The sequence below is a fragment of the Clostridium senegalense genome (assembly GCF_018916625.1).
GTDB classification, from domain to species: domain Bacteria; phylum Bacillota; class Clostridia; order Clostridiales; family Clostridiaceae; genus Clostridium_J; species Clostridium_J senegalense.
Map to the genome: position 1 here is coordinate 1 of NZ_JAHLNC010000003.1, position 57,671 is coordinate 57,671.

General features: G+C 28.6%; 48 protein-coding genes, 9 tRNA genes, 1 rRNA gene and 1 other annotated feature. Of the genes, 5 read left to right on the forward strand and 53 right to left on the reverse strand.

The window, feature by feature from the left end; translation table 11 throughout:
- Together KQI36_RS07320 and KQI36_RS07325 are read right to left on the reverse strand one after the other, a co-directional pair.
- Positions 1 to 274 (reverse strand): 16S ribosomal RNA (locus KQI36_RS07320); the annotation flags it as partial.
- Between the two features lie 749 nt (positions 275 to 1,023).
- The gene (locus KQI36_RS07325) at positions 1,024 to 2,181 is read right to left on the reverse strand and encodes a MerR family transcriptional regulator (RefSeq protein ID WP_216450380.1); all 1,158 of its coding nucleotides are present in this window, start codon (positions 2,179 to 2,181) and stop codon (positions 1,024 to 1,026) included.
- 310 nt (positions 2,182 to 2,491) lie between these two features.
- Between KQI36_RS07325 and KQI36_RS07330 the strand changes: the two genes are divergently transcribed.
- Positions 2,492 to 2,941: a MarR family winged helix-turn-helix transcriptional regulator gene (locus tag KQI36_RS07330; RefSeq protein WP_216450381.1), complete on the forward strand. Its 450-nt coding sequence runs from the start codon at positions 2,492 to 2,494 to the stop codon at positions 2,939 to 2,941.
- Between the two features lie 100 nt (positions 2,942 to 3,041).
- Here KQI36_RS07330 and KQI36_RS07335 read toward each other — a convergent pair whose 3' ends face one another.
- From KQI36_RS07335 to KQI36_RS07345, 3 genes are all read right to left on the reverse strand, one after another.
- Complete coding sequence (locus tag KQI36_RS07335; protein WP_216450382.1) at positions 3,042 to 3,560, reverse strand: NAD(P)H-dependent oxidoreductase; 519 nt, start codon at positions 3,558 to 3,560, stop codon at positions 3,042 to 3,044.
- Positions 3,561 to 3,798: 238 nt separating this feature from the next.
- Entirely contained in the window at positions 3,799 to 4,119 is a 321-nt protein-coding gene (locus tag KQI36_RS07340; RefSeq protein WP_216450383.1) for a hypothetical protein, read from the reverse strand.
- 10 nt (positions 4,120 to 4,129) lie between these two features.
- A complete protein-coding gene (locus tag KQI36_RS07345) occupies positions 4,130 to 4,537 on the reverse strand; it encodes a helix-turn-helix domain-containing protein (protein ID WP_216450384.1) in 408 nt (135 codons plus the stop codon).
- A 339-nt stretch (positions 4,538 to 4,876) separates the two neighbouring features.
- On the opposite strand from KQI36_RS07345, the gene KQI36_RS07350 reads away from it, so the two are divergent.
- Together KQI36_RS07350 and KQI36_RS07355 are read left to right on the forward strand one after the other, a co-directional pair.
- Entirely contained in the window at positions 4,877 to 5,389 is a 513-nt protein-coding gene (locus tag KQI36_RS07350) for a helix-turn-helix domain-containing protein (protein WP_216450385.1), read from the forward strand.
- 50 nt (positions 5,390 to 5,439) lie between these two features.
- Complete coding sequence (locus KQI36_RS07355; RefSeq protein ID WP_216450386.1) at positions 5,440 to 6,408, forward strand: alpha/beta fold hydrolase; 969 nt, start codon at positions 5,440 to 5,442, stop codon at positions 6,406 to 6,408.
- Positions 6,409 to 6,484: 76 nt separating this feature from the next.
- Here the strand turns inward: KQI36_RS07355 and KQI36_RS07360 are convergent, their stop codons facing one another.
- Positions 6,485 to 7,210 carry a DUF2812 domain-containing protein gene (locus KQI36_RS07360; protein ID WP_216450387.1) on the reverse strand — a complete coding sequence of 242 codons (726 nt, stop codon included), beginning with the start codon at positions 7,208 to 7,210 and terminating at the stop codon, positions 6,485 to 6,487.
- Positions 7,211 to 7,223: 13 nt separating this feature from the next.
- Positions 7,224 to 7,544 (reverse strand): PadR family transcriptional regulator, encoded by a 321-nt coding sequence (locus tag KQI36_RS07365; RefSeq protein WP_216450388.1) that lies wholly within the window; start codon positions 7,542 to 7,544, stop codon positions 7,224 to 7,226.
- A gap of 668 nt (positions 7,545 to 8,212) precedes the next feature.
- On the opposite strand from KQI36_RS07365, the gene KQI36_RS07370 reads away from it, so the two are divergent.
- Both KQI36_RS07370 and KQI36_RS07375 read left to right on the forward strand, forming a co-directional pair.
- Complete coding sequence (locus tag KQI36_RS07370) at positions 8,213 to 8,689, forward strand: RNA polymerase sigma factor (protein ID WP_216450389.1); 477 nt, start codon at positions 8,213 to 8,215, stop codon at positions 8,687 to 8,689.
- A complete protein-coding gene (locus tag KQI36_RS07375) occupies positions 8,686 to 9,123 on the forward strand; it encodes a DUF3955 domain-containing protein (RefSeq protein WP_216450390.1) in 438 nt (145 codons plus the stop codon). The genes KQI36_RS07370 and KQI36_RS07375 overlap by 4 nt, the downstream gene beginning before the upstream one ends.
- 483 nt (positions 9,124 to 9,606) lie before the next feature.
- Here the strand turns inward: KQI36_RS07375 and KQI36_RS07380 are convergent, their stop codons facing one another.
- The 46 genes from KQI36_RS07380 to spoVG all read right to left on the reverse strand — a co-directional run bounded on the left by KQI36_RS07380 (position 9,607) and on the right by spoVG (position 57,503).
- Complete coding sequence (locus tag KQI36_RS07380; RefSeq protein WP_216450391.1) at positions 9,607 to 10,425, reverse strand: helix-turn-helix domain-containing protein; 819 nt, start codon at positions 10,423 to 10,425, stop codon at positions 9,607 to 9,609.
- Positions 10,426 to 10,904: 479 nt separating this feature from the next.
- Positions 10,905 to 11,735, reverse strand: coding sequence for a hypothetical protein (locus tag KQI36_RS07385; RefSeq protein WP_216450392.1), 831 nt, complete (start codon positions 11,733 to 11,735; stop codon positions 10,905 to 10,907).
- A gap of 219 nt (positions 11,736 to 11,954) precedes the next feature.
- On the reverse strand, positions 11,955 to 13,397 hold the full coding sequence (gene proS / locus KQI36_RS07390; protein WP_216450393.1) for a proline--tRNA ligase: 1,443 nt from the start codon (positions 13,395 to 13,397) through the stop codon (positions 11,955 to 11,957).
- Between the two features lie 58 nt (positions 13,398 to 13,455).
- Positions 13,456 to 13,678: a binding site (T-box leader), on the reverse strand.
- A gap of 376 nt (positions 13,679 to 14,054) precedes the next feature.
- Entirely contained in the window at positions 14,055 to 15,431 is a 1,377-nt protein-coding gene (gene murD / locus KQI36_RS07395; protein ID WP_216450394.1) for a UDP-N-acetylmuramoyl-L-alanine--D-glutamate ligase, read from the reverse strand.
- Between the two features lie 613 nt (positions 15,432 to 16,044).
- The gene (locus KQI36_RS07400) at positions 16,045 to 17,436 is read right to left on the reverse strand and encodes a glycine--tRNA ligase (protein ID WP_216450567.1); all 1,392 of its coding nucleotides are present in this window, start codon (positions 17,434 to 17,436) and stop codon (positions 16,045 to 16,047) included.
- Positions 17,437 to 17,839: 403 nt separating this feature from the next.
- Positions 17,840 to 17,914, reverse strand: a tRNA-Asn gene (locus tag KQI36_RS07405).
- A gap of 142 nt (positions 17,915 to 18,056) precedes the next feature.
- Positions 18,057 to 19,580, reverse strand: a complete 1,524-nt coding sequence (gene lysS / locus KQI36_RS07410; RefSeq protein ID WP_216450395.1) for a lysine--tRNA ligase — start codon at positions 19,578 to 19,580, stop codon at positions 18,057 to 18,059.
- Between the two features lie 12 nt (positions 19,581 to 19,592).
- The gene (gene greA / locus KQI36_RS07415) at positions 19,593 to 20,075 is read right to left on the reverse strand and encodes a transcription elongation factor GreA (RefSeq protein WP_010297669.1); all 483 of its coding nucleotides are present in this window, start codon (positions 20,073 to 20,075) and stop codon (positions 19,593 to 19,595) included.
- Positions 20,076 to 20,405: 330 nt separating this feature from the next.
- Positions 20,406 to 21,380, reverse strand: a complete 975-nt coding sequence (gene dusB, locus KQI36_RS07420) for a tRNA dihydrouridine synthase DusB (RefSeq protein ID WP_216450396.1) — start codon at positions 21,378 to 21,380, stop codon at positions 20,406 to 20,408.
- Positions 21,381 to 21,388: 8 nt separating this feature from the next.
- The gene (locus KQI36_RS07425; protein WP_010297674.1) at positions 21,389 to 22,168 is read right to left on the reverse strand and encodes a type III pantothenate kinase; all 780 of its coding nucleotides are present in this window, start codon (positions 22,166 to 22,168) and stop codon (positions 21,389 to 21,391) included.
- 189 nt (positions 22,169 to 22,357) lie between these two features.
- Positions 22,358 to 22,537: a hypothetical protein gene (locus KQI36_RS07430; RefSeq protein WP_216450397.1), complete on the reverse strand. Its 180-nt coding sequence runs from the start codon at positions 22,535 to 22,537 to the stop codon at positions 22,358 to 22,360.
- 628 nt (positions 22,538 to 23,165) lie between these two features.
- On the reverse strand, positions 23,166 to 24,302 hold the full coding sequence (locus KQI36_RS07435) for a sodium ion-translocating decarboxylase subunit beta (RefSeq protein WP_216450398.1): 1,137 nt from the start codon (positions 24,300 to 24,302) through the stop codon (positions 23,166 to 23,168).
- 18 nt (positions 24,303 to 24,320) lie between these two features.
- Positions 24,321 to 24,695, reverse strand: coding sequence for a biotin/lipoyl-containing protein (locus tag KQI36_RS07440; RefSeq protein WP_216450399.1), 375 nt, complete (start codon positions 24,693 to 24,695; stop codon positions 24,321 to 24,323).
- Positions 24,696 to 24,721: 26 nt separating this feature from the next.
- Positions 24,722 to 25,066, reverse strand: a complete 345-nt coding sequence (locus KQI36_RS07445; protein WP_010297683.1) for an OadG family protein — start codon at positions 25,064 to 25,066, stop codon at positions 24,722 to 24,724.
- A 12-nt stretch (positions 25,067 to 25,078) separates the two neighbouring features.
- Positions 25,079 to 26,563 carry an acyl-CoA carboxylase subunit beta gene (locus KQI36_RS07450; protein WP_216450400.1) on the reverse strand — a complete coding sequence of 495 codons (1,485 nt, stop codon included), beginning with the start codon at positions 26,561 to 26,563 and terminating at the stop codon, positions 25,079 to 25,081.
- A 440-nt stretch (positions 26,564 to 27,003) separates the two neighbouring features.
- Positions 27,004 to 28,668: a formate--tetrahydrofolate ligase gene (locus tag KQI36_RS07455; protein WP_216450401.1), complete on the reverse strand. Its 1,665-nt coding sequence runs from the start codon at positions 28,666 to 28,668 to the stop codon at positions 27,004 to 27,006.
- A gap of 535 nt (positions 28,669 to 29,203) precedes the next feature.
- Entirely contained in the window at positions 29,204 to 31,162 is a 1,959-nt protein-coding gene (ftsH, locus tag KQI36_RS07460; protein WP_010297692.1) for an ATP-dependent zinc metalloprotease FtsH, read from the reverse strand.
- A gap of 87 nt (positions 31,163 to 31,249) precedes the next feature.
- A complete protein-coding gene (gene hpt / locus KQI36_RS07465; RefSeq protein WP_199870388.1) occupies positions 31,250 to 31,789 on the reverse strand; it encodes a hypoxanthine phosphoribosyltransferase in 540 nt (179 codons plus the stop codon).
- A gap of 8 nt (positions 31,790 to 31,797) precedes the next feature.
- Entirely contained in the window at positions 31,798 to 33,180 is a 1,383-nt protein-coding gene (gene tilS, locus KQI36_RS07470) for a tRNA lysidine(34) synthetase TilS (protein WP_216450402.1), read from the reverse strand.
- Between the two features lie 929 nt (positions 33,181 to 34,109).
- Positions 34,110 to 36,518, reverse strand: a complete 2,409-nt coding sequence (spoIIE, locus tag KQI36_RS07475) for a stage II sporulation protein E (protein ID WP_216450403.1) — start codon at positions 36,516 to 36,518, stop codon at positions 34,110 to 34,112.
- 424 nt (positions 36,519 to 36,942) lie between these two features.
- Positions 36,943 to 37,019 (reverse strand) — tRNA-Met (locus tag KQI36_RS07480).
- A 4-nt stretch (positions 37,020 to 37,023) separates the two neighbouring features.
- Positions 37,024 to 37,099: transfer RNA gene (locus tag KQI36_RS07485), tRNA-Met, on the reverse strand.
- Positions 37,100 to 37,103: 4 nt separating this feature from the next.
- Positions 37,104 to 37,192 (reverse strand) — tRNA-Leu (locus KQI36_RS07490).
- A 20-nt stretch (positions 37,193 to 37,212) separates the two neighbouring features.
- A tRNA-Met gene (locus tag KQI36_RS07495) sits at positions 37,213 to 37,288 on the reverse strand.
- A 4-nt stretch (positions 37,289 to 37,292) separates the two neighbouring features.
- Positions 37,293 to 37,381: transfer RNA gene (locus KQI36_RS07500), tRNA-Leu, on the reverse strand.
- Positions 37,382 to 37,416: 35 nt separating this feature from the next.
- Positions 37,417 to 37,493, reverse strand: a tRNA-Met gene (locus tag KQI36_RS07505).
- Positions 37,494 to 37,496: 3 nt separating this feature from the next.
- Positions 37,497 to 37,572 (reverse strand) — tRNA-Met (locus KQI36_RS07510).
- 4 nt (positions 37,573 to 37,576) lie between these two features.
- Positions 37,577 to 37,665: transfer RNA gene (locus KQI36_RS07515), tRNA-Leu, on the reverse strand.
- Between the two features lie 375 nt (positions 37,666 to 38,040).
- Positions 38,041 to 38,448, reverse strand: coding sequence for a S1 domain-containing RNA-binding protein (locus KQI36_RS07520; RefSeq protein ID WP_010297702.1), 408 nt, complete (start codon positions 38,446 to 38,448; stop codon positions 38,041 to 38,043).
- 83 nt (positions 38,449 to 38,531) lie between these two features.
- A complete protein-coding gene (locus KQI36_RS07525) occupies positions 38,532 to 38,813 on the reverse strand; it encodes an FtsB family cell division protein (RefSeq protein WP_010297705.1) in 282 nt (93 codons plus the stop codon).
- Between the two features lie 136 nt (positions 38,814 to 38,949).
- Positions 38,950 to 39,348: a spore cortex biosynthesis protein YabQ gene (yabQ, locus tag KQI36_RS07530; RefSeq protein ID WP_010297708.1), complete on the reverse strand. Its 399-nt coding sequence runs from the start codon at positions 39,346 to 39,348 to the stop codon at positions 38,950 to 38,952.
- Positions 39,349 to 39,353: 5 nt separating this feature from the next.
- Entirely contained in the window at positions 39,354 to 39,647 is a 294-nt protein-coding gene (gene yabP, locus KQI36_RS07535) for a sporulation protein YabP (protein WP_216450404.1), read from the reverse strand.
- A gap of 90 nt (positions 39,648 to 39,737) precedes the next feature.
- Positions 39,738 to 39,998, reverse strand: a complete 261-nt coding sequence (locus KQI36_RS07540) for an RNA-binding S4 domain-containing protein (RefSeq protein ID WP_010297715.1) — start codon at positions 39,996 to 39,998, stop codon at positions 39,738 to 39,740.
- A 127-nt stretch (positions 39,999 to 40,125) separates the two neighbouring features.
- Positions 40,126 to 40,401, reverse strand: a complete 276-nt coding sequence (locus tag KQI36_RS07545; protein WP_010297719.1) for an HU family DNA-binding protein — start codon at positions 40,399 to 40,401, stop codon at positions 40,126 to 40,128.
- 132 nt (positions 40,402 to 40,533) lie between these two features.
- Positions 40,534 to 41,979, reverse strand: coding sequence for a bifunctional methyltransferase/pyrophosphohydrolase YabN (gene yabN, locus KQI36_RS07550; protein WP_216450405.1), 1,446 nt, complete (start codon positions 41,977 to 41,979; stop codon positions 40,534 to 40,536).
- Between the two features lie 89 nt (positions 41,980 to 42,068).
- Positions 42,069 to 43,604 carry a putative polysaccharide biosynthesis protein gene (locus KQI36_RS07555; RefSeq protein ID WP_010297726.1) on the reverse strand — a complete coding sequence of 512 codons (1,536 nt, stop codon included), beginning with the start codon at positions 43,602 to 43,604 and terminating at the stop codon, positions 42,069 to 42,071.
- A 273-nt stretch (positions 43,605 to 43,877) separates the two neighbouring features.
- Entirely contained in the window at positions 43,878 to 44,429 is a 552-nt protein-coding gene (gene spoVT, locus KQI36_RS07560) for a stage V sporulation protein T (RefSeq protein WP_010297729.1), read from the reverse strand.
- Between the two features lie 148 nt (positions 44,430 to 44,577).
- Positions 44,578 to 45,633: a peptidylprolyl isomerase gene (locus KQI36_RS07565; RefSeq protein ID WP_216450406.1), complete on the reverse strand. Its 1,056-nt coding sequence runs from the start codon at positions 45,631 to 45,633 to the stop codon at positions 44,578 to 44,580.
- A 177-nt stretch (positions 45,634 to 45,810) separates the two neighbouring features.
- Entirely contained in the window at positions 45,811 to 49,335 is a 3,525-nt protein-coding gene (mfd, locus tag KQI36_RS07570; protein ID WP_216450407.1) for a transcription-repair coupling factor, read from the reverse strand.
- Positions 49,336 to 49,665: 330 nt separating this feature from the next.
- The gene (gene pth, locus KQI36_RS07575) at positions 49,666 to 50,229 is read right to left on the reverse strand and encodes an aminoacyl-tRNA hydrolase (RefSeq protein ID WP_216450408.1); all 564 of its coding nucleotides are present in this window, start codon (positions 50,227 to 50,229) and stop codon (positions 49,666 to 49,668) included.
- A 383-nt stretch (positions 50,230 to 50,612) separates the two neighbouring features.
- The gene (locus tag KQI36_RS07580; protein ID WP_216450409.1) at positions 50,613 to 51,770 is read right to left on the reverse strand and encodes a S1C family serine protease; all 1,158 of its coding nucleotides are present in this window, start codon (positions 51,768 to 51,770) and stop codon (positions 50,613 to 50,615) included.
- A 24-nt stretch (positions 51,771 to 51,794) separates the two neighbouring features.
- Positions 51,795 to 53,222 (reverse strand): sensor histidine kinase, encoded by a 1,428-nt coding sequence (locus KQI36_RS07585; RefSeq protein ID WP_216450410.1) that lies wholly within the window; start codon positions 53,220 to 53,222, stop codon positions 51,795 to 51,797.
- A complete protein-coding gene (locus KQI36_RS07590; RefSeq protein ID WP_010297747.1) occupies positions 53,222 to 53,908 on the reverse strand; it encodes a response regulator transcription factor in 687 nt (228 codons plus the stop codon). Before KQI36_RS07590 ends, KQI36_RS07585 begins: the two co-directional genes overlap by 1 nt.
- Positions 53,909 to 54,424: 516 nt before the next feature.
- Entirely contained in the window at positions 54,425 to 55,381 is a 957-nt protein-coding gene (locus KQI36_RS07595; protein WP_010297752.1) for a ribose-phosphate diphosphokinase, read from the reverse strand.
- A 23-nt stretch (positions 55,382 to 55,404) separates the two neighbouring features.
- On the reverse strand, positions 55,405 to 56,763 hold the full coding sequence (gene glmU, locus KQI36_RS07600; protein ID WP_010297756.1) for a bifunctional UDP-N-acetylglucosamine diphosphorylase/glucosamine-1-phosphate N-acetyltransferase GlmU: 1,359 nt from the start codon (positions 56,761 to 56,763) through the stop codon (positions 55,405 to 55,407).
- A gap of 452 nt (positions 56,764 to 57,215) precedes the next feature.
- Positions 57,216 to 57,503 carry a septation regulator SpoVG gene (gene spoVG / locus KQI36_RS07605; RefSeq protein WP_010297759.1) on the reverse strand — a complete coding sequence of 96 codons (288 nt, stop codon included), beginning with the start codon at positions 57,501 to 57,503 and terminating at the stop codon, positions 57,216 to 57,218.
- Between the last annotated feature and the right edge of the window lie 168 nt (positions 57,504 to 57,671).

Here is a 57,671-nt window from a genome sequence, read left to right on the forward strand (position 1 = left end):
GCCTTGGTGAGCCGTTACCTCACCAACTAGCTAATGCGCCGCGGGTCCATCTCATAGCGGATTGCTCCTTTGATAACTCTACCATGCGGTAGTGCTATGTTATGCGGTATTAATCTCCCTTTCGGAAGGCTATTCCCCTCTATGAGGCAGGTTACCCACGTGTTACTCACCCGTCCGCCGCTAATTCACTCCCGAAGGAGCTTCATCGCTCGACTTGCATGTGTTAGGCACGCCGCCAGCGTTCGTCCTGAGCCAGGATCAAACTCTCAATTTAAAAGTTTGAACTGCTTCAAGCAATTTGCTGACTATAATAGTCAATTTTTTACATCTTTCGATGTGAGCATCTACAAAATAGATTCTCAAATGAATTAACTGGTTTTACCTATATTTATCTGTTTAATTTTCAAAGACCAAATTGTTTTTTGTCGTTTATCAACGACTGCTTTTTCATTCTAGCAATTTGTTTATCATTTGTCAACAACTTTTTTTGAACTTTTTTTCAAGTCCTCGTCGCTGACGACTTACTTATAATAACACTTATTAACATAATTTGAAACATTATTTTTACTTAATAGATTAAAATTAAATTCATTTTCCACTTTATTTCTCATTAAATCTCTATTTTTCTTCTATAGATATACCCGGTTAAGTTTACTTTTATTAAATATACTTTATCCTAAATAGGCTAGTTCATATATAATCTAAACTTTATATTATTTCTTGTAGTTTATCTTTTTTAAATTTTTCCATGCTATGTTCTTCATTTAAGGTAAATCAGTTAATGATTATATATTCATTTTTTCACATCACTATTGCTTTAGTTATAAATTCTATCAACTTATATATTTTTTAAACATTTAAAATAAACTTGTACCGTTTTAAATTAAATCTCTTTTAACTAAGATTAACATATGTAAAAAACATTACATATTTATATAGTACATAAATAGTCTAATATATTTATTTAAAAATCGTGTAATTCACTTTTTGAACTACACGATTTTTAACTCCTAATTTAGTTTATTACTTACTATTTTCAGAATAAAACTTTAGTGCTTCTCCAATAAATTTAGATGACCCACTGCCATATTTTTTATCAACTACTTCTTTAAAAACAGAATCTGACAAATAGAGCTCTGCATTATAACCCAAATAATTTTCTCCCACATCTATTTTTAAAGCCTCGTTCTGTTTTTTCGTCTCATTTTCAATCTCTTCAACAATTTGTTGAATTTCTTTTGAAGAAGGGTCTTTACTTAAATCAGATGTAAGCTTTTCATATAATCCTTCTAATTTAGGTCGCTTATCTCCCAAACATTTATTTAGAGCTTCTCCCATAAACTTAGATGCACCGTCACCATATTTCTTATCAACCTCTTTTATCCATATAGGATTACTGAATAGTCGTACCATATAGTACCAATAAACATCGCCATTCTCCATTTTGAAAATTTCATAATCTTTCTTAGCTGTATTTGTTATTTCTTCAGCAATTTGTTGAATCTCTTTTGAAGAAGGATCTTTACTTAAGTCAGACACAATTTTTTTATATAGTTCTTTTAATTTAGGATGATTCCCTTCCAAACAATCTTTTTTAAACTCATCATATTGCTCTGATAAAGTTATCATACCACTATTAAGGTTTTTCTTTAAAGCTTTAGCATATTTCTCAATACTTCCATATTGCTTTATGGCCATTTTAGCAATTTCATCTTCCTTAGCTTTAAACTTTTCAATATTTTCATTATATTTATCTATACTACCATACATTTTAATTATCTTATCTGCATGTTCCTTTTTAAACTCTTCTAATACATTATAATATTCACTCATATCAAATTCCTTGAAATTCATTGTACTTTCTCCTTTTAATGTTTTTTCTATAAGGTCAATTAACCCATTCAATCTTTTTCTTTTTAAAACAAGCAATTTTTTCTGATTTTTCAATGCTTGCATTTTATCAAAGTATGGACTTAACATTATCTCTTTAATTTCCTTTAAGGGTATATCAAGTTCTTTAAAAAATAAAATCTGTTGCAAATCTTTAAGGGCTTCATCATCATAAAATCTGTAGCCTACTTCTGTAACCTTACTTGGTTTTAATAACCCAATTTCATCATAATAATGTAGTGTGCGCACACTTATTCCTGTCAAATCTGAAACTTGTTTTACTGTTCTCATTATTACACCTCAAAGTTTAAATTTAGAGCTTTCAATATTATGTAACATTCTGCTAGCCGAAAATTTTTATAATACTTCCAATCTCTATTTTTATAGTACACTATCACGTGACGTTAGAGTCAAAGCTTTTTCTAAGGAATATAAAATGAATTTTTAACTCTGAAATTCTAAGACTTTTTAAAATGCTATATATTTGTTGATATTGATAAGGAATATATTTTTATCAAATCAATAAACTATGATTATTGACAATAATATCTTTTATAAATATTATAATAGTTAAAATCTAATAAAATATAAAGGTGATAAAATGGTTCATAAAATTGAAAAAGAACTAAATTTTTTACTTAGTTCAACAGATAAAATGATGTCTAATAATTTTACACGAAAACTAAAAGCAAAAGGTATTAATATTACTTTTGAGCAATATACCCTTTTAACAATACTATGGGATAACAAAGACTTATGCCAATATAATTTAGCTAAACTAACTAATAGAGATGAAGCAAGTACATCTAGACTTATAAATACTCTTATAAAAAATGGGTTTATAATTCGTCAAAGTTGTATAACAGACAAAAGAATACGAAGGATAAAACTCACAGAAAAAGGTGAAGCCATTAAAAATACCGTTTTAGATATATCTAATCAATGCTTAAATGAAACAATCACTGGTATGTCACAAGAAGAATTTGCAGCTGGAATAAAATTTTTAGAAAACATACGAGAGAACTTAGATAACAATAGTTCTAAGGAATAAATCCTTAATAAAATCTAACTAAATAATATTAAATGATATATTTTTTAATATATTATAAAAGCCTTAGTCACATTAAGACTAAGGCTTTTACTATCTTATATTATGCTTTTAGTATATCAGCAAGTTTTTCTGCACTGACTTTGATTTCTTCATCAGTTAATTTATGTGTACTATATAAAACATATGGTGGCAAATATTTCATTCCAGTAAAAATAGCCATGTTTTGTAGTGGTTTTGTTAACTCACTTATTGAAAAGTTTTGATATCCTCCAGCTTGATATCCTTCTTTAGAACCTCCAGCTGAAATTGCTAACATAAATTCTTTTCCTTTTAATTTATCCCCGTTAGGTCCATGAGAAAAACCAAAAGCAAAAACTTCATCTTGCCATTGTTTTAAAAATGAAGGTATACTGTACCAATAAAATGGGAATTGAAATACTATTCTATCATGTTCTTCTATTAACTTTTGCTCTGAACTAACATCTATTTTACCATCTTTATAAAGCTTATAAATTTCATGTACAGTTATATCATCCTCTTTTCTTAATGCTTGTCCCCACATTTTATTAACTTTTGACTTATCAATATTAGGATGTGCTAAAATTACTAATGTTTTCATAATAATCTCTCCTTATCTTTTGTTAAATTACTTGCATAAACAAGTTTTAATTTATTATAAATCACTTTACTTGTTTATGCAAGTAAATATATATTAGTAATTTATTCCTATTAACATTTTTACTATTTATCTCATGACTATAAGGAAACAATCTCAAACAAAAATTTATAAATAAAAAACCTCCTCCTCACAGATTTGGTTCCCTCCTATTTATTAAATATATAACTTCTTACTCCTTTTAAAAGGTTAAAATACAAATTGCAAATAAAATTATTGTTGATATTGCCAAAAAAACTAAAGAAACTCCTGCCTTCTTTTTTCTTGATTCCATTATCAATCTATCTGCGTTACTCATGAAAGATGGATATTTTCTTCTACCAATCAAATATAGTAATAATCCACCGCCTCCATTTCCACTCAATGAAAAAATCCCCCAAAACTTTGGATGTTTTAATCCTCTGCTTATAGCATCAAGTTCTGTCATTTTAAAAACCTGATAAGCAAGGGTTACTGCTCCTAATATTGCAATAAACATTAATACAATTAAATACCAACTCATATAACTCCCCCTAAAACTTCTTAATTATCTGATAAAATAATGCCGTTGAACTCAATATACAGATGGACGCACTACCTATAATCATATAATTATTTTTTGCTATCACACTATTTAAAAAGATAAATGAAATTAATAATACTCCATTTAATCCAATAGCCATGAGCAGTCTTTTGTTACTACTCACAACATCTGTGCTTTCCTCTAAATGCTTTATCATGTTCGAATCTCCTTTCAATAATTCGTCCAGACTGATACTATAGAGGTCACTTAACTTAATTACACTTATAATATCTGGATAAGATTTTTCATTCTCCCAGTTTGATATTGTCTGTCTAGAAACCTGTATTTCCTCTGCAACTCTTTCTTGAGTTAACCCAGAATCTATTCGTGCTTTTTTTAATTTACTTCCAACCTCCATAAAACTTCTCCCTTCACTAACATCCTGTCATGATTAAATGTATTGGTCTATCAAAATTCTTTTACATGTGGTTTTTTTCTATGTCAAAATTCTTTTACATGTCCATTTTATAAGCTTTTTCATAATCGCAACTAAAAAAATGTCCTATTCTATACTTCCTTGCTTCTTATCTTAAATAAACATTACATTATCTATAACTATAATATCATTTATAAATAGTATGTTTAAATTATTAAAATGCATATTAATTTACTTATACAAATCTATTATTTGTTTTTAATCTTGATTGGTTCCATTTTTGGTATTAATATTATAAGTAGTAATAAAAGGAGGTCTATTATGAGTGATATAAATAAAATAATGTTAAACCCTATTCGTATGCGAATTATTCAAGCAATGGCTACTAGTAAAAGTAGTACTGCTTCTGAACTTTGTGAAAAAATTAAAGATGTACCACGTACAACAATGTATCGTCATATAAATACTTTAATTGATAATAATATTTTATCTGTTATATCAGAAAAAAAAATTAGAGGAAGTCTAGAAAGAACTCTTACTTTAAATATTGCAGAAATTACAAAACATAATACTAGAGAAAATGCTGACGAAAATGCTTTTGGGTTTCTAATGAGTACTTACTCAAAATTTCATAATTATTTCAGCAATAAGAACAATAACCCTGGAAGAGATAAAGTATTTTTAAATAATACAATATTAATGATGAGCGATATTGAATTCGATAAGTTTTTAGAAGAATTACGTGAGCTTATTTTTAAATACAACTTTGACTCATCTGAAATAAGAAAAGCAAGAGATATTTCAATTATCTCCTCTCCTAACTGTGAAAATTAAAATATATAAGCTATTGTAAGCGGATTTAAAATGAAAAGAGGAAAATTACTATGAAGATATTATATATAATCATTATACTAATTGCAGTATTTATGCTAATTGGTTCAATTCTACATTCTATCTATTTTAAAAGTAAGCTAAATCAAATAAAACCTTATGGACAACTTATTGGTGTAGATGACGGAAAAATGCATATTTATTCAATGGGAAATGGTAAAAAAACAATTGTATTACTTCCAGGTATGGGTATCCCCCTTCCATCTGCTGATTTCGGTCCACTTATGCGTAAATTAAGCAAAAACTATACAGTTGTTTGTGTTGAATATTTTGGTGTAGGTTTTAGTAGTGAAACTTCAAAATCTCGTACTAGTAAAAATTATGTTGAAGAAACAAGAACTGCACTTAGTAAAGCAGGGTTTAAAGCTCCATATATTTTAATGCCTCATTCTATATCAAGTGTTTATAGTGAATACTATGCATCAAAATATCCTGAAGAAATTGAGGCTATTATATCTCTTGATGGAACATCTACGGCATATTATGATAAAATGCCATCTTTTTTAAGATATATACTTCCAATTGCAAAAGTTCAGCAAGTTATAGGTATTACTTCAATAATTGCACATCTAACTGCAAATAAAAAATCACTTTTTAAGATTGGATACACAAAAAAAGAACTAAATGACATTGCTCTATTTGCAGGTTTTTCAATAAACAATACACTTTTAAAGCAAATATTAAATTCTGGTGGATTTATAAAGGAAACTATGAATTTACCATTTCCTAAATCTGTACCCTATTTTAAAATAATTTCTAAACAAACTTATGAAAGACCTAACAAACAATTGAAAATCACCCCTCAAGAATATCAAATTCAACATCTAAAACGAGTTGGTGAACATGTAAAATATGAAATACTTGAGGGCAGTCATTTTATTTATTTAAATAATATTGATAATATTGCAGAGATTACTGATAATTTTCTACTTTTAAAAAAAGTAATACAAAAACCGTATTAAATAAATACAGTTTTCGTATTACTTTTTTTGCGAATTAATTAATGAATTATATTAAATTTGCTTGTCTCCCTATAATTTATAACGATTTTTTATATTTCTTATAATGATCTAAACTTAAATTAATATTAATAACACCTGAAATTATTAATAATATTCCACAATATTTTTTACTAATTAAATCTAATAGCCCTAAAGTCAAAAATAGAACTCCTAAAAATCCTTCTATTTTCCACAAGCTTTTGCTATTTATTGCTTCACTTTTGCACTTACCATACTTTTTTATTTGTTTAATTCTATCATTATATGCTAAATAAGGCATAAAATTAAAAATAAATACAATAATATCAATTATTAATAATCCAATGATAATTAAAAATACAGGTTTTATATGAATTAAAGAAACAACTGATAAACATATTAGTGCTATAGCTATTACTAAGGAATAAAGCATCCCTTTTTTTGATGAATTCCTTATTCTTATATATTTATCTATTTCTGTTTTACTATCACTATAAATAGGTTTAGTCTTAGCTTGTGCTGAAAAAATGTGCATTTGGTTTCCTATAGAAATAACGGATTTCCATCCTGCTTCTTTAAACATTGTAAAATATTCTTCATTTGCCTCATTCTGATAATCTAAGCTATATATTATGTCTTGAGGCTTATCTTTTTTTAATTTATAGAAAAAACCTCCTACAATATCTTCTAATATCCAACCTTCCATTGCATATTTTTTTAGTTTTTCCATATCGTTTTCTTCACTAAATGCCAATCCATTAATCATTACATATTTATTTTTCATAAATACCCCCATTTTAATCCAAAAAATTTTCAGCAAACTTAACCATCTGCTTTTTACGCTCAATCTCTTTTATTAGCATCTCTCGCCCTTTACTTGTTATTTTATACACTTTTTTATTTTCATCTGTGTCAGAACTCAACTCCACTAAACCTGCTGCTAAAAGTTTTTTCAGTGTTGTATAAAGTGATGCAGGACCAATAGTAACCTCGTTATTAGTAAGATTCTCAATAGTTTTCATAATTAGATATCCGTGCTTTTCCTCAATAACACTCGATAAAATATAAAAAGCAGAATCTGTTAGCTCTCCAACATCAATAGAATCTCTTCTTGCCATGAAATTCTCCTTCCCACTAAATATATCATTTAATGATATATAATTTAATATAATATATCATTTAATGATATATTTTGTCAAATATTCCCTTGACACCCGTACTATTTATATATTCTTTTTAAAATGCAAAAAATATAACCACCTATAGGTGGTTATCGATATATGGTAAAGCCAACACTGCTTAGTCATTATTTTATAATTAAATTTTAGTAAAAACTTTCGTTATTTATGGTACGGTTCAATATTCATTATTATAAATATGATTTTTTATTTAAATATAGAATTTAAAATATGTAGATAAAGTCAAAGTAACATTTTTTATACTTTATAATAGAAACTTCACGCTAAAGTCCCCCCAATTAATCCCCCTATCTCTAATATATATAATTATGATATAGTAACTAAAATATACTATAGAGATTCCATAATAGGATAGCTAGGTCTTTTTTCAAGTTTTATCCTCCTATAAAATATAGATTTTTATTTAAAATTCATAAGTTTATTTATGAATTAATCCACTATAGCTTAGAATGTAGTATTTAATATGATTGAATTTAATGTGAAATATATTTTTTATTCTATTAATTTTTAAATAATTAAATATTTTTTATGAAATCTTGTAACGAAGTACAATTTTTATAGTCTTATATATGAAAGGCGGTGAAAATGTGACCGAATTTGAGGAAGTATACTCTGCATATTTTAAAGACGTATATAAATATGTATTAAGTCTTTCTAAGAACGAAAGCATTGCAGAGGATATAACACAAGAAACATTTTTTAAGGCTTTAAAAAATATTGATAGCTTCAAAGGAAATTGTAAAATGAGAGTTTGGCTCTGCCAAATTGCTAAAAACTCATATTTTTCATATCTAAAGAAAACACAAAGCAACTTTGTAAGAGTTGAAGATATAGTCGATGTTTCTGATGTTGATTTTGAACAAACATTATTTGACGATGAAAGTGCATTTGAAATTCATAAATTACTCCATAACTTAGAAGAACCATTTAAAGAAGTATTTACATTGCGTTTTTTTGGAGATTTATCGTTTGTTAAAATAGCTGAACTATTTGGTAAAACAGAAAGTTGGGCAAGAGTTACTTATCATCGCTCAAGAATAAAGATAAAGGAGAAGTTAATATGAAAGTATCATGTGAAGTTATTAGAGATTTACTACCATTGTATTATGATAAAATTTGTAGTAATGAAAGTTCATCGTTAATAAAAGAGCACTTAGCTGAATGTACTCAATGCTTAAATGAATTGAAAAAACTTGAAATAAATTTAGAAAAGCCAAATATTCCAGAAGGGAAGGTACAAGTAATGAAAAGTATTTCAACAAAGTGGAAAATGGATAAAAGAATTGCATTTACAAAAGGTTCAATGATAGCTTCAGCATTAGCAGCTATACTTTGTTTTATTATGTATAATGTTATAGGTGTAAAAATTTTATCAGATGGAACATTGGTCGAGCCATTTGCACTAATACCAATTGGATATGTATTCATATTAATGTTTATCATTTCATTAATATGCAACTTTATATTCTTAAAGAAACGTAAAATTATCTCTAAGTAAAATCTTCATAATTTAAAATTTAGTTGATTTATAATATTGTTATAGAATTTCAACAAGGACTTACTGTGAGAGTAAGTCCTTTAATATTTTCTAAATAAAAACCTTTGTTATTTATGATAAAGTTCAACATTCGTTATCCTAAATTTGATTTTTAATACAATATGTAATAATAAAAAATTTAAATAAGCTATTCATTGAAAATTGATTTAGAAATTTTCATAAATTTTTATTTGATTTTTTTAACATAATCCAAGGACGGATTAGCCGGTGCATCAGACAAGGACGTCGCTTCTCCGGGTAGTCATAAAAACCGGATAAAAATATATATGGTAAATAAAAATTTCAAAAAAGATTATTAGAGGTTCTCGAAACAACTAACTGAATAACGATTTAAAATTATATTTACCATTCTTTCTTATCCCTAAATCATATATTAAACAAATTACATATAAAAAAAGAGTATACTCAAATTTAGAATTCTCTTTAATTCCCTTTCTTAATCGATATAATAAAAAAGTTAACTAGTTTCACAAGCCAATCTCCTAAATTAGGATATTCTTGTTTAATTAAATTTTTCACTTCATCTATAGAAGCATATAATGATAATGTATTCTTTCCTTCTACCTTGTTTCCTATAGCTATATTAGCTTTTGCATAATCTCCTATTGCTATATCTGATGCTATTGCCGCTGCACCTGATGCATATTTTCCTATAGCCACTGCCCCAAATGAAAATATTCCTATAGATATTGCTCCAATTGAAAAGGTCCCTATAGCAATAGCCCCTACTGCTAACAATAAACCTATTGCTAAAGCTGCCAAACTAATTAATGCTATGGATATAAAACCAAAACTTAAAATCCCAAAGGATACAAATCCTACAGATATTATTCCATATGATATATTTCCTAAAGCAATTATTCCCTTTGCCTTTTTCAAACCTTTTCCTAAGTTAATATGCACAAGTGGCAATCCCAAAACTCTTCTCTTACTCTTATATTCATATTCCAATGACCTGCTACCTAAATTAATAACTACCTGTTTTTTATTATTATCTACTTCTCCTTTATCTTCAAATGTATTATTTTGTAAAATATCAAATCTATCATTATCTTTAACTAAGCTATCAATGGTTACATTATATAGTTCAGACAGTATTATAAATTTATTCAAGTCCGGTATTGATTGTCCTGACTCCCACTTTGAAATTGCTTGTCTTGATATTCCTAATTTCTCTGCTAATTCTTCTTGAGATAATCCATTCTTCTTTCTTAATAACTGTAATTTTTTATTTAAATCCACTTTCTCACCCCCATGAAAAATTATACAAAATATAAATATATGATTCTACCAACTAGTGATTTCCTTTTGTCAACTATCAGTTGCATCCCTCTGTTAATCAAACTTATCTATAGTTTTAATTTTTACTTATCATAGAATTCCAAGTTTACTTTTTAAATTATCCATTTCAAAACTCGGATACTCAAAATAGTGAGACATGCTCCAAATCACTTAAAACTTAAAACTACATCTTGTATAAAAATATTTTAAATTTATACATCAAATTTTTGTTATCAGTTACTAAGAAATATAAATGAAACCTAAGACAATCAAAGTTGGTACTAAAAAGTACGTTTAGTATTATTAGGAATATAGTGAATAATAATCACCTCAACTATTAACTAAAATAATCTGTTAGTTATTAATAAAATATTAATTTGAGTTTTCTCATTTGATAAATAAATAAGTTTAAAATTTAACTTAGAACCCTATATCCTTAATCAAAATGGCAATCCAAAAAAGCAAAACCTAATAGTATCAACCAATCCATGAGCAATCATTGATGATGTTATATCAACTTTTTTCTGTAAAATTGCAAAAGGTAAGGCAAATACTAAAACATATATTATTATCGATATAATTCTAGAAGTAATACCACCATAAATAAAACTGTCTGGAGTATGTACTATAACATGTGGCATAATCATCATAAACCAACACGTAAATCTTTGAAATTTGGTCTGAATTTTTCCCTCCAACAAATTTATGGAAAAAGCATAAAACAACGCCCTCATTACAATTTCTTCATAAATTGCAGGACTTAATGCTACAACAAAGCAAGATGAATTAATATTTAAATGTGGCACATTATTTGTTTTCATAAATAAGTAATTTACTATTCCTAAAACAACTCCCACACTTATTCCAAATAAAATACTTATTAAAATACTTCCTTTGCTCTTTGTATTTAAAAATAAAAGTTTTTCATTCTTATGCTTTTCAAATGTACTAAATATAGCCAAAGCCGATATTAAAGTAATAATAAATCCCTTTATCATTAAAAAAATAGCTTTATTAATATATATAACCAATATGGTTGAATATGATAATGCAACTAATATGCTTAAAATCAAAGAAATATTTATATATTTCCTCTGTGGTAATTTATTTTTTATAAGTAAAATAATCGCTAAAATCATACCCCATAATTCCAAAATAAAAAACATTCTTTCTGTTTCTGATATATTAATTGTTACCTTGAAATTCAAAATAAATATAATCGTAAACATAATAAACATTCCCCAAATTACTTTTGTAGAGTTTTTCTTCACTGTCTCTCCCCCTTAAGTATAAACACTGTATCTACTTTTTTTAAGTATATACTTCTTTTTTCTTATAGTTTTTTCATCACGCTAATTTTACCATAAAAATAATATATTCATACCCAAACAAACCTTATCATTTGCTATTAAATGATAAGGTTTATTTTTAATAAAAGATTTTTTGATTTAAAAAAGTTTTACTTTATCTAAAAACAATAATAATAAATTTTAATATGCTTTACCCCAATAAACCATTTTTTCTGCTTTTTTGCCACAGCATACACATTTAGTATCAATCTCTTCTTGTTCAAATGGAATACACCTAGAAGTTAATCCTGCTACTTCCTTAATTTTTTCCTCACATTCTCTTTCACCGCACCACATAGCTTTAGTGAAACCTGATTTATTTTCAGCATTATCTTTAAGTTCTTCTATTGTTTTAGCAACAAAAGTTCGTTCTTCCCTATTCTTTAACGCCTTTTCATATAAACACTTATGAATTTCATCTAGTACAGCTAAAATTCTATCCTTCAAATCATTTAAATCAACTACTTCTTTTGTTCTAGTATCTCTTCTAACTAAAACTACCTGGTGGTTTTCTATATCCTTTGGTCCAATTTCAATTCTAACTGGTATCCCCTTCATTTCATATTCATTGAACTTCCATCCTGGCATCTTATCTGAATCATCTAACTTAATTCTTACAACACTAGAAAGCATATTTTTCAATTCATTAGCCTTATCAAGGACTCCCTCTTTATGTTGAGCAATTGGAACAATGACTGCTTGAATTGGCGCTACTTTTGGTGGTAATACTAATCCACTGTCATCTCCATGAACCATTATAATAGCTCCAATTAATCTAGTTGTAACGCCCCATGAAGTTTGATGCACATATTGCAACTTAGAATTTTTATCAGAATATTTTATATTAAACGCTCTAGCAAATCCATCTCCAAAATCATGAGATGTTCCACTTTGAAGTGCCTTTCCATCATGCATTAAGCTTTCAATTGTATATGTTGCCTTAGCTCCTGCAAACTTTTCTTTTTCGGTCTTTTGTCCTTTTAGAACTGGAATTGCCAAATATTCTTCTAGCATACTAGCATAAACATTTAACATATTAATAGTCTCTTCCTCTGCTTCTTCTGCTGTTGCATGTGCCGTATGTCCTTCTTGCCATAAAAATTCGGAAGTTCTTAAAAATGGTCTAGTTGTTTTTTCCCATCTAACAACAGAACACCATTGATTATATTTCTTAGGTAAATCATTATAACTTTGAATAATCTTAGCATAATGTTCACAAAATAAAGTTTCTGAAGTTGGTCTTACTATTAATCTTTCAGCAAGATCTTCTCCTCCTGCTTTTGTCACATAAGCAACTTCTGGTGAAAATCCTTCTACATGATCCTTTTCTTTTTGTAATAATGATTCTGGTATGAACATTGGCATATATACATTTTCATGTCCAGTTTCCTTAATCTTATTGTCTAAATATCGTTGAATATTTTCCCATATGGCATATCCATAAGGTCTTATAATCATGCACCCTTTAACAGTTGAATAATCAATAAGCTCCGCTTTCTTTACAATATCTGTGTACCACTTAGCAAAATCCTTATCTATAGCCGTTATAGCTTCAACAAATTTTTTATTATTATTTTTACCCATGATTTTGTTCCTCCCTATCTGTTAATTATTAAATACAAAAAAACACCAAGAAAAATCCACAAGGGACCTTTCTTGGCGTTACCACCCTAATTATTATAAAATTGCGCGTAATAATCTTATAATCTCTCTTTATCTATACCGGGAATACCCGCTGTAGCCTACTATTATTTCGGTACAGAACTCCAAAGCTGGTTCAGTATATAATTTCTAGGAATTTTCATCAAACATTCCCTCTCTAATAAGAAATTACTATACTTACTATTCCTCTTCATAGCAATAATATTTTTTCTCTATATTACCTCAATAACCCGTTTACGTCAAGCATTACTTTCCTTAAAGTTACTTATTATCCTTTGTTTGTAATAAAGTTCAATATTCATTATCCTAAATTTGATTTTTAATACAATATGTAATAATAAAAAATTTAAATAAGCTATTCATTGAAAATTGATTTAGAAATTTTCATAAAATTATATTTACCATTCTTTCTTATCCCTAAATCATATATTAAACAAATTACATATAAAAAAAGCTATCACTCCTCTAACCTTTAGTTAGTTTTGTAGTAGTTCCTTAAACATATAAAAAAGAAATAATATAGTAAATATGCTTTAAATATTTATTATATTATTTCTTTGATTATTCATTATTTAACATTTATAGATTCATAACAATTTCTTTATACTTTAATCCTCTTACTGCAAAGTTAGGGAACATATCAAAGCTTGCACATGCTGGTGATAATGTTACTATATCTCCATTGTTAGCTAACTTTTTAGAAAGCTCAACTGCTTCTTCTAAAGTACTTACTTCATGTATAGAAACTTCTATTCCTTTTTCCTCTTTTAATCTATTAAATTCATGTTTGATTTTATCCTTAGTTGCACCTAATAATACAAGTTCTTTTATATATGGATATCCATTAAATGCTAGTATATCAAAAGCTAGATTTTTATCATATCCACCAGCTATTACTATTACAGGTTTTTCGAAAGCCTTTAAGCTAGCAAGTGTTCTTGTTGGACTTGAAGCTATAGAATCATTATAATATTCTACACCATCTAACTTTCTTACTAATTCACTTCTATGCTCTACTCCACCAAAATTTATAGCTACATTTTTCATAGCTTCTATACCTACTTCATCACAAGTAGCTGAAAATGCTGCTAAAAGGTTTTCTACATTATGCATTCCTTTTAACTTAATTTCATCTTTTCTACAAACAAGCTGACCTTTTACATATAACTTTCCATCTTCAAAATAAGCACCTTCACTTATTTTTTCTTTTCTACTAAATGTGTAAACTTTGCCTTTAGCTTCATTAATCATACCTTTAGTTATATCGTTATCTAAGTTTAAAACTAATAAATTTTCTTTATTTTGATATTTAAATATATTTTTCTTACTATCCACATATTCATCCATATCCTTATGCATATCTAAATGATTTGGAGAAAGATTTGTAACAACAGCTATATCTGTTGATGTGTCCATTGTCATTAATTGAAAGCTAGATAACTCTAAAACAACTCTATCTGTTTCCTTCATTTTTTCTATATTCGTAAATAATGGAGTTCCTATATTTCCCCCAACCCAAGTATTGTATCCACTTTCTTTTAATATATTATAAACTAATGTTGTAGTTGTTGTTTTTCCATCACTACCTGTTATGCCATATACTTTTGCTGGACAGTACTTAACGAATTCTTCCATTTCTGAAGTTATATAAGTTCCTTCTTCTTTCGCTCTTACTAACTCATCACAATCTATTCTCATAGAAGGCGTTTTAAATATCACTTCAAATCCTGTAAGTTTTTCTAGATAACCTTCACCTAATTCAAACTTAACACCAATTTTACCGTATTTTTCAACAACCTCTTTAAGGTCTTCTTTATTTTTTTTGTCAAAAGCAGTTACCTTAGCACCTAATGATACTAAATATTCTATAAGTGGTATGTTACTTACACCTATTCCTACTACTGCTACATTCTTATTTTGTATATATTTTTTGAATTCTTCAAAATTTCTCTTCATATTATCTTAATCCTCCAAGATTATATAGTTAAAAATATTACTAATTTGTTTATAAACTCTATACTTTAAATTATATTATATTTCTTTTAATAATTAAAATATATAAATAAAACTTTATATATTTATTCATTTTTAACATATCTTAGTTTTTTTAAACTTCAACATGTATTATACCATTATTATTCTTTATTTAAAAATAATTATATAATTAACCTTATTTGTATGTCAAAATTGCGCGAATTTATTTAATATATAAACTTATTTTCATCTTATTGAATTCAAGTTTTCTAAATGATATACTTTGTTTGTGCCGTAAGGAATATGTTAAGATGATTCCCCAAAATTTTAACATAACACATAACATATCCCCATGATTAAACCCTATTTTTTACCGGATTTTAATCCGGTTATTTTTTTTGTATATTTTACATAAAGCATTTTTTAAAATCAGTTTAATTATTCAAATTTATACTTTTTATATATTATTCAAAGTAAAATACTTTATTTTTACCATGATATACTATATAAAATATATAAGAATAGTAAACTGCTATTTTTAAAAACACCTAATTAAAATCCCAACAAGTTTTTGTTGGGATTTTTATTTTATTTATTAAAACTCTATTTTTTCTTCTATATATTTAACTAAATCATCTACTGATAATCTTATTTGTTCCATTGTATCTCTATCTCTAATTGTAACAGTATTATCTTCCATTGTATCAAAGTCAACAGTTATACAAAGCGGAGTTCCAATCTCATCTTGTCTTCTATATCTTTTTCCTATACTTCCTGCTTCATCATATTCAATATTGAATTTTTTAGCAAGCATAGAATATACTTCTAATGACTTTTCACTTAATTTCTTGCTTAGTGGTAATACTGCAGCTTTAAATGGTGCTAATGCAGGGTGTAAGTGTAATACATTTCTTACATCTCCGCCTTCTAATTCTTCTTCTTCATATGCATTTATTAAAAACGCTAAAGCTACTCTGTCTGCACCTAATGATGGTTCTATTACATATGGTACATATTTTTCATTAGTTGTAGGATCTAGATATTTCATATCCTCACCTGAATGTTCCATATGTCTTTTTAAATCGTAATCTGTTCTATCAGCTATTCCCCATAGTTCGCCCCATCCAAATGGGAATAAGAATTCTATATCACATGTTGCATTACTATAGAAAGATAATTCTTCTTTGCTATGATCTCTAAATCTTAAGCTTTCTTCTCTCATTCCTAAATCAAATAAGAATTTTTTACAATAATCTTTCCAGTATTCAAACCACTCTAAATCAGTTCCTGGTTTACAGAAGAATTCAAGTTCCATTTGTTCGAATTCTCTAGTTCTAAATGTAAAGTTTCCTGGAGTTATTTCATTTCTAAAAGATTTACCAACTTGAGCTACTCCAAATGGTACTTTTTTTCTAGATGCTCTTTGAGCATTTTTAAAGTTTACAAATATACCTTGAGCTGTTTCAGGTCTTAAGTATATTTCTGATTTATTATCTTCTGTTATACCTTGGAATGTTTTAAACATTAAGTTAAATTTTCTTATATCAGTGAAATTTCTTTTTCCACATTTAGGACATACTATTTCATTTTTCTCAATATAATTTTTATATTCTTCGTTAGTCCATCCATCTGCTACTGCAAATTCAGCTCCTTGCGCAGCCATGTGATCTTCAACTAATTTATCTGCTCTAAATCTAGCTTTACATTCTTTACAATCCATTAATGGGTCTGAGAAACCACCTACATGTCCTGTAGCAACCCAAACTTGTGGATTCATAAGTATTGAACAATCTAATCCTACGTTATATGGACTTTCTTGAACAAACTTTTTCCACCATGCTTTTTTTACATTGTTTTTAAATTCTACACCTATAGGACCATAATCCCAAGAATTTGCTAGTCCTCCATAAATCTCTGACCCAGCAAATATAAAACCTCTATTTTTACATAAGCTAATAATCTTATCCATAGTTATTTCTGTCATAATACTTCCTCCTTTTTTGTTTCTAAAAATAAAAAAACCATTACTAGTTAAGGGACGAAATTTAATTCCGCGGTTCCACCCTTATTAGCAATAGCTCAACTCTTCCAACTATACTCAAAAGCTCCATTCACAATAAATTCATAATGGTTTACACCAAACACCATCTCTCTTTTAATTCTTTATTGTTACTCTTCTTTCTCATCATATATCTATTAAATTATATATACCTATTTTATCAAAATAACTTTCATTGTCAAGACAATACTTTTTAGTTTTTATATTATACTATGAACTAAAATAGTCTTTGGTTCTATATTATTAAAAATACTTCTAAATATATGTATGTCCTTTTTTATATTTTTTATTCAAAAAAAAGTAATACAACTGTATTACTTGAAAATTCAAATGGCTCCGCGAAAAGGATTCGAACCTTCAACCTATCGGTTAACAGCCGAGTGCTCCACCGTTGAGCTATCGCGGAATATTTAATTAATTTACACTTTCATTATACATAAACTTTTATTTTTTTTCAAGTAGTTTTTCTTATTTTTTTTATTTTTTAAATAAAAGAATAAAGCCTAAAACTTTTAGGCTTTATTCTTTATATTTAAATGAAATTTTTCTTATTGTAATGGTTTCATTGTAGGGAATAATATTACGTCTCTTATAGATGTTGAATCAGTTAAGAACATTACTATTCTATCTATACCAATTCCTAATCCACCTGTTGGAGGCATACCTATTTCTAATGCATTCATGAATTCTTCATCTATAACATAAGCCTCATCATCACCAAGTTCTCTTTCATTTGCTTGTTGTGCAAATCTATCTCTTTGAACTATTGGATCATTAAGCTCTGAGTATGCATTACATACTTCTCTACCATAAACAAAACCTTCGAATCTTTCTGTAAATCCTTCATTACCACGTTTTTTCTTAGTTAATGGTGATATTTCAACAGGATAATCACAAAGGAATGTTGGTTGTATTAAATGTTCTTCTCCATATTCTTCAAATAACATATTTAATACTTCACCCTTTGTTACTTTATCTATTGCTTTAGGGAATTCTAAATGTTTCTCTTTAGCAATTTTTTGAGCTTCTTCATCTGTTTTTATTTCATTAAAATCTATACCTGCATATTCTTTTACAGCATCAACCATTGTTATTCTTCTCCAAGGTGGTGTGAAATCTATTTCTGTTCCTTGGTACGTAACTTTAGTTGTTCCATGTACTTTTTCACATGCATATGCAACAAGTTGTTCCATTATTTCCATCATATCATTATAATCAGCATAAGCTTCATATAACTCTATCATTGTAAACTCTGGGTTATGTCTTATACTCATTCCTTCATTTCTGAAGTTTTTACCCATATCATAAACCTTTTCGAATCCACCAACTATACATCTTTTTAAATATAATTCTGTAGCTATTCTTAGGTACATGTCTATATCTAATGTGTTATGATGAGTTACAAAAGGTCTAGCAGCGGCTCCCCCTGCAATAGGTGATAGTATTGGAGTTTCAACCTCTAAGTATCCTCTATTATCTAAGAATTCTCTTATAGCTTTTATTATGTTAATTCTCTTCATGAATGTATCTCTAACATCCTTATTCATAACAAGGTCTACTTCTCTTTGTCTATATTTTAAATCTGGATTTTTAAGTCCATGCCATTTTTCTGGTAATGGTTTTAAAGATTTTGATATTAATGTTATTTCTTTTGCACGTATTGAAGTTTCTCCTGTTCTAGTAACAAAAGCTGTACCTGTTACAGTTACAAAATCTCCAATATCAAAAGTTTTAGCATCTTTAAAAGACTCTTCTCCAACTGCATCTAATCTAACATATATTTGTATTTTACCATCTCTATCATGAACATCACAGAATCCTGCTTTACCTTGGATTCTTTTTGACATAAGTCTTCCAGCTATAGTTACAAGATTATCTCCTAATTCTTCAAATTGTTCTTTAACTTCTTGTGAATTATGAGTTCTATTAACCTTATATACATCAAAAGGATCTTTACCCTGCTCTTGAAGTTCAGCTAATTTTTGTCTTCTTATTGTAACCTGTTCGTTAAATTCTTCTTCTTTAGCTTGTATATCTTCTATTTCTAATTCTCTTGTGTTATTTTCTTCCATGTTAATAACCTCCTAAGATCTTCTGATTTCAATTATCTCATACTTACTAGTTCCATCCGGAATTATTGCTTCTACTACATCACCAACACCTTTACCGATAAGGGCACTTCCAACTGGTGACTCGTTAGATATTTTATTTTCCATAGGATCTGCTTCTGCTGACCCTACAATTGCAAACTCAACTTCTTCATCAAACTGAAAGTCTTTAACTCTTACTATAGAGCCTACACTAACTATATCGTTGTCTAGTTCGCTTTCATCTACAACTGATGCATTTCTTAACATGTTCTCAAGTTGTATTATTCTTCCTTCTACAAAAGCCTGTTCATTTTTTGCTTCATCATATTCTGAGTTTTCACTTAAATCTCCATATCCTAAAGCAACTTTTATCTTTTCAGTTATTTCTTTTCTCTTCACAGTTTTTAAGAATTCTAATTCTTCTTCTAATTTTTTTACGCCTTCGTACGTCATTACATACTTTTTAGTATCGCTCATTTTCTTCTCCCCTTTAACGATATATAATATAATATAGTTAATTCTATTGATAAACATATTAAAATAATTTGTTTTAGGCATCTGAAACTAAATAATAAGTCAAAGATGGGAAGTATATTTTGAGTTAGACAAGGAAACAGGTTCCACAGATAGTAGCACTATCTAAGGGTTCTGTTAACGCAGTATAACACAAAATAGACGATCATTCCGACTTGTTTATTTTTTTCAAGATGCGTTACACGGTTTAATACTTTAAGTTATTATAAATCAGTAATATAATTGTGTCAATAAAAGGATATTACTAATTAATGTAGGGTTTTGGCATATTTTTTATATCCTATCCACAAAGACATTTTTATATTCAATTAATAGTTCTCTAAGCTCTTCATATTTAGTCATACAATTTACTTTATCTTTTATGTCTGTACAATACCTTAACCCTTTTATGTACCACGCTATATGTTTACGCATCTCTCTTATAGCCTTTATTTCTTCAAAATATTTTACAGCTAAATCTAGATGCCTTATGCACATTTCAACTTTTTCTAAATCTGTAGGTTTTAACACCTCATTTTTACTAAAAGCATTTTGTATTTCTCTAAATATCCAAGGATTTCCCATAGCTCCTCTAGCTACCATTATACCATCACAATTAGTTAATTCTTTCATTTTTAATGCATCTTCATAAGAAAATACATCTCCATTTCCTATAACCGGAATACTAACTGCTTCTTTTACTTTTCCTATTATGTTCCAATCTGCATTTCCGTTATACATTTGTGCTCTAGTTCTTCCATGAATAGCAATAGCATCAACACCTGCATCTTCTACATACTTTGCAAATTCTACTGCATTTATATTATCCTCATCAAACCCTTTTCTAAACTTTACTGTTACTGGCTTATTACTTACCTTTTTCATCTCTCTAATAATTTCAGATGCAAGCTTAGGATTTTTCATCAAAGCAGAGCCTTCTCCGTTTTTTACTATTTTAGGTACAGGACATCCCATATTTACATCAACTATAGAAATATCCTCTCTCTCATTAAATACTTCACAAGCATGAGCCATTATTTTAGGATCACTACCGAAAATCTGAATAGCAACTGGTCTTTCTTCTTCTGACGTTCTCATAAGAACCTCTGTATTTCTACTTCCATAAAATAAACCTTTTGCACTAACCATTTCAGTATAAACTAGCCCACACCCCATCTCTTTGCATATACCTCTATATGCAATGTCAGTAACTCCTGCCATTGGGGCTAAAAACACATTGTTTTCAAATTCAAGGTTTGATATTTTCATTGCATCACCTATTCTTTATTCTTTTCATATATCATTCTTAACCCATCTAATGTTAAAAATGGTTCAACTTTATCTATTGTTTGTGAATCTTGTGCTATTAATGTAGCAAGTCCTCCAGTTGCTATTACAATTGGATCTTCCTCACCTTTAGCCATCATCTCTTTTTTCATCTTATTAACTATATAATCTACCTGCCCTACATAACCACATACAATTCCAGCTTGCATACTTGCTACTGTATTTTTACAAATTACTGTATCTGGTTTTACAAGCTCAACTCTTGGAAGCTTTGCTGCTCTTTCAAATAAAGCATCAGATGAAATTTTTATACCAGGACAAATAGTTCCACCTAAATAATCTGCATTTTTAGTTATAGCACAAAATGTAGTAGCCGTTCCAAAGTCTATTATTATCATAGATTTTTTATAAGTTTCAAAAGCTGCCACAGCATTAACAATTCTATCTGCTCCAACTTCCTTAGGATTATCATATTTTATGTTTATTCCTGTTTTAACCCCTGGTCCTACAACTATAGGGTTTTGATTAAAATATTTTCTAATCATATGTTCTAATGAATACATTATATTAGGTACAACTGAAGAAATTATTATTCCTTCAATATCCGAAGCTTTAATATTATTTTGCTCAAATAATTGCCTAACCTGTATTCCATATTCATCAGAACTTCTTTTATGATCAGTAGATAATCTCCAATCAACCATAAGTTTCTTATCTTTATATATGCCCAATACTATATTAGTGTTTCCAACATCCAATACAAAAACCATAAAATTCACCTCTATACAATTAAAAGCAGCCTTGCCAGCTGCTTTATAGAATCTACTAATAAAAACATTATAAAATAATAATTTAATTTTAACAAGTTAATATATTTTGTCAAGTAGCCTAAATTCTTTACCTCAGCTCTCTCTAATAGCTAAATGAATGTTTTCCTTAGTTTTTCTATTTCTAAGTTTTTATCCATTTAAAAACTTATTTAGTGTCTCCAAGTGAGTACTATGCTTATCTATTAATTCATTTAAAACACTTATAGATTGGGGATTAGTTGAACTATCTAAATATCTTTTATACTTTTTTAGAAGGTTTTTTTCTTTACCTATAACTTCAATAATGTCTTCTTTATTTTGAAATAGCATATAACCACTCCTTTTTAATATTATTCTCAATAATAAAAAGGAGTATACTTATTATATATAAGAATACAATCTCAAAATTAATTTTATACATCAATTTTTTGTTATCAGTTAAGAAAAAATAAGTACAACTATCGCTAGTTAATAGTTTAGGATGAAACTAGAATATAGTTTCTTTTAACCTAATACTATAATTTGCTTTGCAAATTTATATAAAATAGAAAAAGTGCGTTTAGTATTATTAGGAACATAGTGAGTACTAATCACCTCAACTATTCACTATTAACTCTTAACTAAAATATTAGTATAATATTAATCTTAAATTTTCTCATTTGATAAATTCATAAGTTTAAAATTCATTTTAGAATCCTATATAGCGTTCCAAGTTGACTTTTAAAATTATCCATTCCAAAACTTGGATACCTAAAATAGTGAGACATGCTCCGAATTACTTAAAATTCAACACTGTATTTTGTGTGAAAATATTTTAAAGTTATTGAATAAATTTAAATTGGAGCTTGTTTCCCTATACTTCTATACAAAAAATTAATAAAGAGTGCCATATCATGATAAAAATCATTTTAAGGCACTCTATTTTAAATTTTTACTACATTATATTATATTTTAATCACTATCCAAATATAGATAGCAATACTCCTGCTGCAACAGCACTACCGATTACTCCTGCAACATTAGGTCCCATTGCATACATTAATAAGAAGTTTGTTGGATCATACTCTTGTCCAACTACTTGTGAAACTCTAGCAGCCATTGGAACTGCTGAAACTCCTGCTGAACCTATAAGTGGGTTTATTCTTCCCTTTGTAAGTTTACACATTAGTTTTCCTATTAAAACGCCGGATGCAGTTGCAACAGAGAATGCTACAACTCCTAAAATTACTATTCCTATAGTCTTTGGTGTTAAGAAAACTTCTGCTTTAGCTGTAGCTCCAACAGATAAGCCTAAGAATATAGTAATTATGTTTATTAACGCATTTTGAGCTGTATCTGTAAGTCTTCCAACAACTCCTGATTCTTTAAATAAGTTTCCAAGCATCAACATACCTACAAGTGATTTCAATGAAGGTAAGAACAATATTACTAATATAGCAACAACTATAGGGAATATAATTTTCTCTGTTTTAGATACTTGTCTTAATCCCCCCATTTTTATAGTTCTTTCCTTATCTGTTGTTAAAGCCTTCATTATAGGTGGTTGAATCATAGGCACTAATGCCATATATGAATAAGCAGCAACAGCTATAGGCCCCAATAAGTGCGGTGCCAACTTATTAGTTAAGAATATAGCCGTTGGACCATCCGCTCCTCCAATTATTCCTATTGATGCAGCCTCTTGTGGTGTAAATCCTAAAACCATAGCTACTATAAATGCAAAGAATACTCCAAATTGAGCTCCTGCACCCATAAGCACACTAGATGGATTAGCAAGTAATGGACCAAAGTCCGTCATTGCTCCTACGCCCAAGAAAATTAATGGCGGGAATATTTCTAATTTAACCCCTCTAGATAAATAATAAAGAAGTCCTCCAGCCGCTCCATTTGATGGTTCTGCCATTATATCTGCTAATGGTAAATTTGTTAACAACATACCAAATGCTATTGGTAATAATAATAATGGCTCAAACTCTTTAGCTATAGCTAAATATATTAACAAGCAAGCTACTGCAAGCATAACTATTTCTTTCCAAGTTATTGCTGCAAAGCCAGAGGAAGCTAATAGTTCTTGTAACACTTGTAAAATATTCATTTATTTTGCCTCCTTTTGCTATCCAATAACAGCTAATATATCTCCTGTGTTTACAGATGCTCCTTTTGGTACACTAACTTGTACAACAGTACCATCTACTGGTGCCATAATTTCATTTTCCATTTTCATTGCTTCTAAAACGAATAAAACCTCACCTTTTTTCACTTTAGCGCCTTCTACAGCATTTATTTTTACAATAGTTCCTGGCATTGGACTTTCCAATTTTTCTCCTTCAGCAGTTGATTTCTTTTCCGCTACTGGAGTTTCTTGAACCTTTGGTGCAGTTTTCACTGCTGTATTATTTGGTTGAGGTACTGATGTAAACTCACCTTTTACTTCTTCTACCTCAACTTGATAAACATTTCCATTAACAGTTACATTATATCTTTTCATAATAAACAATTCCTCCTTAACAAGCTCTACCTTGAATTATTATTCCAATTAGAATTTGATACCCTTTTTATACTTCTTATATTTAAACCAGAAGTTGGAACATCTAATTGAAGAGATAAGGCCCCAATTATAGCTGCCACAATCTCTGAGTCGTCTTGAAGTTCAACTTCTTCATTTTCTTCAACTTTCGTTACAATAACTGTATCTTCAGGTTTTTCTTTTTTTACATTTTTAGCATTTCTTTTTTCAAAAATGCTGTTTTGAAATTTTATTATAAACATAAGTATAATTAGCACTACAAAAACTATAAGCATAGCAACTACCGATACACCTACTGCAAAAATAAATTTCTCTAATACACTTCCTGTCATATTCTTACCTCCCTAAAGTAGATTTTTTCCATGTTTCTTAGGGTAGCTTAACTCTCTTTTACTTTGTAACATATCTAACATAGCAAATACCATTTGTTTAGTTTCACTTGGTTTAATAATACTATCTATTAATCCAACTTCTGCTGCTAAATATGGATCTTCATATTCATTTATATGCTCTTTTATTAATTCAGCTTCTTTAGCTTCTTTATTTTCTGCATTAATTATTTCATCTATATATTTATTTTTTATTTGATTCTTTGGATTAGTTAAAGCTATCTTTGCTGTTGGCCAAGCTAAACTTACATCGAAAGCAGCTTCCTTACTTGCTAAACATAAATAACCAGCACCATAAGCTTCACCTATAACTAATGATACTTTTGGAACAGTTGAATCAGATAATGCATATATCATAGTACCTACGTCACTAGCTACACCATTTATCTCTTCTTTTAAATTTGCTTCAAATCCTAAAGTATCAACAATGCTTAATATTGGTATGTTAAAACTATCACATATTCTTACAAATCTACACACTTTAGTTGAAAGTTTTCTATCTAATTTACTCTTTTCATTACCATTAGCTATAACCCCAACTGTTAATCCATTTAATTTAATTAAATAAGTTTTTATTGCAGACTCTAAATTTTTGTTAACTTCTAAAGTAGAACCTTCATCTGCAATTGTATTTATAACTAATTCTCCATTAAAAGTTTCATCTATAGCTGCTTTATTTAAATTATCTTTTTTATCATTTAAACTATTATCTTCACAAGATAATGGTGCCATTTCCAAGCTATTAGATGGTATAAATTCAAGTATTTTTCTTGTAATATTTAATGCTTCTTCCTCTGTTTTTACAACAAAGTTAGCATTTCCACTTTTAATACTTTCTTCACTATCAAATAATTTATTATCTATATAATTGCTTTCTGCCACTCTTAATGAATCATTTGTATTTATACTTAATTTGGATAATCCTTCAATTACAACAACAAAATCACTTAGTGTTGCATTAGCAGCCATAATACCATTACATGGTCCAGCTACTACAGATATTTGTGGAATAACTCCATTTAATTTTGAAGTTTTTCTTAAAACCTTTCCATAAGAAGATAAAAGTTCAACTCCTTGTGATATATTCCCACCAATAGAATCAAAAACTTTAATTATTGGTGCACCACACTGTGCAGCCTTGTCCATTATATTGCAGATTTTTTCTGCCGCAAACCTATTAAATGTAGCACCATCTACAGTATAATCTTCTGCATAAATATATACTAACCTGCCATTTATAGTTCCATGACCTGCTATAACCCCTGAACCATTTTTTTTAATTAACCCACCAACTTCTATAAACGAGCCATTATCTAGTATAGATAAAATTCTTTCTCTAGCAGTTAGTTTCTTTAAGTTGTGTTGCATATCAACCTTTTCTTTGCCACCACCTTGGTGTGCTCTATGCATAACTTCATCAAATACATCAAGTTTATCCATCTCATTGCCTCCTGACTTTCAAATACTCATGTTACCCAACAACAATAATATCACAAAAAATTCAGATTGTATACCGATTGTGCAGGTTTTATTTCATTTTTCTGTGTATTGAAAAAAAAGACTTAAAATTTGCAACTCTTAACTGTAATTCCGTCTTTTTTAGGCCTATGAAAATAAATACTAAATAAAATCTAGAAAACTATTTGTTACGAAATAACAAGGTTAAATCCAGTCATAATACGGATATATCTAGGTTTGACAGACAAAGTATTTACTACAGATAAGTTAGAATGCTGGTCTACTATTCTTTGATTATGCCTTATATTTTTAAACAACAAAACCCATTATAAATTTTTCAATTTATAATGGGTTTCTTAATAATTTATTTATTCATTTAGAATGATTCTCAAATTTTAAAATTCATATTTCAAATTATTCATTTAAAATAGTCCTTCTATTACTCCATCTTCTCTTATATCTATTTTTTCTGCTGCAGGAACTTTAGGTAACCCTGGCATAGTCATTATGTTACCTGTAAGTGCTACTATAAATCCTGCACCATTTGATAATCTAACTTCTTTAACTGTAATTTTAAATCCTCTTGGTCTTCCTAAAAGACTTCCATTATCTGATAAAGAATTTTGTGTTTTAGCTACACATATAGGTAATTTATCCGCACCTATTTTTTCTATTTGAGCTATTTGTTTTTTTACTGCTGGAACAAACTCTACTCCATCAGCTCCATATATTTCTTTGGCAATAATTTCAATTTTCTCTTGTACAGAAAGCTTTTCATCATAAAGGACTTTAAAATTACTTTCACTTTCTTCTATAGTTTTCACTACTTTTTCAGCAAGATCTAATCCGCCATCTGCACCTTTTTCCCAAACTTCGGTTAAAGATACTTCTACGCCTTTTTTCTCACAGAAGTCTTTTATAAATTCAACTTCTTCATTACTATCAGTTATAAATTTGTTTATTGCCACAACTACAGGCACACCAAATTTTTGAACATTTTCTATTTGTTTTTCTAAGTTTTCTATACCTTTAGATAAAGCTTCTACATTAGAAACATTTAAATTTTCTTTCTTCACTCCGCCATGATGTTTTAAAGCTCTAATAGTAGCTACTAAAACTACAGCACTGGGATTTAAGCTTCCATATCTACATTTTATGTCAAAGAATTTTTCAGCTCCTAAATCAGCTCCAAAACCAGCTTCTGTTATTGCATAATCACCTAATTTTAAAGCCATTTTTGTAGCTAATATACTATTACATCCATGAGCAATATTAGCAAATGGTCCCCCATGTATTATAGCTGGTGTATTATCTAAAGTTTGAACTAAGTTTGGTTTTATAGCATCTTTCATAAGCATAGCCATAGCACCATTTACTTTTAAATCTTTACAATATACAGGTTCTCCATCTGTGTTATAAGCTACTAATATGTTTCCGAATCTCTCTTTTAAATCCATCAAATCATTTGATAAACATAATATTGCCATTATTTCTGAAGCAACAGTTATAGTAAATCCATCTTCTCTTGTAAATCCATTTGCAGTTCCACCTAGACCAACAATAACTTTTCTTAATGCTCTATCATTCATATCAAGTACTCTTTTGAAAAGTACCTTTCTTGAATCTATTTTTAATGAGTTTCCTTGATGAATATGGTTATCTATAGCTGCACTTAAAAGGTTATTTGCTGTTGTTATAGCATGCATATCTCCTGTAAAGTGTAAGTTTATATCTTCCATTGGAACAACTTGTGCATAACCACCACCAGCTGCTCCCCCTTTAACTCCAAAAACTGGTCCTAAAGAAGGCTCTCTTAATGCAATAACTGCATTCTTTTGCATTTTACATAAAGCTTGACCTAATCCTATTGTAACTGTTGACTTTCCTTCTCCTGCTGGTGTTGGATTAATAGCAGTAACTAATATTAACTTACCGTCCTTATTATTTTTCTTTAAAACGTCTAAAGATACCTTTGCTTTATATTTACCATAAAGCTCTATATCATCCTCTGATAATCCTACTTTTTTAGCTACATCAACAATAGGTAGCATTTTAGCGCTTTGTGCAATTTCAATATCTGTCATCATAATTATAAAACCCCCTTTAAATTTTCACTTAAAAATTTAATACAGAAATATAAAATCATATTCCATATCTTATATACATATGACCTTATATTCTAAAATAATGATAATAAACTATATAATGAACATTCAGATTTTATTTTTTATATTGAAGTTCAAGCTTATTTCACTATACGTTTAACTAATTATTATTAAATTGTATCACTAAATAACATTAAATGTTATACTTACTAAAAATTTTAATTATATTTTTAAATAAAATTTTATTGTTAGTATATTTAATCGGTTTATATCCATTAATTTTAAATGTTATTCTATAATCCTATAGTTGTATACCTATATATTATTATTTTATATTCTACTTAAAATGAAATATTTGTAAATTAATTGTTAATATATAAACCTATTGATTATTTGTTGTATTTTACATACTTTGTTTTTGTTTTTAATATTATTATACGACATGTTACGTATTTTTTCACTATTTTTTTTATATTGTTCGTAAAATAAAAAGAAGGGCTTTTCTTGCCCTTCTTTTTTAATCTTCTTTATCTATAATATCAGCTTTATCTATTGTAGTTTCATTTTCCTCTGAAATTTTATTTTCCACAGTATTTTCTACTACATCTACAGCCTTTTCTTCTTCTAAAGATTTATTTTCGCTTTCAGCTTTTACTTCTAATTCATCTAAGCTTTTGCCATCCATAATTAAGTTGAATTCCTCAGCTGTAAGTTTTTCTTTTTCCATAAGAGCCATAGCAACTGCATGTAATTTATCAACATTTTCAGTTAATATTGTTTTAGCTCTAACATAAGCTTCATCAACTAAATCTCTTATTTCTTGATCTATTAATGATGCAACCTCTTCTGAGAAATCTCTTGAATGACCAATATCTCTTCCTAAGAAAACTTCACCTTGTTCTTTACCATATGATATAGGACCTAATTTATCACTCATACCATATTCCATAACCATTTTCTTAGCTATAGAACTTGTTCTATCAATATCATTTTTAGCTCCAGTACTTATTTCTTTAAGTATTATAGCCTCTGCAACTCTTCCTCCTAAAAGACCAACCATCTCGTCTTTTAACTTAGAACGTGATGTATAACTTGTATCTTCATCTGGTAAGTGAAGAGTATATCCTCCAGCCATTCCTCTTGGAATTATACTTATTTCATGTACTGCATATGAATTTGGAAGATATTTTGAAACAACTGCGTGACCAGCTTCATGATAAGCTGTTAATCTCTTATCTTTTTCACTTATTACTCTAGATTTCTTCTCTGGACCTGCAATTACTCTTGTAATAGCTTCTTCAAGCTCTTCCATTGTTATAACTTTTTTATTTCCTCTTACTGTTAATAATGCAGCCTCATTCATTAAGTTTTCTAAGTCTGCTCCAGTAAATCCAGGAGTTCTTTTTGCTAATACTTTTAAATCAACATCTTCGCCTAATGGTTTATTTCTAGAGTGAACTTTTAAGACTTCTTCTCTACCCTTTACATCTGGCGCTCCAACAACTATTTGTCTGTCAAATCTACCAGGTCTTAATAATGCTGGGTCTAGTATGTCTGGTCTGTTTGTTGCTGCTATCATGATAATTCCTTCATTAACTCCAAAACCGTCCATTTCAACTAGTAATTGGTTTAATGTTTGTTCTCTCTCATCATGACCACCGCCAAGACCGGCTCCTCTTTGTCTACCAACAGCATCAATCTCATCGATAAATATTATACATGGTGAGTTTTTCTTTGCTTGCTCAAATAAGTCTCTTACTCTTGAAGCACCTACACCTACAAACATCTCAACGAAATCTGATCCTGATATACTAAAGAATGGAACTCCAGCTTCTCCAGCTACAGCTTTTGCAAGTAATGTTTTACCTGTTCCTGGAGGACCAACTAAAAGGACCCCTTTAGGTATTCTTGCACCTACATCTATATATCTTTTAGGACTTTTAAGAAAATCTACTATTTCTGCTAGTTCTTCTTTTTCCTCATCTTCACCTGCTACATCTTTAAATGTAACTTTCTTTTTATCTGGTGTTGCCATTTTAGCTTTACTTTTTCCAAAGTTCATAACACCACGGTTTCCACCGCCTCCACCAGATTGTTGCATAAACATTCCCCAGAATGCTACTAACATTATTATTATTAAGAATGTTGGTAACATAGTAAACCAAAATGGAACCTCTTGTGGCGGTGTAAATGATAAGGATTCTAATCCTTTATTCTCATAATCTTGTTTTAAATCAAGAAAAGCTTTTTCTGGTAAAGCGGTAACATATTTGGTGCCATCTTTTAGTTCACCAACTATTGTCATCCTATCTTCATCCATTTGAGCTGTTTTAACTTTACTATCTTTCCAGTATGTTTCAAATTGAATAGCATTTAACTGCGTAACATTGCCTTTTCCATCATAAAGTGTAAAAGCTGAAACAATTACTAGAATTAAAACTAATAACCAGGCCGTTGCACTCGAAAACTTCTTCACTAAAGGCCCCCCTCTCTTTCTAAAAGTGTTTTAATTTTAAGTTACTAACTATTATATCATAAAGAGTTCAATATGAATTCATATAAACTACTTTTTGTAAACAGATTCTTTTAATATACCTATGTAAGGTAAATTTCTATATCTTTCTGAATAATCAAGACCATATCCAACTAAAAATTCATCTGGTACATCATATCCTAAATATTTAGCATGAACATCTTCTTTTCTTCTTTCTGGTTTATTTAATAAACTTGCTATTTCTAAGCTTTCAGGATTTCTTGCTGCTAAATATTTCATTAAATATTTAAGTGTAACCCCTGAATCAATTATGTCTTCAACTATTAAAACATGTTTTCCTTTAACTTCGAAATCTAAATCTTTTATAATTTTTACAATACCTGAACTTTCAGATGAATTACCATAACTAGATACAGCCATAAAATCCATGTAGCATGGTGTTTTTATTTCTCTTAAAAGATCAGACATAAACATAACAGATCCTTTTAATATTCCCAATACCAATAAATCTTTACCTTTATAATCCTTGGTTATCTGAGCTCCTAATTCCTTTACTTTTGCCTTTAGTTCTTCTTCTGATATTAATACCTCTTTTATATCTGCCTCCATAAATTAACCTACCTTTCTATTGATATACGTAAAATATTTTTAGTATTTCTATCAATTTTAAATTTCTCACTTACTCTAAACCCAACTATCCATGATATTTCATTATCAAAACATATTAATGGAATAAAATCTCGTTCTTCCCTAGGAACCTTCAAATCAATAAAAATATCTTTTATCTTTTTACTCCCCTTCATTCCTAGCATTGAGAATTTATCTCCATTTTTTCTGTATCTTATAGAAATATCACCTTTAATTTTATCTAAATCGAAATATTTTATCATATCATTATTTTCCATTTTAAAATCTTTCTTATTATATATAGATTTTAAAGTTATATATTTTGATAATTCATCACAATATATTTTTTCATCTATATTTAACTTTAGATTAAAGTTGGTATCCTCTTTTTGTTTAGTATCACATATATAAATATGTATATCCTTATAAACATTGTCAACTCTTATTCCTTCTGGTAACATTAAGGTTTTACCAGTATTGTGATTATACAATTTAATTATGTCATTAATGTGACCACTTTCTATGTTATATAAATTGCCTTTTACTTGCATTATAGCCATTCTTAACACTCTTGAAACTATAGATTTATGCTCACTAAATGCATCTTTATATATTATAACTCTATCCTGTTTTTTATAACAATATTTTTTGAATATTTTTTTGGAAAAATCTTCTACAAATTCATTATCTTCATTAATTACCCTAGACATTCTATTAAGAGTTTTTATTATGTCTTTATTAAAATGTTCTTCTATATATGGAATTAATTCTAATCTCACTTTATTTCTAGCATAAATATTCTCAAAATTTGTTTTATCGATAGCTGGTTTCAAATTATTATCATCACAGTATTTTTCTATTTCTTTTCTTGAAGTTTCTATTAGCGGTCTTATAAAAATTTCATCTCTAACTGGTTTTATTCCAACCAATCCTTCTATACCAGAACCTCGCATCATTCTCATAAGCACAGTTTCCGCTTGATCATTTAAATTATGAGCAATTGCTACTTTATTATACCCACATTTATTCATTAATTCCTCAAAAAAATTATATCTTGCTTCCCTACCAGCCATTTCATGGGATACTCCTTTAGACTTCGCCATTTCATCAATATCTATTCTTCTAACATGAAAATCAATATTTCTTTCATTGCAAAAGTTTTCACATACCTTTTCATCATTTTGGGCATCTTCCCCTCTTAAAAGATGATTTAAATGAGCTGCTCCTATTTTTACATTTAATTTATCTTTTAAGGAGTCTAAAACATGTAGTAACGCCATAGAATCTGGTCCACCTGATAACGCAACTAAGATTTTATCGTTATTTTTTATCATACTATAAGTATTTATTGTACTTAAAACTGTATTTTGCAAAACATTATCACTTCCTATTATTACAATGTTCATTTAATCATATTATCACAAATTATAATTTAATAAAAGAAAAAGAACAAATATTATATTGAAATCATTATTCATTATTCACTATTTTTCATGAAATTATCTTATGTATTTATAAAAGTAATCTATGTATTAATATTAAATGTTAATTAACTTTTTAACAACTATTATTTTTAAATACAAACTATTTATTAATTTTAGTTAATAACTTAATTTAGTTAAGAATTGCGGTTATTACTAGTCACTTCGTTCTTAGTAATTTTGAACATATTTTTTTAAATCATTTTCAGAAAGTGGTTGCCACTTTCCTCCTGAATTCTTAATTCATAATTCTTAATCCTTAATTTTTTTAATTATCAATTGTCCTTTGTCCTTTGTCAATTTTTAAAACCCGCTACCTCAAATAAGTAAGGCATCTATCCTATGTTCCGCCTCCATCACAAGAGGGACAGACGCGTAATTGGCTACTTTGCTATACTTTAGTATATATGCTTTTGTTGATTTTAAATTCTCTCCAATGGTACTCAAAGTCGGTCCCCATCACCAGTTTTAGCAACACACTTAAACAATCAAATCCTTATAGTACTACCTCTATAACAAATGGGACAGGCACGGTAAATTTATTTACTTCACTTAAAATTAGATGCTCTCCTAGCTTTGTACTTCTTAGCTAATAAATCAAAGCCAGTCCCTAGCAATTCAAAAGAAACTGGTGATCCGGTTTCCTCCATAATTGTCAAATGTCAATTGTCCATTGTCAATTATATAATTTGTTACGGTTGTGAACCTTGAATATAGCTTTAGTTAGATATAGAAATTTACTGTATATTAACTTAAAAAATGAAGAAATGTTATTAACACTTCTTCATTTTATACCTTAGTCTAATACTGACAATAACATATTATCCTGCATTATATTGATTATATACTTTTGATACTAAAACAGTCATATCATCTCCCACTTTATTTTTTCCAAGCCTTTTAGCTTCTTCTATTATTCCGCTTGCTAAATTTTCAACATCTTCATCATGTCTACCCATATAATCTAAAATCCAACCAATCCCCCCTGCCTCTTCAACATCAGATACGCCATCTGTAAGCATAACTACTAAATCACCATGTTTAACCTTTCTTGTACAAGTATCTATATCAACTTCATCTAAAACTCCAATAGGTAGACTTTTAGATTTAATTATATCTACTACATCATCAGATTTTATGAAACTAGCCACTGCACCAACTTTCATAAAATCTATTTCTCCACTATATAAATCTATAGTACTTAAGTCTATAGTAGAGAATTTCTCTTCTTCACAAAATTTCAAGGTCATTATAGAATTAACTGTATTAATGGCTGTAGTCTTACTAAACCCAGCATTTATAAACTTTTCAATTAATTCTACTGCCGCTTCACTTTCTCTACCTGCTTGTGGACCTGACCCCATACCATCACTTACTAGCATCATATAGTTTCCTATACTAGTATTTCCAAAGCTATAGCTATCTCCATGAACTGTATATCCGTCTTTACTCGCCTTAGCCATATAGGTAACTACTTTTAAATTAGGTGCCTCTTCAAAAACTGCAATACAACTATTTGTATTAGAATTTATATAACAACCATCTTCATTTACAACCATATTGGTTCCTGCAGCTTCCTCTATGATTGGTAAAATTCTATTTGAATATACTTGTAAAGAGCCATATTGTGTTGCAGTTATTCTTATAACACTCCTATCATTTTTATCTTTTATACAAAATACATCATCATAATATATTTTATTCTTATCTAAAAGCTTAATTATATCCCTTTCTAATTTCCCGTCATTTTTAAGCTCTTCATTAAATTCTTGAACTAGTTCATCTACTGACTTTGCCATATTATTTATTTGACTTGCTAAAAGCTCCCTTCCTTCACTTAATCTAGTTCTCCACATCTCACTTATTATATATTTATTAACTACATCCTCTGAATTTCTTATAAGAGCACCTTTTTTTAAACACTTCCTTTCTAATTCCATAGGAAATCTATTAGATTTTTTCTGCTGATTTTCAATAAGCTCAGAAAAAGCATTATAAGTTAGATGATGTTCTCTATTCCAACATATACAATTAGCATTACAATCACCGCAGACACGTGCTGCTAAATTATCTACTAACTCAGTACTTTTACTTGTCATTAATAACTTGTCATTGTCAACTAATTCCGATAGGATATCAGACATATTTGACAATACATCTGAAAAATTATCAAGCTTATTCAAATACATATTTTTTATATTATTTAAATAATTTCTATCTAAATTTATTCGTTTTTTCTCTGAATTAATTTCAGAGCCTATAGTATCATAAACTCGCCCTGGCATCAGTGCAAATATTCCTATTGCTAATATTCCATCCATTAAAGCAAAACTGCTAACATCTGCAAAGGATGATGTTAATAAATACACTTTAACTATTAAGAATGTAACTAAAAATGATAAGGACACAAAAGCTCGTCCACCTTCTTTAAAAATTCCACTAATAAGCCCTACCATACCTAATACAGTTATATATATTAATAAATTTTGATTGCTCATCCCAATTATAGCCCCCATGGCCAGTCCTACAGTTCCAGCTACAGCACTTCCGCTAATATAGCTTATACCTAATACAGCTGTAAAGGCGAGTACATTAGTCACTGATACACCAAATATTTTTATCCCCCATGTACCTGCAATAACTATGGATATCAAAATAGCCATACATACTACTTCTTCATCCTTAAAAAGATGTTTAGTTTTTAATTCTTTAAAGCATACATCACTTATCTGAAGAATAAAATATATTGGGAATATGCAACATAAATTCGTAAGTGTTGAAACTCCAGCCATACCCATTCCAAATTCATTAATTATTATATTGTAAGAAAACATTCCAATAGTTAAAACTGCCCACGTCACTATCTTTTTATATTTTTCACTTAAATCTATATGGGACAATAATAGTGATAATAAAACTACACTTGGAATAATAACATAATACATACTTATATCTTTAACATAACTTTGCATAGTTATATATCCCATTATTGTTCCAAAAGCTGATGATAATGTAAGTCTATAATCGTCATTATTTAGTACTACTATTAGAAATGCAATTCCGAATGGAGCAGTACTATTAATTATCATCGTTCTACTAATTAACAAACTAATTAGAAACATACCTGAAATTTTAAGAAAAATCCTCTTGCTTCTTTCCTGCTCTTTAATTTTATTACTATTTGATTTTTTTATTCTTTTATATGGAAATACATCTGCTCCATATTGCATCTATAACCACCTACCCCTTAATTTAATAATTCCTTGTCTCAATCGATAAATTTATTATAGCAAAGGTCTCTGGAATTAAATGTCAATTACTGGTAGGTACTTGAAATTTATTTCTGACATTTTTTCCCTAATTGTACTTTTATATAATTCCTAATGTCATACATAATTTATTAATATTTTTATAAGAAATATGTTAATGGAGGGATTTATCCAATTTTTGTAAATTTATTTTTTATTTATATTCTATTTTTGTGTTTTTTATAGGGGATAACTTTTGTGTCGTATAAAGTGTAATCTCTTTGTAAAATGAATTTTTTTAAAGTAAATTTATGGTAATATTTTCCTGAAAGGTTTTTATTGTAGATTTTTATATATTAATTTTATTTTTCAAAACGAAAAAGACTCACTATATATAGTGAGTCTCTGGTAGCGGAAATAGGACTTGAACCTACGACACTTCGGGTATGAACCGAATGCTCTAGCCAGCTGAGCTATTCCGCCATGTTGGTTGCGGGGACAGGACTTGAACCTGTGACCTTCGGGTTATGAGCCCGACGAGCTACCAGCTGCTCCACCCCGCGACATTGGTGCTTGAGACCGGAATCGAACCGGTACGGTGTTTAACCACCGCAGGATTTTAAGTCCTGTGCGTCTGCCTGTTCCGCCACTCAAGCGTATTTATTAAATTAAAAATTGGTTGCGGGGACAGGACTTGAACCTGTGACCTTCGGGTTATGAGCCCGACGAGCTACCAGCTGCTCCACCCCGCGATGTTGGTGCTTGAGACCGGAATCGAACCGGTACGGTGTTTAACCACCGCAGGATTTTAAGTCCTGTGCGTCTGCCTGTTCCGCCACTCAAGCGTATTTATTTTTCAAACACAACATTGCATTTAAAATGGTAGCGGAAATAGGACTTGAACCTACGACACTTCGGGTATGAACCGAATGCTCTAGCCAGCTGAGCTATTCCGCCATGTGGTTGCGGGGACAGGACTTGAACCTGTGACCTTCGGGTTATGAGCCCGACGAGCTACCAGCTGCTCCACCCCGCGACATTGGTGCTTGAGACCGGAATCGAACCGGTACGGTGTTTAACCACCGCAGGATTTTAAGTCCTGTGCGTCTGCCTGTTCCGCCACTCAAGCATTTTGTTGCTTTGTTGCATTTTTTGTCATCACTGCCTGACGACAATATTTATTATAGTGTAATATCAAACTATTGTCAACAGTTTTTTTATAACATGCAATTTTCCTTTAAAGCTAGTATTTTCAACGTTTAGTAAACTTTGGTTTTTTGTCAGAATTTTTAAACTTATTTTTTTCTGAATTATTTTATGTAATTTTATTCATTTTCACTATGAATCTTATAGGTTTTAAAGGTGAATTTGCATTTTATATTTTTTATCATTCTTATTTTAAGCCTTAATATATAATTAGGAATTATATACTTATATTGTGCAAAAATTCAAAATTTAAACTACAAGTTAAAAAAAAGAGTGATTAACACTCTTTTATTTTATATTAATAACTTTTTTTATTGTAGCCACGGCCTTTATTATCTTGGCTTCTTTTTAAATCTTGAAATCTTTCTTCACTATCCTTTAGAAATTTAGACATTCTATCCTCAAATGAAGAAGATCCGCTTTTCGATTTTTCCTTATCCCAATCTATTTCCATAGGTTTGCAAGATTTTTTAGGTACTCCCGCTTGCTTTATAGATAAACTCATTTTTCCATTGTCATCAACTGAAATTACTTTCACTTTAACAACATCATTTTCTTTTAGATGTTCTCTAACATCCTTTACAAATACATCTGATACTTCCGAAATATGGACAAGACCTGTTTTTCCTTCCACTTCAACAAAAGCACCAAAATTAGTTATGTTCACTACTTTACCTTCTACTATACTTCCAGCCTTTAAGGTCATATTAAAAAGACTCCTCCTTAAATAATGTTTTAATTTATATATTATGTCATCTACAGTATATTACGCTATAAACAACATAAAGTCTATTTTTCACTTACACTGTTATCTATTACAGGAGTCTCACCGTCTTTAATAAGTCCTAGTTTTTCTCTAGCCAATTTTTCAATATACTTATCGGTTTTGGATAGCTCAACTTCATCCTGTAATTTTTTATTTTCTTTTTTTAATCTGTCGTGTTCTACAGTGTAGTTTGTTAGTTCTTTATTCTGTCTATGCATTATAACCTGTTGTTGAATTAAAACGTAAGATATATATATACCTAAACATCCTAAAATTATATATTTACATTTTTTATTTTTAAACACAATACTCACCACCCATAGACAAATAAAAAATAAGTACTAAGAATATATTTGCAATTATAAAAAATTAAAATATACTTATCATTAACATATAAGTATATTTTAATTTGTATTGTTCATTTGTTCAAGATGTTTTATGTTAATTTTTTATTTTTCCTTTTACTCTATTTAAACAAATTCTTACAGGATAAGACAAAATATAAAAAATTCTTCTTATAAACGTTGATATTCCATACATTACCTGTCTTAACATGTCTATAAACGTTCTGCTAATAAATTTTATATAAATAAATAAACCTAGTGCAATATATATAAAAATATTAAAATCCATGTATGCATAATTAGTGTACATCATAAATAAGAACACTATAGATCCTGTAGCTGTCCAAAATAATATGTCCTGAATAGTTGTTATTATTTTACCAACATCTTCAAATCCACGAATTATTCTGTAAATATCAAAAAGTACTCCTATTATCATACCACTTAAAATGCTAAAAATTAAGAGTGATACTTGTCTTTCCATTGTAAATAACATAATTGTTACCTAAAAAGCTTTGATAAAGCCCCTTTTCCCTTTCTTGGTTTTTTTTCATCGCTTGTGTATACAATATATGTTATTTTGCCACTAATCATAACATCCCCATTTTGCACATCTAGTTTATTCATTTTTAAATTTTCGCCTCTTATGTCCATTGCACCCAAAACAGTGTTTAAAAGTATTTGTTCTTCATCAAAACTTATAATCTCTTGAACACCATCTATGGTCATTCTTTTTCTTGAGTCTAAGGTTAAGTAACTTTTTTTATCTTCAATTTTATTATTTTTATTTTCCATATAATCCTCCCTGAATACTTACTCCCTATTAATAAATATTGTATTCATTCAAGATATATGCAAACAAATATAATTTTTTAATATAAATTACTACTCTTTATCTTCTTCACCAGATATAATTTCATACATATTTTTAGCATCTTCTTTTGTAACATGACTTGCTATATTTATAATTCTTGCTTTTAGTACTTGTGTTGCAAACTGTATTTCAATTATATCTCCTTCTTTAACTACTGTTCCTGGCTTTGCTACTTTTCCATTTATTAAAACTCTTTGGTTTTCACAAACTTCTTTTGCAACTGTTCTTCTTTTTATTATTCTAGAAACTTTTAAATACTTATCTAATCTCATTCTTCCCACCTCAAAATTTATTTTATATATAATATTATGATTTAATTCTATATTTATTATAATTGCTTTTATATATAAAAAAAACCTAGAACTAAATCCAGGTTTTTTCTTTTAAATTTATAATAAATTATTTATTTACTATATCTTTAAATTCTTTTCCAGCTTTAAATACTGGTGCTTTTGATGCTGGTATATCTATTTCTTCTTTAGTTCTTGGGTTTCTTCCTTTTCTAGCTGCTCTTTCTCTAGTTTCGAAAGTTCCGAATCCTACTAATTGAACCTTTTCTCCTTTTGATAATGCCTCTTCAACACTCTCTATGAATGCTTTTAAAGCAGTCTCTGCATCCTTCTTTGTTAAACCTGATTTTTCTGCCATATTTGTAACTAATTCTAATTTGTTCACGATTGTACCTCCTTAATATTAAAACGCTTCTTCATTCACAACTTCATTTATCGTTGAGTATAAGATAGCATATTATAAACATGTTTTGCAAATAATTTCTGCTTTTTTATTTATTGTAAAAGTATTTAATATTTACATACGTTTAGCTTCTTCCCATAACTCATCCATTTCTTCAAGAGTCATATCTAAAAGATCTAAACCTTTTTTTATTGCACACTCTTCTATAAACTTAAAGCGATTTATAAATTTATCTATAGTATAATTTAATGCAATTTCTGGGTCTATGTCAAGAAGTCTAGCAACATTTACCGCAGCAAATATTAAATCACCTACTTCTTCTAGTATTCTTGACTTATTTTCGCCATTATATACATCTTTTACTTCATTTAACTCTTCAATTACCTTATCCATAGCTGGTTTTACATCTGCCCAATCAAAACCTACTTTTGCAGCCTTGCATTGAACCTTGTCTGCTCTTAAAAGTGCTGGTAAAACCTTAGGTACGCTTGTAAGTTCATCAGTGTAACTTTTATACTTTTTCTCTTCTTTTTTTATTTCGTCCCAATTTTTTAGAACTTCTTCACTATTTTTAACATTTACATTACTGAATATATGTGGATGTCTATTTATCATTTTATTACAAATAGTTTCTATAACATCATTTATGTTAAAATAACCCTCTTCTTTGCCTATTTGGCTATGGAAGACTACTTGTAGTAATACATCTCCAAGTTCTTCTGTAAGTTTCATGTCATCTTCTTCATCTATAGCTTCTATAACTTCATAAGTTTCTTCTATTAAACATCTTTTTAATGATTTATGACTTTGTTCTAAATCCCATGGACATCCATCTTCGCCTCTTAGAGTATCCATTATATTTAATAAATCATAAAAATCTTTTACTTCCTCTAGTTTTTTAGGTATATAAATTGATGTTAAATAATCTATATCTTCTTGTCTATCAAGCTCATATAATTTTATTTTTCTTATGCTTTCTAATCCTTTAACCCCAGCTGCTCTTACAAAATATATCTCTGTTTCATCTTTGTAGTATTCTAGCAGCGCAAGCTTTGTTTCTGATGCTATAAATTTATTATATACCTGTGTTATTATAAGTCCTACTCTTTTATCTAAAATTTGATTTTTTATATCAAAAGCGTCTATTATTTTTATCCCATTTATAGGATCTAACTTTAAACTTTCCATAACAGCATCAACAAAACTAACTGCTGGTAATATCTCATAGTCTATTTTTAATTCTTCACATTTTTCTATTAGCAATGTTACAGAGTTTTCTGCAACTAATGGATGGCCTGGTACTGCATAAACTATATCCTTTAAACTATTATGTTTATTTATTATGTCATCAGCTATAGATTTATAAACCTCATCAAAACTTTCACTGTTTTCATATGCACTATCATAGCTATTAAACTTTACACCTAAAGATTTTAAATATTCTACATTAGGGTGTTTTTCTGTTCTAAAAAATACATTTTTACTATCTCTTAAAAGCTCTAACGTTCCAATGGTAAGCGCTTCTTTTGCTCCTGGTCCTAATCCTACTATTTTTATCAATTGTTTCACGCTCCTGTCTAAGTGATAATCAAATAAATAATAGACCAAATATACTTTGAATCTTTAGTTTATTATTTCTTTTCATATACCTAATTTTTTATAAATTTGCCTTTAATATCTTCAATCTCAAACACTTTTAATGTTATAATTGCCACTAAATATATTATTACTCCTGCAAAAATAGAAAATAAACATGCTATTGTATTACTTATTGTATACTTATAGACAGTATTATAGACAAAAACAACTGAAAAAGCCATAAGTAATGTACCAATTGCTGGTTTTAACAAAGTTTCCACTAAATCTATTTTTGTATTAAAAATTTTTCTAATTTGAATCATATTTAATACAACGGTGACTATATACCCAACCATTGTTCCTATTACTGCACCATATATATTTAAAACAGTTATAGAAACTAGCATATAGCTAATTACCACCTTTATTATACATCCTATAGCTAAATTATATACTGGTCTTAAATAAGCTCCTACGCTTTGTAATAGTGCTGTTGTTGTTTGAGTTATTATTACAAAAGGTATTGTTAATGATACAAATTTAAGAATATTATATCCTGCAACATCCTTTAAAAATATTAAATGCATTATAGGTGCTGCTAGCGTATATAACCCCACTGTACAAGGAAGTGCTATTACAAAAGAAAGTTTAAAGGACATTTCCACTCTACGTTCTAGCTCAAATCTTCTTCCTGTTGAATATGCTTCTGATATTATAGGTACCAAAGTTGCACATAATGCCATAGATAGAGCTAGTGGTACGTTAGATAATGTTAATGCTTTTCCTGTCATTTGTCCATAAAGAATTGCACTTTCTTCTAAAGTAAAACCTGCTACTAATAAACGCTCAGGAACTATTATTGAATCAATAAGTGACATAACAGTACCTACTGCTGCTCCTATAGAAATAGGTAATGCAGCCTTTGCAATTTCACTTATCATACTTTTAGTTTTTAAATTTTTATTTACTCTTTTTATAGGTCTTTGTCTCATATATGCAATAACTAAATATATACTACCTAAAATCCCTCCAATTACTGTTCCTAGTGCTGCACCACCTGCCGCAAAAGCTATTCCTTTAGGTAATAATAAGTAAGCAAATAAAACTCCTCCTATAACTCTTCCTAACTGTTCAACTATTTGAGATATACCTGTATATGTCATATTCTGCATTCCTTGAAAAAATCCTCTAAATGTACACATAATACAAACAAATATTGGTGCTATTGATATTGCAAGAAAAGCTATATATGAATTTTGATGCCATTTTAATCCTGTTATTATTGGTTTTGCAAAGCTAAACATAATAGCTGATGCAACTATTCCTATTGGAATCATAAACATTAGTGTATCTTTTAAAATTCTTTTAGTTCCTTCATAATCATTTTTCGCATTAACTTCAGCTATAATTTTAGACATAGCTATTGGTATACCTGATGCTAAAGCTACAAATGTCATATATAAAGGATATGACATTTGGTAGTAACCCATACCTTCATCACCTATTAACCCTTGAATAGGTATTCTAAAAAACAGTCCTAAAAACCTTGCAAATATACTTGCAAATCCTAGTATCACAGTACCTTTAACCAATGATTGCTTTTTCATAATATCCCCCCAATTAGTATTCAACCACTATTTTAAAATAGTAAATTTCAAGCTTTAATTTTTATCGTTAAATTTACATCTACGTTTTAAACCATTTATAAGCAATAAGGTTGTCCTTATTTTAATTTATTTACTATTCAGTGCGTTTATTACTTTAAGTGAAATATTAATATATTTTTTATTTTATTTAGCTTGTATGTTTAATACAGTGATTTTTAGTCAATAGTAATAGATGTAGTTGGAAGACAAAAAAATAATGGCATATAAATGCCATTATTGTTCCATTTGTTTTCCTAAGAAGGCGGATGCTGTTTCAGCTAATTTTAACTCTAAATCTCCAAATTTTACATTTTCCTCTTTAGAAACTATTATTACTGCTCCAATAGCATCGCCTTCTGCTATTATAGGGCTAATAACTTGAGATTTATATGTATTTTCATCTTCACTTTCATATAATGGTATAACCTTTTCTGATCCTTCGCCTAAAATTACAGCTCTACGACCTTCCATTAAGTTTTCCACTTCATTAGTAACTTTTTTATCCATATATTCTTTTTTAGAACATCCACTTACAGATATTATGCTATCTTTATCTGCAACAATTACTATATTACCTATTGTTTGTTGAAGTGCTTCTGCATATTCTTTTGAGAATTCACTTAATTCTTCTATTGGAGAATATTTTTTTAATATAACTCCACCTTCTCTATCTGTAAATATTTCTAATGGATCTCCCTCTCTTATTCTAAGAGTTCTTCTTATTTCTTTAGGGATAACTACACGACCTAAATCATCTATTCTTCTTACTATTCCTGTTGCCTTCATCAATGATTCCTCCTCTTTTGAAGTTAATTGTTTTATATTATGCTATTATTATCCTTCTAAATTTGAAATTTTATACACATTTATAAAATTTTCATTTAAAATGAAAAAAAGAAGCTATAACTACAGTTATAACCTCTTTTTATTTATATTATTTTAAATTTTTTTCATATGTTTTTATATTAGCTTCTTTTTGCCACTTTTCTGCTGTTTCATTCCAAGTAGTTTCTTCTTTTTGTTTTTGAAGTTCTGTTTTTATTTCTTCTTTTACTTTATCAAACGCTTTAACTGGATACTCTTGTTTATCATAACATTTAATAATATGATATCCCCATTGAGTATGAACTGGCGCTGTAGTGTAGCTTCCTTTTGTTAATGGTTTTGCAAATTGCATAAACGTAGCATCAAATCCAGAGTTTTCAAATTCAACCCAACCTAAATCTTCAAATCTATTAGCAGAAGTTTGTGCGTCTTCTTTTTTACTATCATCTGTTTTTGCTGCGTCTTTTTCAGCTTGTTTAGCTTTAATATCTTCTCCTACTGCATCAAAATCTTCACCTTTTTTTAATCTCTCTATTACAGCATTAGCTTCTTCTTCTGTTCCAACTAATATATGTTTAAGATTTGTTTTGTTTGGTTGCTCTGTGTATTTATCCATATTAGAATCATAATGAGTCTTAATTTCTTCATCAGTTACTTTAACATCTTTAACTACCGCATCATGAACTTTATCATATATCAATTTATTTCTTATATTATTTTTTAAACTTTCTTCTGTTTCTCCAGTTTGTTGTAAAGCAGCTTTAAATTTATCTTCACTATCAAAAGAATCAGTTATAGTTTTATATTCTTTATCTATTTCAGTTTTAAATTCTTCTTCTGTTGGCATAACTTTTAGTTCTGTAGCCTTATTTTGTAATATTTTTTCTCCTACAATTTGGTTTAACATCTGAGTTCTGTATTGAGTTAAAAGAGTTTTTCCTTCTTCAGATTTTAGGTAATCTTCACCTTTTTCTTTAGTTATTTGAGCTTCTATAGATTTCATTCTAGCATCTAATTCGGATCTTTTTATTTTTTCTCCATTAATTTTTGCAACAGTTGACTTAGCAACACCTTCTGGAGTTCTTTCTATTAAATTACATCCTACTAAAGAAGTTGTCATTGCAGCTATCAAGCATGCAGCTACTATTTTTTTAACACTTTTCACAATTAATCCTCCATTCAAAATCATCTAGTCATTATATAAACATCTATTTAAATAAAATTCCTCTGATTATTTTAATTTATTTTTATTTCATATGTGTGACATTTGATTTTATTTTAGCATAAAACTTTATATTTTAAAACATTTACCATTTATACAATTTTATGTTTTGTAGCTTTATTATTTTTTTTCATTTAAACTTTGCATAAATTTTACAAGTTCTATTAAGTTATCTAGAAGTTTCTCTTTTTTATCTTCTATTATTTTATACGACATACCAGGGGTCTCACCTATTTTGAAGTTAATTTTCTTAATATATTTATCCAAAATACCATTTAATATATTTTGAGTTAAATATTTTTTATTTTCAAAGGTTAGTACAACTTCTTTTTTGATTTCTTTTATCTCAATTATTCCAACTTCTTTAGCTAAAAATTTAAGATATGCTATATTCATTAAATTATAAACTGTTGGAGGTATATCAGAGAATCTATCTTCTATTTCTTCTTGCAGTTCCATCATATAGTCATAGCTATCAATTGATGCAATTTTTTTGTATACTTCAATTTTCTGTGTTTCATCAACTATATAGTTAGATGGGATAAATGCATCAATTTTTAAATCTACAGTAGTTTCTATAGGTTCATTCTCTATATCACCTTTTATTAGTTTTATAGAATCTTCAAGCATTCTACAATATAAATCATAACCTACTACTGCCATATGGCCATGTTGTGATGACCCCATTATATTTCCAGCGCCTCTTATTTCTAAGTCTCTCATAGCTATTTTAAATCCAGACCCTAACTCCGTAAAATCTTTTATAGCTTTTAATCTCTTTTCTGCAACTTCTGTTAAGACTTTATCTTTGGTGTACGTAAAGTAAGCATAAGCTATCCTATTACTTCTTCCAACCCTTCCTCTTAACTGATAAAGTTGAGAAAGTCCCATTCTATCTGCATCATATATAATCATAGTATTAGCATTTTGAATGTCTATTCCTGTTTCTATTATAGTTGTACAGACAAGCATATCATATTTATAATCAGTAAAATCTAGTATTACTTTTTCTAGTTCTTTTTCTGTCATCTGACCATGACCTATTCCAATTCTAGCTTCTGGAACTAATTTCTGTAGATAAGCAGCCATATCTTTTATTGTTTCTACTCTATTATAAACAAAAAGTATTTGTCCATCTCTATTTAGTTCTCTCATTATAGCATCTCTAATTAACTGCTCATTAAACTCTACTACATATGTTTGTACTGGATATCTATCCTCTGGAGGAGTCTCTATTACACTTATGTCCCTTACTCCTGTTAAAGACATATGAAGAGTTCTTGGTATAGGTGTTGCTGATAATGTTAATACTTCTACATTCTTTTTAAGATTTTTTATTTTTTCCTTATGAGTAACTCCAAATCTTTGTTCCTCATCAACTATTAAAAGACCTAAATCTTTAAATTGAACATCCTTTTGTAGTAATCTATGTGTTCCTACTAAAATATCAACATTGCCTTCTTTCAATTTTTTTAATGTTTCCTTTATTTGTCCAGATGTTCTAAATCTACTTACCATGTCTACTTTTAAAGGAAAATCCGAAAATCTTTTAACCATGTTTTTATAGTGTTGTTGTGCAAGGATTGTTGTTGGTACTAAAAATGCAACTTGTTTTCCTTCCATAACACACTTAAATGCAGCTCTTAATGCAACCTCTGTTTTACCATAACCAACATCACCACATAATAGTCTATCCATTGGTTTATCGCTTTCCATATCCTTTTTAATATCCTCTATTGATGTTAACTGGTCTGGTGTTTCTTGGAATGGGAACTCATCTTCAAACTGTTTTTGCCAAACTGTATCCTTTCCAAATTTATGACCTTTTATTTGTGCCCTTGTAGCATAAAGTTTAACTAAATCTTCAGCTATATCCTCTATGGATTTTTTAACTTTAGTTTTAGCTTTTATCCATTCGCTACCTCCTAATTTATTAACCTTAGGTGGACTACCCTCTGACCCTATATATTTTTGAACTAAATCTAATTGCTCTGCTGGAACATATAATGTATCTCCATTGTTATAGCTAAGCTCTAAAAAGTCCTTTTTATGCCCTTGTACTTCTAATTGCTTTATCCCCTTATATACGCCTACACCATGATTTGCATGTACTACATAATCACCTAATTTAAGTTCTGTAAAACTTTTAATTTTACTTGCACCTTTAACATTTTTACGCTTAACAGATGCTTTTCTTTTTGATTGTCCAAAAACTTCTTTATCAGATATAACACATACTTTTAAATCTGGACATTCAAAACCTTTTAAAAGGTTTCCAAAAGTTACTACAACTTGACCAAGTTCTATATTATCTACAATATCTTTATAAACAGCCTCTATCTCTCTATCCCTTAGAGTTTGAATAAGCCTTTCTCCTCTTGTTCTTGTTCCTGATAATATTAAAATCCTATAACCATTTTTCTTTTTTTCTTTAATATCATCTATAAGTAAATCTAACTGTCCATGATAATCACTTATTGTAATTTGAGAAAAAGAAGATATAGTTCTTGGTTTTAATATTTTATGTGATTTAGCAATAGCATCTAATGTTATAACCTTTTCATTTTCTAATATATCTATTGCTTCTTCTTTAGACATTAAAAGTTTTGCTTGTTTTGGCAGTATATTTCCTCTTTTTAAAAAAGTTTCATAATTTTGCTCAAATTCAAAATAAACACTCTCTAACTTACCATTACATCTTTGAACATCATCAACTAAAATAAAGCAATTACCGATATAATCTAAAAGTGTTGACATCGTTTTATAAAAATACGGTGTATAACTATCTATAGTTTCAAAAGTCCATGTTTCCTTTAACGACTCTAGATTACCAGAAATTATAGCATTTAAACGCTCGCTAGCATCAAAATTCTTATTTTTTTCAAAGTTTTTCATTGATTCAGCAAAATCTTTTTCTATTTGCTCATATGCAAATTTTATACTTTCTTCATCTGTTATTATTTCTTTTGCTGGAAATATATTAACAGTTTTAACTTTTTCAATACTTCTTTGGCTATCAACGTTAAATGTTCTTATAGAATCTATTTCATCATCAAACCATTCTATCCTGTACGGGTATGCCCCTACCGGTGGAAATACGTCTAATATACCACCTCTTACTGAAAATTGACCTTTAGATTCAACCATCTCACATCTTTCATAACCACATTGTATAAGTTTTTCAGTAAGTTCCGTCATGTCCACTACTTTTCCAACTCTTAATGAAAAGATATATTTTTTAAACATATCTACTGGAGTGTATAAACCTATTATGGCATCTATAGGTGCTACAACTACTTGGGATTTGTTTTTTATTATATTGCTTAGTATCTTAAGTCTTTCCCATCTAACATCACCAGATATAGCGTCTGCATTATAAAAAACAACTTCTTTAGATGGAAAATAGAAAACTTTATCTATATATAAATTTAAATCTTCATAGATATTTTTAGCTTCTACATCACTATGTGTTAATATTAATATTTTTTCATTTACATTTTCATATACAGCATTTATCAAATAGCTTTTTGAAGATTCAGAAAGTCCATAAACTCCTATTGGAAATCTATTATTTTCTATACTTTTTGATATTTCTTTAAATTCTTTACTATTCCTTAATGGCGACATAATTCCATTTAATCTCAAAAGTATCACCTCTACTTTAAAAACTTTAACCTAGCCTCATATATGATTTTAGGCTAAAATTTTAAATTATATTATGTTTACATCAATCTTTTAAATAACTAAGTTTATATTTTCTTATAAAAACTTTTATTAATTAAATTACCACTTATTTAAATTTTAAATAAGGCATATAAAAAAATAACAATTCAACTATATATTCTTCAATACAACAAACTTAAAGCCATTTATAGTAGCACTATATATGACTTTTAACTATTAAGTATTACGTAAAATAAACAATAGTTCAAACTTATTATCTTTTGAATATGCCTAAATATAGACCTATAGTTGTTAGGCCTTAAATCCATTAAATTTGTTCATAGCCTCTGCAGTACTTTCAGATATTATTGTTTCTACTGCTCCTATTGCTGGTTTAAAAGTTTTCTCTAATGATTCTCTTTCTTCTTTTGAAAACTTACCTAATACATGATTAACTAAATCACCTGCTGGGCCTCCAACACCTATCTTTACTCTTGGAAAAACATCTGTACCTAAATGAGCTATTATATTTTTAATTCCGTTGTGTCCACCAGCACTTCCTTTAGGTCTTATTCTAATATTTCCAACTTCTAAGCTTATATCATCATAAATTACTATTACATTATCATTTGGTATTTTATAAAAATCACAAACCTCTCTAACACTTTCACCACTTAAATTCATAAATGTCTGAGGTTTTAAAAGAATTACCTTTTCACCATTTATGTTTGTTTCTCCATACATACCTTTAAATTTTTGCCTATTAACATCAATATTATACTCATTTGCTAACAAATCTATAATATCAAAACCTACGTTATGCCTTGTTTTATCATATTTATCTCCTGGGTTTCCAAGTCCAACTACTAAATACATACTTACCTCCAATTTTTCTGCCGTTAATCTATATATCTTATACTAATTCTCATTTCATTATCTAGGATTCTAAGTTCAATTTTAAATCTATACCTTTATCAAATTAGAGAATTTAAAATTAACATCATTGCAAATTATATTAAATTAAAAGAAACTGAGCTCCAGTTTCACCCTAAACTCTTAACTTCTAACTCTTAACTAACTATATATAATTTAACCTATTTTATCATAAGTTATATTATATAACAAAAAGTAAAAATACACACTAAAACCTATAAAATAATATTATAGGTCTTAAAACATTAATTTAAATTTAAATACAAAAAACGGCCTATAGCCGCTTTTTATAAAAAATGTACAATATATTTTAATATCTGTACTTATTATATCATTCTATAATATCCTAATTTCACATTTATAAGCTCACATTGCCCATTTTTAAAAACTTTACATACTACAATGTCGCCTTCTTTGCAATTTTTTATACTTCTATTCAAATCTTCAATTTCTTTTAACTCAAAATTATTTATAGACATAATGATATCTGTAGGTCTTATGCCTACTTTATAGGCATCACTGTCTTGTATTACATCTTTAACATATATGCCCATAATCCCATCATCCTTATCTTTGGCAATAGCTTTTTCTCCACTAACACCTAAGCCTAATTTTAATGGGTCTCCTTTTTTCATAAGTACATCAATTATTGCTTTTGATTCTTTTATAGATATAGCTAAACTTTCATTAGTACCTTTTTCTGAGTAATTTAAAAGATTATTATTTATTCCTATAAGTTCTCCTTTTAAATTGCAAAGTGGAGATCCACTATCCTCTACAGAAATTATAGTACTGCTTTTTATAGCTGTATAACCTATAGGTTTATTTGTTTGTCTATCCATAACAGATACTCTTTGATTAGCATTTTTAATGTCACCAAAAGAATAATTACCTTTAAAAGAGGTTGCAATAGGATTTCCCATAGCTATAACCTCATCACCATTGTTTACCTTTGAAAAATCTCCAAAGGCTATAGGTGTCAATCCTTCTGCTGATATTTTTATAACAGCTAAATCTAAAACAGCATCTACACCTATAACATCAGCATAATAAACCTTATTATCATATAATTTTACTTTTATATCATCTGCTTTATTTATTATGTGTTGATTTGTAACAATATACCCATCAGAACTTATAATCGTTCCTGCACCACTATTTATTTCTGAGTTTTCATCACTACTTACTTTACTTATAGAAACCACAGATTTTGCTAACATATCTGCAAGTTCCTGTAGTGCCTGCTTTTTATCCGGTGATATAAGGGCCTCTTCATTTAAAGAGTTTTCATTCATAAAATTTTCAAATTTATAGTCAAATACCATTTTCGAAGTAATTGCTCCTGAAAGTGAAGCTATTAATATATATATAATCATATTAGTAATTTTTTTATATATATGTTTTTTTTTGTTTTTAGCCTTTTGAAATCTAATATCACTACTTGTATATATCTGTGAATCAAATCCCAATTTGTTATTATCCATATAGCTCCACCTCCTTTAAGCCATTTAAACTAACGTTAATGTAAATGTGAACATTACTCCATTTTCTGTATTCTCTACCCAAACATCCTCATCTAACATATTTATTATTTTCTTTACAATAGATAATCCAAGACCAGAACTAACTCTATTAGTTCTCGACTTGTCCCCCTTATAGAATCTTTCCCATATGTTTTTAAGTTCTTCTTCATCTATATGGCTTGCTGAATTCTCTATTGATATATAAGCTTTTCCGCTTTTAGTTGTACAAGATAGATTTATATGAGTACCCTCTTTTGAATGCTTTATAGCATTATCTAATAAATTTAAGATAACTTGGAATATCCTATCTTGATCCCCATAAACTAAAAGTTCGTCCGATTCAAAAATTACATCGACGCTTATCTTTTTCTCTTTTATTTTACCTTCATTTTTTAATATACTAAGTCTTATTATTTCATTAATATCTATTTTTCTTAACGCAAGTTTTATTCGTCCTTCTTCTATAGCAGACATATCCAAAAGGTCATTTACAAGCCTTGCAAGCCTTTGAGTTTCTTCATAGGCGATTGTTAGATACTGGCTTTCCTTTTCTTTTGGAACCACTCCATCTAGTATACCCCTTATGAAGCCATTTATAGATGTAATTGGTGACCTAATATCATGCGAAACATTACAAATAAATTCTCTTCTATTCCTATCAACTTTTTCTAGGGAATCTGCCATAGAGTTAAATGCCTTTGCAAACTGTCCAATTTCGTCATTACTACTTATCTCTACTCTTTTCTCTACATCTCCATTGGCAATTTTTTTTGCAACAGCACTCATATTTTGTAATGGCTTAATTACAATTTTATCGGTGAAAAAATAAATTATTACTATGGATAAAACCATAACAATTCCTGTTGATAACCAAATTATTTTATATATGTGACTTAAAGAATCTTTTAGATAATCCATAGATATATCAACTAATATAAATGATGATATCTCATCATTTTTATCTTTTATATCTCTCATTAAAACATAATCACCTTTTGAAAATAGTTGATTATCTTTTTTTACTTCTTTTAGAGTATTCTTTTCCCCAAAATCATTTAATATAACTTCTGTATCTGAAAATATTTGCTTTCCAACTAAATCTTTACCTTTTTCAGCTGTTGAGACAAATATATACCCATTCCTATCTATAAGATATACATTTTCATAAAAATATTTACCTATAAACTCTAATGATGAATTTAAATCTTCATAGCTTAAATTTCCATCGCCTTCAACATAATTTAATGATAAGTCTTCAACTATTTTTATATGTTCTAATACTTCTTGCTGTTTTCTTTGTATATAATAATCATTAAACCAAATGGACAGGACAGTAGCTATTAGCGATAAACTCAAAAATATTATAACAGTATATATAAATACCATTTTGGAGAATAGGTTCTTTTTTATCATTATTTCACCTCAAATTTATATCCTACACCCCAAACAGTTTCTATTTGCCAGTTAACCCCACCTGCTATTTTTTCTCTTAATCTTTTAATGTGAACATCTACTGTTCTTGAATCTCCAGGATAGTCATATCCCCAAACTTCACACAATAACTGTTCTCTTGTAAACACTCTATTTTTATTGCTTGCAAGATAATAAAGTAATTCAAATTCCTTAGGTGGCATTTTAACTTCTTCATTTTTATATACAACACTATAGGAATTAGCATCTACAATTAAACTATCATATGTTATTGTTTCCTTACTTTCTGATTCCATTGTATACCTTCTTAAAACAGCCTTAACTCTAGCTATTAATTCTTTAGGCTCAAATGGTTTTACTATATAATCATCTGCACCAAGTTCTAAGCCTAAAACTTTATCAAAAGTTTCCCCCTTAGCCGTTACCATTATAACTGGTGTTTCACTATCTTTTCTTATCCATTTTAAAACATCCATTCCGTCTACATATGGTAACATAACATCTAATATTACCAAATCCGGTTTAAAATTTAAAAAACTTTCCTGAGCTTCCTTACCATCATGTGCAGTTTTTATACAGTAACCTGCACTCTCTAAATACATTTTTATTACCTCGCAGATGTTTTTATCATCATCTACTACTAACACTTTTGCAATTGAGCCTTCCATCACACATACCTCCTAAGCTAACATACTTAAATGCGCACTATTTATTCTTATTTTTTCTATTACTTGTATAAAAATCCAATTAAAAATTATATTTTATTTTTTAAAATTGGATATAGAAAATCTATCGTTCTTGAGTAAAAGTACTTATTTAATATAATATGTTTTATTACATATTTTAAGTCTCTATTCCTATTATACTTGGTACAAGCTATAAAATTAAGATTTGTTACAAAATATTCAAAAATTGTTCGTAAATTAAGCTTATTACTTAAAAAATACATAATTTATTAGTTAGAATTCTATATTTTTTATGATTTAAACTATTATTTTATAATTTCAACTGTTGTTTTTTGATTTTTCTGTAAATTTTTCTTATAATTATTATACTTTTTTCTTGTTTAAAATAGAGGCACAAAATACCAAAAAGATAATTCTATTAGATATTTGTGCCTCTACCTTTGTATCCATTATAATATATACTTACGTTTTAATAAATTATAATATTATTTTTTATTATTAATCAAATAATTTACTTACAGATACATCTTCATATATTCTTTTAACTGCTTCTGCGAATATTGGTGCAACTGATATTGTCTTAATCTTATCAATTTGCTTTTCTTCTTTTAATTCAATTGTTCCTAAAACAATAAGTTGTTTTATTGAAGAATTTTCTATTCTTTCTATTGCTGGGCCAGATAAAACACCATGTGAACAGCATGCATAAACTTCTTTAGCACCTCTTTCAACTAGTGCATTCGCTCCATTACATATAGTTCCTGCAGTGTCTATCATATCGTCTATAAGTATAACTCTTTTACCTTTTATATCCCCTATTATGTTCATTACTTCACATACATTAGCTTTTGGTCTTCTTTTATCGATTATTGCTATTGGTGCATTTAATCTATCTGCAAAGTTTCTTGCACGAGTTACACTTCCTAAATCTGGAGAAACTACCACAACATCATCTTGATCTTTAAAACCATTTTCGATGAAGTGTTTAGCTAGTATCGGTGCACCTGTTAAATTGTCAACTGGTATATCGAAGTAACCTTGAATTTGAGCAGCGTGTAAGTCCATTGTTAATACTCTATCTGCTCCTGCTGCTGTTATTAAGTCTGCAACTAATTTAGCTGTGATTGGATCTCTTGCCTTAGCTTTTCTGTCTTGTCTTGCATATCCATAATAAGGCATAACTGCAGTTATTCTTCCTGCTGATGCTCTTTTTAAAGCATCAATCATTATTAAAAGTTCCATTAAATTGTCATTTACTGGTGAGTTTGTTGGTTGAACAACAAAAACATCAAGCCCTCTAACTGTTTCTGCTATATTAACAGATATTTCACCATCGCTGAAGTGCCCAACTTTTGACTCCCCAACTTTTAATCCTAGAATATTGGCTATGTCCTCTGCTAACTTTGGATAAGAATTTCCTGTAAAAATCTTAATGTTTTTACCATGCGATATCATATGTAGTCCTCCCATTTTACTTATTATTTTTTGTTAACCCAATTTTCTTTATTTATTTGCCTTGCTCTTGCTATAGCTAAAGCGTTTTCAGGCACTTTTTCTGTAATAGTTGATCCTGCTGCAATGTAAGTGTTACTCTCTACTTCAACTGGAGAAACTAAGTTTGTATTACAACCAATAAATGAATTGTCTCCAACTATAGTTTTATGTTTATTTACTCCATCATAGTTCACTACCACTGTACCACAACCAAAATTACAGTTTTTACCTACTTCTGCATCACCTATGTATGTTAGGTGAGAGACTTTTGTTCCATCTCCTATTTGGGATTTCTTAACTTCAACAAAATCTCCTATTTTAACTTTATTTCCTATAACACTTTGTGGACGTATATATGCAAATGGTCCTACTGTTGTTTCTTTTCCTACTGTACTTTCCATTATTACTGAACTTTGAATTGTTACATTTTCTTCTATTATACTGTCTTTTATTCTACATCCTGGGTAAATTACGCAATTATCTTTTATTACAGTTGTTCCTTCTATAACGTTATTTGGATAAATAATTGTATCTTTTCCTATTTCAACATCACAATTTATATAAACATTATTAGGATCTATTAATATAACTCCATTTTCCATGTGTTTTTTATTAATTCTTTTTCTCATTATTTCTTCTGCAACTGCAAGCTCTACTTTAGAATTTACTGCTGTAATTTCATCAACTGGAACATCTACAGCTCCTACTTTTTTTCCTTCTTTTTTTAGTATTTCTATTACATCTGTTAAATAGTATTCTCCTTGATTGTTATTATTATTTAATTTTGATAATGTAGATAATAATGATTCTATATCAAAGCAATACATACCAGAATTTATTTCTTTCACCTTAACTTCTTCTTCATTACAGTCTTTAAATTCTACAATTTTTTCAACTTGATTTTCTTCATTTCTTATAATTCTTCCATATTTAGCTGGGTTTTCCATTATTGAAGTTAATATAGTTGCACTATACTGATTTTCTTCATGATAGCTAAATAATTTTTCAACTGTAGTTTTTGTAATTAATGGGCCATCTCCTACAAATATAGCTACTGTTCCTTTTTTACCTTTTAAAAAGTCTTCAGCACACATTACTGCGTGACCTGTTCCTAATTGTTCTTTTTGAACAGAATATTGAACTTTTCTACTTTCAGTACCTGCTTTTACTTTTTCAGCACCGTTTCCTATTACTACATCAATATCCTCTATATCACACTTTCTTAAAGTATCTATAACGTGATTTATCATTTCCTTACCGCAAACTTTATGTAACATTTTTGGAATGTCTGACTTCATTCTCGATCCTTGTCCAGCGGCTAATATAATGGTACATTTATACACTTAAAACACCTCTTTAAATAATCTATTTCTTAATATGAATAAGTTTTTATAAAATATGTATTAAATATTCATTACGTTATATATTTAATATAAAATTAATGATATATCATTAATAATTATACTTCTCTTTTATTTAATTTTTATATATATAAATTTCAACTATTTAATTTTCTATTAATTTTGCATAAAATTTTTTTAAGCAATAAATTGCTTTTAAATAAATTTGTAAAATATTATTTATATCCTTATTAATTATATTTTATATACTAATGTTTTGCAAATAAAAGTGAATATTTTTATACTTTTATGTGAAAAAGTACACCTTTTTTTGCTAATTAATCCTCTTTTTTAACATAATTTGTTACACTTTTTTCTTTTTTTTGAATAAATTATACATTTTAAAGCATAAAAAAATAAAAAGGAGTGTACTCCTTTTTATTTTAAACTTCACTCTATTCTGAATCTGATTCTACTTTAGGTTCTTCTTGTATAACCCTTTCGTATTCAGTAAGAATAGCTGTTTGTATTTTTTCTCTTGTTTCTGTATTAATTGGGTGAGCTATATCCTTAAACTCTCCATCTGGAGTCTTTCTACTAGGCATAGCAATGAAATAACCATTTTGTCCTTCTATAACTTTAATGTCGTGTATAACAAACTCATTATCGAAAGTTATAGAAACTATTGCTTTCATTTTTCCCTCTGTGGCAATTTTTCTTATTCTAACATCTGTAATTTGCATGAATTCCACCTCCAAGCTGTACTATAAGAGTATTATTCTCCATATTTTTCAAATTTCCTTCTTTTTGTTGAATAATTTTTTATTTTCTGTATTTTCTATTTCTTATTCGAATTCTACTTATCTATATGCGAAAATTATCATCCATTCAATTACAATTAATTTATAAAT

What these genes read in the sequence shown, in the direction of transcription:
- hpt (WP_199870388.1), bottom strand. Translation starts at nt 31,789, where the DNA reads ATGGAGGCAGATATAAAAGAGGTATTAATATCAGAAGAAGAACTAAAG.
- KQI36_RS07520 (WP_010297702.1), bottom strand. Translation starts at nt 38,448, where the DNA reads ATGACCTTAAAGGCTGGAAGTATAGTAGAAGGTAAAGTAGTGAACATA.
- KQI36_RS07540 (WP_010297715.1), bottom strand. Translation starts at nt 39,998, where the DNA reads ATGAGATTAGATAAGTATTTAAAAGTTTCTAGAATAATAAAAAGAAGA.
- KQI36_RS07590 (WP_010297747.1), bottom strand. Translation starts at nt 53,908, where the DNA reads ATGGAAGGCTCAATTGCAAAAGTGTTAGTAGTAGATGATGATAAAAAC.
- spoIIE (WP_216450403.1), bottom strand. Translation starts at nt 36,518, where the DNA reads ATGCAATATGGAGCAGATGTATTTCCATATAAAAGAATAAAAAAATCA.
- KQI36_RS07375 (WP_216450390.1), top strand. Translation starts at nt 8,686, where the DNA reads ATGAAAGTATCATGTGAAGTTATTAGAGATTTACTACCATTGTATTAT.
- KQI36_RS07455 (WP_216450401.1), bottom strand. Translation starts at nt 28,668, where the DNA reads ATGATGACAGATATTGAAATTGCACAAAGCGCTAAAATGCTACCTATT.
- yabQ (WP_010297708.1), bottom strand. Translation starts at nt 39,348, where the DNA reads ATGTTATTTACAATGGAAAGACAAGTATCACTCTTAATTTTTAGCATT.
- murD (WP_216450394.1), bottom strand. Translation starts at nt 15,431, where the DNA reads ATGAAGAGAAATTTTGAAGAATTCAAAAAATATATACAAAATAAGAAT.
- KQI36_RS07445 (WP_010297683.1), bottom strand. Translation starts at nt 25,066, where the DNA reads ATGACAGGAAGTGTATTAGAGAAATTTATTTTTGCAGTAGGTGTATCG.
- KQI36_RS07365 (WP_216450388.1), bottom strand. Translation starts at nt 7,544, where the DNA reads ATGGCAAGAAGAGATTCTATTGATGTTGGAGAGCTAACAGATTCTGCT.
- KQI36_RS07360 (WP_216450387.1), bottom strand. Translation starts at nt 7,210, where the DNA reads ATGAAAAATAAATATGTAATGATTAATGGATTGGCATTTAGTGAAGAA.
- KQI36_RS07325 (WP_216450380.1), bottom strand. Translation starts at nt 2,181, where the DNA reads ATGAGAACAGTAAAACAAGTTTCAGATTTGACAGGAATAAGTGTGCGC.
- KQI36_RS07335 (WP_216450382.1), bottom strand. Translation starts at nt 3,560, where the DNA reads ATGAAAACATTAGTAATTTTAGCACATCCTAATATTGATAAGTCAAAA.
- KQI36_RS07440 (WP_216450399.1), bottom strand. Translation starts at nt 24,695, where the DNA reads ATGAAAAGATATAATGTAACTGTTAATGGAAATGTTTATCAAGTTGAG.
- KQI36_RS07345 (WP_216450384.1), bottom strand. Translation starts at nt 4,537, where the DNA reads ATGGAGGTTGGAAGTAAATTAAAAAAAGCACGAATAGATTCTGGGTTA.
- KQI36_RS07450 (WP_216450400.1), bottom strand. Translation starts at nt 26,563, where the DNA reads ATGGATAAACTTGATGTATTTGATGAAGTTATGCATAGAGCACACCAA.
- pth (WP_216450408.1), bottom strand. Translation starts at nt 50,229, where the DNA reads ATGTATTTAGTAGTTGGACTTGGAAACCCAGGAGATAAATATGATAAA.
- KQI36_RS07430 (WP_216450397.1), bottom strand. Translation starts at nt 22,537, where the DNA reads ATGCTATTTCAAAATAAAGAAGACATTATTGAAGTTATAGGTAAAGAA.
- KQI36_RS07585 (WP_216450410.1), bottom strand. Translation starts at nt 53,222, where the DNA reads ATGATAAAAAAGAACCTATTCTCCAAAATGGTATTTATATATACTGTT.
- yabP (WP_216450404.1), bottom strand. Translation starts at nt 39,647, where the DNA reads ATGGAAAATAAAAATAATAAAATTGAAGATAAAAAAAGTTACTTAACC.
- KQI36_RS07340 (WP_216450383.1), bottom strand. Translation starts at nt 4,119, where the DNA reads ATGAGTTGGTATTTAATTGTATTAATGTTTATTGCAATATTAGGAGCA.
- spoVG (WP_010297759.1), bottom strand. Translation starts at nt 57,503, where the DNA reads ATGCAAATTACAGATGTTAGAATAAGAAAAATTGCCACAGAGGGAAAA.
- greA (WP_010297669.1), bottom strand. Translation starts at nt 20,075, where the DNA reads ATGAGCGATACTAAAAAGTATGTAATGACGTACGAAGGCGTAAAAAAA.
- KQI36_RS07555 (WP_010297726.1), bottom strand. Translation starts at nt 43,604, where the DNA reads ATGAAAAAGCAATCATTGGTTAAAGGTACTGTGATACTAGGATTTGCA.
- KQI36_RS07330 (WP_216450381.1), top strand. Translation starts at nt 2,492, where the DNA reads ATGGTTCATAAAATTGAAAAAGAACTAAATTTTTTACTTAGTTCAACA.
- KQI36_RS07595 (WP_010297752.1), bottom strand. Translation starts at nt 55,381, where the DNA reads ATGATATCGCATGGTAAAAACATTAAGATTTTTACAGGAAATTCTTAT.
- proS (WP_216450393.1), bottom strand. Translation starts at nt 13,397, where the DNA reads ATGGGTAAAAATAATAATAAAAAATTTGTTGAAGCTATAACGGCTATA.
- lysS (WP_216450395.1), bottom strand. Translation starts at nt 19,580, where the DNA reads ATGGAAGAAAATAACACAAGAGAATTAGAAATAGAAGATATACAAGCT.
- KQI36_RS07580 (WP_216450409.1), bottom strand. Translation starts at nt 51,770, where the DNA reads ATGGATAATAACAAATTGGGATTTGATTCACAGATATATACAAGTAGT.
- spoVT (WP_010297729.1), bottom strand. Translation starts at nt 44,429, where the DNA reads ATGAAGGCAACAGGAATAGTAAGAAGAATAGATGATTTAGGTCGTGTA.
- KQI36_RS07425 (WP_010297674.1), bottom strand. Translation starts at nt 22,168, where the DNA reads ATGGTTTTTGTATTGGATGTTGGAAACACTAATATAGTATTGGGCATA.
- KQI36_RS07435 (WP_216450398.1), bottom strand. Translation starts at nt 24,302, where the DNA reads ATGAATATTTTACAAGTGTTACAAGAACTATTAGCTTCCTCTGGCTTT.
- dusB (WP_216450396.1), bottom strand. Translation starts at nt 21,380, where the DNA reads ATGAAAATATCAAACCTTGAATTTGAAAACAATGTGTTTTTAGCCCCA.
- KQI36_RS07355 (WP_216450386.1), top strand. Translation starts at nt 5,440, where the DNA reads ATGAAGATATTATATATAATCATTATACTAATTGCAGTATTTATGCTA.
- KQI36_RS07350 (WP_216450385.1), top strand. Translation starts at nt 4,877, where the DNA reads ATGAGTGATATAAATAAAATAATGTTAAACCCTATTCGTATGCGAATT.